This window comes from Anaeromyxobacter sp. SG66 (assembly GCF_022690805.1).
Lineage (GTDB): Bacteria > Myxococcota > Myxococcia > Myxococcales > Anaeromyxobacteraceae > Anaeromyxobacter > Anaeromyxobacter soli.
Map to the genome: position 1 here is coordinate 1 of NZ_JALCZC010000028.1, position 48,203 is coordinate 48,203.

General features: G+C 74.5%; 44 protein-coding genes, 1 tRNA gene and 1 pseudogene. 13 read left to right on the forward strand and 33 right to left on the reverse strand.

Annotated features, from left to right (window positions below):
- The coding region (locus tag MNZ39_RS10225) for an ATP-dependent helicase (RefSeq protein WP_242338023.1) at positions 1-2,121 on the reverse strand (2,121 nt) is incomplete at its 3' end.
- Positions 2,122-2,211: 90 nt separating this feature from the next.
- Between MNZ39_RS10225 and MNZ39_RS10230 the strand changes: the two genes are divergently transcribed.
- From MNZ39_RS10230 to MNZ39_RS10240, 3 genes are all read left to right on the forward strand, one after another.
- Complete coding sequence (locus MNZ39_RS10230; protein ID WP_242338025.1) at positions 2,212-2,814, forward strand: 2-hydroxychromene-2-carboxylate isomerase; 603 nt, start codon at positions 2,212-2,214, stop codon at positions 2,812-2,814.
- 255 nt (positions 2,815-3,069) lie between these two features.
- Positions 3,070-4,233, forward strand: a complete 1,164-nt coding sequence (locus tag MNZ39_RS24920; RefSeq protein ID WP_242338027.1) for a LamG domain-containing protein — start codon at positions 3,070-3,072, stop codon at positions 4,231-4,233.
- On the forward strand, positions 4,149-5,036 hold the full coding sequence (locus tag MNZ39_RS10240; RefSeq protein ID WP_242338029.1) for a LamG domain-containing protein: 888 nt from the start codon (positions 4,149-4,151) through the stop codon (positions 5,034-5,036). The genes MNZ39_RS24920 and MNZ39_RS10240 overlap by 85 nt, the downstream gene beginning before the upstream one ends.
- 148 nt (positions 5,037-5,184) lie before the next feature.
- Here the strand turns inward: MNZ39_RS10240 and tsaE are convergent, their stop codons facing one another.
- The 10 genes from tsaE to tilS form a co-directional block, all read right to left on the reverse strand.
- The gene (tsaE, locus tag MNZ39_RS10245; protein ID WP_242338120.1) at positions 5,185-5,733 is read right to left on the reverse strand and encodes a tRNA (adenosine(37)-N6)-threonylcarbamoyltransferase complex ATPase subunit type 1 TsaE; all 549 of its coding nucleotides are present in this window, start codon (positions 5,731-5,733) and stop codon (positions 5,185-5,187) included.
- Positions 5,730-7,262, reverse strand: a complete 1,533-nt coding sequence (locus MNZ39_RS10250; RefSeq protein ID WP_242338031.1) for an NAD(P)H-hydrate dehydratase — start codon at positions 7,260-7,262, stop codon at positions 5,730-5,732. The genes tsaE and MNZ39_RS10250 overlap by 4 nt, the downstream gene beginning before the upstream one ends.
- On the reverse strand, positions 7,259-7,645 hold the full coding sequence (gene acpS, locus MNZ39_RS10255; RefSeq protein WP_242338032.1) for a holo-ACP synthase: 387 nt from the start codon (positions 7,643-7,645) through the stop codon (positions 7,259-7,261). Before acpS ends, MNZ39_RS10250 begins: the two co-directional genes overlap by 4 nt.
- A gap of 52 nt (positions 7,646-7,697) precedes the next feature.
- Positions 7,698-8,426, reverse strand: a complete 729-nt coding sequence (locus tag MNZ39_RS10260) for a pyridoxine 5'-phosphate synthase (RefSeq protein ID WP_242338035.1) — start codon at positions 8,424-8,426, stop codon at positions 7,698-7,700.
- A 125-nt stretch (positions 8,427-8,551) separates the two neighbouring features.
- Positions 8,552-9,961 (reverse strand): phosphoglucosamine mutase, encoded by a 1,410-nt coding sequence (gene glmM / locus MNZ39_RS10265; protein ID WP_242338122.1) that lies wholly within the window; start codon positions 9,959-9,961, stop codon positions 8,552-8,554.
- A 122-nt stretch (positions 9,962-10,083) separates the two neighbouring features.
- Entirely contained in the window at positions 10,084-10,455 is a 372-nt protein-coding gene (locus MNZ39_RS10270) for a hypothetical protein (RefSeq protein WP_242338037.1), read from the reverse strand.
- A complete protein-coding gene (gene cdaA / locus MNZ39_RS10275; RefSeq protein WP_242338039.1) occupies positions 10,442-11,356 on the reverse strand; it encodes a diadenylate cyclase CdaA in 915 nt (304 codons plus the stop codon). Before cdaA ends, MNZ39_RS10270 begins: the two co-directional genes overlap by 14 nt.
- A 56-nt stretch (positions 11,357-11,412) precedes the next feature.
- Positions 11,413-12,255 carry a dihydropteroate synthase gene (gene folP, locus MNZ39_RS10280; RefSeq protein WP_242338041.1) on the reverse strand — a complete coding sequence of 281 codons (843 nt, stop codon included), beginning with the start codon at positions 12,253-12,255 and terminating at the stop codon, positions 11,413-11,415.
- Positions 12,256-12,259: 4 nt separating this feature from the next.
- The gene (gene ftsH / locus MNZ39_RS10285; RefSeq protein WP_242338043.1) at positions 12,260-14,158 is read right to left on the reverse strand and encodes an ATP-dependent zinc metalloprotease FtsH; all 1,899 of its coding nucleotides are present in this window, start codon (positions 14,156-14,158) and stop codon (positions 12,260-12,262) included.
- A gap of 147 nt (positions 14,159-14,305) precedes the next feature.
- Positions 14,306-15,622, reverse strand: coding sequence for a tRNA lysidine(34) synthetase TilS (gene tilS, locus MNZ39_RS10290; protein ID WP_242338045.1), 1,317 nt, complete (start codon positions 15,620-15,622; stop codon positions 14,306-14,308).
- 516 nt (positions 15,623-16,138) lie between these two features.
- Between tilS and MNZ39_RS10295 the strand changes: the two genes are divergently transcribed.
- The 4 genes from MNZ39_RS10295 (at position 16,139) to MNZ39_RS10310 (ending at position 20,339) form a co-directional block, all read left to right on the forward strand.
- Positions 16,139-16,354 (forward strand): TIGR04563 family protein, encoded by a 216-nt coding sequence (locus MNZ39_RS10295; protein ID WP_012097128.1) that lies wholly within the window; start codon positions 16,139-16,141, stop codon positions 16,352-16,354.
- A gap of 135 nt (positions 16,355-16,489) precedes the next feature.
- Positions 16,490-17,848, forward strand: a complete 1,359-nt coding sequence (locus tag MNZ39_RS10300) for a hypothetical protein (protein WP_242338047.1) — start codon at positions 16,490-16,492, stop codon at positions 17,846-17,848.
- Positions 17,849-18,172: 324 nt separating this feature from the next.
- On the forward strand, positions 18,173-19,540 hold the full coding sequence (locus MNZ39_RS10305; protein ID WP_255821266.1) for an ammonium transporter: 1,368 nt from the start codon (positions 18,173-18,175) through the stop codon (positions 19,538-19,540).
- 40 nt (positions 19,541-19,580) lie between these two features.
- On the forward strand, positions 19,581-20,339 hold the full coding sequence (locus tag MNZ39_RS10310) for a hypothetical protein (protein WP_242338049.1): 759 nt from the start codon (positions 19,581-19,583) through the stop codon (positions 20,337-20,339).
- A gap of 150 nt (positions 20,340-20,489) precedes the next feature.
- On the opposite strand, the gene MNZ39_RS10315 is transcribed toward MNZ39_RS10310, so the two are convergent.
- From MNZ39_RS10315 to chrA, 16 genes are all read right to left on the reverse strand, one after another.
- Positions 20,490-20,978 carry a PilZ domain-containing protein gene (locus MNZ39_RS10315; protein WP_242338051.1) on the reverse strand — a complete coding sequence of 163 codons (489 nt, stop codon included), beginning with the start codon at positions 20,976-20,978 and terminating at the stop codon, positions 20,490-20,492.
- 10 nt (positions 20,979-20,988) lie between these two features.
- Entirely contained in the window at positions 20,989-21,261 is a 273-nt protein-coding gene (locus tag MNZ39_RS10320) for an HU family DNA-binding protein (RefSeq protein WP_242338053.1), read from the reverse strand.
- Between the two features lie 139 nt (positions 21,262-21,400).
- The gene (locus MNZ39_RS10325) at positions 21,401-22,219 is read right to left on the reverse strand and encodes a 3-keto-5-aminohexanoate cleavage protein (protein ID WP_242338055.1); all 819 of its coding nucleotides are present in this window, start codon (positions 22,217-22,219) and stop codon (positions 21,401-21,403) included.
- Positions 22,220-22,290: 71 nt separating this feature from the next.
- On the reverse strand, positions 22,291-22,689 hold the full coding sequence (locus MNZ39_RS10330; protein WP_242338057.1) for a hotdog domain-containing protein: 399 nt from the start codon (positions 22,687-22,689) through the stop codon (positions 22,291-22,293).
- On the reverse strand, positions 22,689-23,456 hold the full coding sequence (locus MNZ39_RS10335; RefSeq protein ID WP_242338058.1) for an OAM dimerization domain-containing protein: 768 nt from the start codon (positions 23,454-23,456) through the stop codon (positions 22,689-22,691). The genes MNZ39_RS10330 and MNZ39_RS10335 overlap by 1 nt, the downstream gene beginning before the upstream one ends.
- Positions 23,453-24,001 (reverse strand): hypothetical protein, encoded by a 549-nt coding sequence (locus MNZ39_RS10340; protein WP_242338060.1) that lies wholly within the window; start codon positions 23,999-24,001, stop codon positions 23,453-23,455. The genes MNZ39_RS10335 and MNZ39_RS10340 overlap by 4 nt, the downstream gene beginning before the upstream one ends.
- Positions 23,998-25,569, reverse strand: a complete 1,572-nt coding sequence (locus tag MNZ39_RS10345) for a lysine 5,6-aminomutase subunit alpha (RefSeq protein ID WP_242338062.1) — start codon at positions 25,567-25,569, stop codon at positions 23,998-24,000. The genes MNZ39_RS10340 and MNZ39_RS10345 overlap by 4 nt, the downstream gene beginning before the upstream one ends.
- A gap of 62 nt (positions 25,570-25,631) precedes the next feature.
- The gene (locus tag MNZ39_RS10350; protein ID WP_242338064.1) at positions 25,632-26,999 is read right to left on the reverse strand and encodes a MiaB/RimO family radical SAM methylthiotransferase; all 1,368 of its coding nucleotides are present in this window, start codon (positions 26,997-26,999) and stop codon (positions 25,632-25,634) included.
- The gene (gene mnmA, locus MNZ39_RS10355; RefSeq protein WP_242338066.1) at positions 26,983-28,032 is read right to left on the reverse strand and encodes a tRNA 2-thiouridine(34) synthase MnmA; all 1,050 of its coding nucleotides are present in this window, start codon (positions 28,030-28,032) and stop codon (positions 26,983-26,985) included. Before mnmA ends, MNZ39_RS10350 begins: the two co-directional genes overlap by 17 nt.
- A 47-nt stretch (positions 28,033-28,079) precedes the next feature.
- The gene (locus tag MNZ39_RS10360) at positions 28,080-29,336 is read right to left on the reverse strand and encodes a hybrid sensor histidine kinase/response regulator (RefSeq protein WP_242338068.1); all 1,257 of its coding nucleotides are present in this window, start codon (positions 29,334-29,336) and stop codon (positions 28,080-28,082) included.
- Between the two features lie 19 nt (positions 29,337-29,355).
- On the reverse strand, positions 29,356-30,666 hold the full coding sequence (locus tag MNZ39_RS10365) for a CCA tRNA nucleotidyltransferase (protein ID WP_242338070.1): 1,311 nt from the start codon (positions 30,664-30,666) through the stop codon (positions 29,356-29,358).
- A gap of 2 nt (positions 30,667-30,668) precedes the next feature.
- Positions 30,669-30,965 carry a hypothetical protein gene (locus MNZ39_RS10370; RefSeq protein ID WP_242338072.1) on the reverse strand — a complete coding sequence of 99 codons (297 nt, stop codon included), beginning with the start codon at positions 30,963-30,965 and terminating at the stop codon, positions 30,669-30,671.
- 267 nt (positions 30,966-31,232) lie between these two features.
- The gene (locus MNZ39_RS10375; RefSeq protein ID WP_242338074.1) at positions 31,233-31,670 is read right to left on the reverse strand and encodes a CBS domain-containing protein; all 438 of its coding nucleotides are present in this window, start codon (positions 31,668-31,670) and stop codon (positions 31,233-31,235) included.
- 365 nt (positions 31,671-32,035) lie between these two features.
- Entirely contained in the window at positions 32,036-34,006 is a 1,971-nt protein-coding gene (locus MNZ39_RS10380; protein WP_242338077.1) for a PxKF domain-containing protein, read from the reverse strand.
- Positions 34,007-34,477: 471 nt separating this feature from the next.
- Positions 34,478-34,551, reverse strand: a tRNA-Arg gene (locus MNZ39_RS10385).
- 62 nt (positions 34,552-34,613) lie between these two features.
- Entirely contained in the window at positions 34,614-35,897 is a 1,284-nt protein-coding gene (chrA, locus tag MNZ39_RS10390; protein WP_242338079.1) for a chromate efflux transporter, read from the reverse strand.
- 145 nt (positions 35,898-36,042) lie between these two features.
- On the opposite strand from chrA, the gene MNZ39_RS10395 reads away from it, so the two are divergent.
- From MNZ39_RS10395 to gloA, 6 genes are all read left to right on the forward strand, one after another.
- On the forward strand, positions 36,043-36,690 hold the full coding sequence (locus MNZ39_RS10395) for a methyltransferase domain-containing protein (protein ID WP_242338081.1): 648 nt from the start codon (positions 36,043-36,045) through the stop codon (positions 36,688-36,690).
- A gap of 17 nt (positions 36,691-36,707) precedes the next feature.
- Positions 36,708-38,060 (forward strand): radical SAM/SPASM domain-containing protein, encoded by a 1,353-nt coding sequence (locus MNZ39_RS10400; protein ID WP_242338083.1) that lies wholly within the window; start codon positions 36,708-36,710, stop codon positions 38,058-38,060.
- A 141-nt stretch (positions 38,061-38,201) separates the two neighbouring features.
- The gene (locus tag MNZ39_RS10405; protein WP_242338085.1) at positions 38,202-38,387 is read left to right on the forward strand and encodes a hypothetical protein; all 186 of its coding nucleotides are present in this window, start codon (positions 38,202-38,204) and stop codon (positions 38,385-38,387) included.
- 207 nt (positions 38,388-38,594) lie between these two features.
- A complete protein-coding gene (locus tag MNZ39_RS10410) occupies positions 38,595-38,930 on the forward strand; it encodes a co-chaperone YbbN (protein WP_242338087.1) in 336 nt (111 codons plus the stop codon).
- 16 nt (positions 38,931-38,946) lie between these two features.
- Positions 38,947-39,867 (forward strand): thioredoxin-disulfide reductase, encoded by a 921-nt coding sequence (gene trxB / locus MNZ39_RS10415; protein WP_242338089.1) that lies wholly within the window; start codon positions 38,947-38,949, stop codon positions 39,865-39,867.
- A gap of 121 nt (positions 39,868-39,988) precedes the next feature.
- The gene (gene gloA, locus MNZ39_RS10420; protein WP_242338091.1) at positions 39,989-40,375 is read left to right on the forward strand and encodes a lactoylglutathione lyase; all 387 of its coding nucleotides are present in this window, start codon (positions 39,989-39,991) and stop codon (positions 40,373-40,375) included.
- 51 nt (positions 40,376-40,426) lie between these two features.
- Here gloA and MNZ39_RS10425 read toward each other — a convergent pair whose 3' ends face one another.
- The 6 genes and pseudogenes from MNZ39_RS10425 to MNZ39_RS10450 all read right to left on the reverse strand — a co-directional run.
- Positions 40,427-42,619: a response regulator gene (locus MNZ39_RS10425; RefSeq protein ID WP_242338093.1), complete on the reverse strand. Its 2,193-nt coding sequence runs from the start codon at positions 42,617-42,619 to the stop codon at positions 40,427-40,429.
- Entirely contained in the window at positions 42,616-43,683 is a 1,068-nt protein-coding gene (gene cheB, locus MNZ39_RS10430; RefSeq protein ID WP_242338095.1) for a chemotaxis-specific protein-glutamate methyltransferase CheB, read from the reverse strand. The genes MNZ39_RS10425 and cheB overlap by 4 nt, the downstream gene beginning before the upstream one ends.
- A complete protein-coding gene (locus tag MNZ39_RS10435) occupies positions 43,680-45,737 on the reverse strand; it encodes a response regulator (RefSeq protein WP_242338126.1) in 2,058 nt (685 codons plus the stop codon). Before MNZ39_RS10435 ends, cheB begins: the two co-directional genes overlap by 4 nt.
- Positions 45,738-45,742: 5 nt before the next feature.
- Positions 45,743-47,212 (reverse strand): methyl-accepting chemotaxis protein, encoded by a 1,470-nt coding sequence (locus tag MNZ39_RS10440; RefSeq protein ID WP_242338098.1) that lies wholly within the window; start codon positions 47,210-47,212, stop codon positions 45,743-45,745.
- Position 47,213: 1 nt separating this feature from the next.
- Entirely contained in the window at positions 47,214-47,732 is a 519-nt protein-coding gene (locus tag MNZ39_RS10445; protein ID WP_242338100.1) for a chemotaxis protein CheW, read from the reverse strand.
- Positions 47,729-48,203, reverse strand: a pseudogene (locus MNZ39_RS10450) (chemotaxis protein CheR); the annotation flags it as partial. The gene MNZ39_RS10445 and the pseudogene MNZ39_RS10450, both read right to left, overlap by 4 nt.

The window sequence follows — 48,203 nt, forward strand, 5'->3', positions numbered from 1 at the left end:
GAGGCGCGGCGCGTCGGCGGGATCGGGCGCGCCGAAGAGCGCCGGCACGACGCGCGGGTCGCGCGGCGGGAGCTGCCCGTGCGGCGGCGGCGCGGCGCCGAGCGCGGGCGCGCCGCCCCCCGGCTCGTCGAGCTGCCAGCGCTCGAACAGCTCCGGCTCGCCGGGGAGCTCCTCGACGAAGCGCGAGGCCTTCATGACGACGCGCTCGCGGTCGCGCGGCGCGGCGAGGATGGGGTACGTGAGGTACAGCTCGTCCTTGGCGCGGGTGCACGCGACGTAGAACAGGCGCCGCTCCTCCTCCTCCCCGTCGCGATCCTTGAGCGCCTGCGCCGACGGGAACCTCCCGTCGGAGAGCCACACCACGAACACCGCCCGCCACTCGAGCCCCTTCGCCTGGTGCACCGACGAGAGGATCATCTTCTCGTCCGGCTCGCCGCCCTCCGAGACCGTCTCGGCGGTGAGCTCGGTGAGGAGCGAGATCTCGGCGAGGAAGGTCTCGGTGTCCTCGTAGCCGCGCGCGTACTCGGCGAGCTGGCGGAGGTCCTCCACGCGCGAGTCGGCGTTCAGGAACTCGGCGCGGAGGTACTCCTCGTAGCCGCCCTCGATGACCTTCTCGATCGCCTCGCCCGGCAGGTCGGCGGTGGGCTTGCGCGAGAGCGCCCGCAGGAGCTCCGCGAGCTTGCGGTACCCCGTGCGCCCCTTGGGCGGCACGTGGGAGGCGACGTCCGGCGCGAGGAGCTCGTCCACCGTGCCCGCCCCGCGCCGCCGCCGCCCGAGGAACGCGTTCCAGACGGCCTCCGCGGTGGCGGTCCCGACGCCGGGGGTGATCTTGAGGCAGCGCTTGAGGGCGAGCTCGTCGCCGGGGTTGCGGACGAAGCGCAGGTGGGCGAGCACGTCCTTCACGTGCGCCGCCTCGAAGAACCGCACCCCGCTCCGCACGACGAAGGGGATGCCGCGCCGCGCGAGCTCGAACTGGATCTCCATCGCGTGGTGGTGCGCGCGGTAGAGGACCGCGATCTCCGGCAGCGGGATGCCCTCGTCGCGGAGCTCGAGCACCCGCTGCGCGACGAACGCGGCCTGCTGCTGGACCTCGCGGCAGGGCACGACCGCCGGGAGCGTGCCGTCGGCGCGGACGCTCGTGAGCTCCTTCTCGAACTGCCGCACGTTCGCGGCGATGGAGGCGTTCGCGAGGCCCAGGATCTGCGGGGTGGAGCGGTAGTTGACGGTGAGGTCGTAGCGGCGCGCGTCGGGGTAGCGCTTCTCGAACTCGAGGATGTTCGCGAAGTGGGCGCCGCGGAACGCGTAGATGCTCTGCGCGTCGTCGCCGACGACGCAGAGGTTCCGGTGCCCGGCGGCGATGAGGTCGACGACGTCGCCCTGGAGCCGGTTCGTGTCCTGGTACTCGTCCACGAGCACGTGGGCGTAGCGGCCTGCGACGGCGCGCCGGACGGTCTCGCGCTCGGCGAGCAGGATCTTCCAGTTGAGGAGCAGATCGTCGAAGTCCATCGCGTTGAGCTCGTGCTTCCGCTCTGCGTAGCGGCGCGCGACGCGGAGGACGTCGTCGGTCAGCGGGACGAACTGCGGGCGTCGGTCGGCGAGGACGTCGGCGAGCGGCGTCTGGGTGTTCACCGCCATCGAGACGAGGTCGATGAGGACGTCCGCCTTGGGGAAGCGGCGGGCCCCCACCGCGAGCCCGCAGTCGGCGATCGCCGCGGTCATGACGTCGCGCGAGTCCTCGCGGTCGAGGATCGAGTAGCCCTTCTGGTAGCCGAGCTCGCCGCCGTGCTCGCGCAGGATCTGGTGCGCGACGTGGTGGAACGTGCCGCCGGTGATCTGGCGCGTGTCGAGCCGGCAGACCTCGCCGACCCGCCGGAGCATCTCCTGCGCCGCCTTGTTGGTGAAGGTGAGGAGGAGGATCGACTCGGGCGAGACGCCGTCCGCGAGGAGCCGCGCCACGCGCCAGGTGAGCGTGCGCGTCTTGCCGGAGCCGGCTCCCGCCACGACGAGGATCGGCCCCTCGCCCGCCTCGACGACCGCGATCTGCTGGTCGTTGAGCAGGCCCTGGTAGTTGAGCGCGCGGGCCGGGGCGGCCTGGGACTTGAGCTGGTAACGCCGGGACATACGTTCAGGGACGTGCAACGTAGCAGGCGGGTCCGACACGGGTCCAGCCGGCCCCGGCCCCGGAGGCCAGGGGCGCGCTAAGATCGTCGCATGCCGAGCGCGCCCCTCCAGTTCTGGTTCGACTTCGCGAGCACCTACTCGTACGTCGCCGCGCTGCGGATCGAACCGCTCGCCGCCCGCGCGGGCGTTCCGGTCGAGTGGAGGCCGTTCCTGCTCGGTCCGATCTTCACCGAGCAGCTCGGGATCAAGGACTCCCCGTTCAACGCCTACCCGGTGCGCGGCCGCTACATGTGGCGCGACGTGGAGCGGCTCTGCGCGAAGTACGGTCTCCCGTGGCGGAGGCCCTCGCTCTTCCCCCGGAACGGCCTGCTCGCCGCGCGGATCGGCTGCATCGTCGCGGCCGAGCCGTGGGCGCCCGACTTCTTCCGCTCGGTCTTCCGCGCGAACTTCGCCGAGGACCGGGACATCGCGGACCCCGCGGTCGTCGCGGCGCTCCTCGCGGACGCCGGGCAGGACCCGCAGGCCCTCGTCGCGCGGGCGTCGTCCTCCGAGGTGAAGCAGGCCCTCCGCGACCGGACGGCCGAGGCGTCCCGGCTCGGCCTCTTCGGCGCGCCCGACTTCGTCACGCGCGGCGAGCTCTTCTTCGGCCAGGACCGGCTCGACGACGCGCTCGAGTGGGCCACCGGAACCTGACTCGACGCGCGATCCTTTCCAGGCTTCGGCTTCGCCGGACCCAGAGTGTTCGAGGACGCGGCGGCGTGCCTCGAAGCCGAGTGCCAACCCGAAGAGTTTCGACGCGTTGCGCACGGAGCCCGCCACCCGGCCGCGCGAGGAGCCCGCTGCGGCTGAATACGCGGAGCGCCGCCGGAGTCCCCGGTGTCGTACGAACCACCGCTTGCGGGCGGCCCCGAGCCCCTGCGACCCTGCGCGCCCAACCCGGAGGCCCCGATGCTGCTTCGACCCCGCACCCTCGCCCTTCTCGCCCTCGCCCTCGTGCTGCCCGCCGTCGCTACGGCGCAGGCGCGGTCGATCGATCCCTACGGCCGGCCCAGCGCGAGCCCGGTCTCGGTCGAGCTCGATCGCGGCCTGGTGGCGTCGTACCCGCTCGACGGCGACGCCGTGGACCGCGTCACGCGGAGGCCGGCGCGCGTGGTCGGCGCGCGCCCGCTCGAGGGCCACGATGGGCGGCCCCGGGGCGCGCTCTGGTTCGACGGTGCGCGCGCATGGGTCGTCCTCGGCGACGCGCTGCAGCTCCCGCGCTTCACCATCGCCGCCTGGATCCGGCCCGACGCGACCGACCGTGTGATGGCGATCGTCTCCAAGATCCGGAACCTCCCGGGCCACTACGAGAAGAACCTCGAGCTGCGCCTCGACCCCGGCGGCCGGCTCTTCCTGCACGTCCCGGGCGGTGGCGACTGGGACGCGGCGCAGGGGCAGCGCGCGCTCGAGCCCGGCCGCTGGGTGCACGTGGCCGCGACCTACGACGGCAGACGAGCGCAGCTCTGGGTGGATGGTGTCCGCGACGGCGCTCCGCTCGAGGTGGCGTACGCCCAGACCCGCACCGAGACCTTCATCGGCGCGCGCCCCGAGGGTGGTGGCCGCGACGGTCGCACGCCGGCGGGCCCAACCTTCGCGTTCCAGGGCGGCATCGAGGACGTGAACTTCTGGGATCGCGCGCTCGGCGACGCGGAGCTGCTGGCCGTGGCGGGCCGCGCGCCGCCGCGCTGGTGGCGTGGTACCCGCTCGACGGCGACGCGGCCGACCGGCAGGGCCGCGCCGACGGCAAGATGCGGGCCGGGGCGGGCCGCGCGCCGCCGCCGTCCGTGCCGCCCATGCCGTATCCGCCGCCCGGCGGGCCTGGCCCGGACGGCGGCGGCGCCGCCGCGCTGGTGGCGTGGTACCCGCTCGACGGCGACGCGGCCGACCGGCAGGGCCGCGCCGACGGCAAGATCGTCGGCAAGGCACGCCCGGCGGAGGACCGCGGCGGCGACCCAGAGGGTTCGCTCGCCTTCTCCGGCAGGGACTACGTGGACCTCGGCCAGCGGGCGGAGCCCGATCGGTTCACCATCGCGGCCTGGGTCCGGCCCGGCCGCACCGACCGCGAGCAGGTGATCTTCTCGAAGGTCTCGTCCGCTGAGGGCCCACGGGATCGCTGGCTCGAGCTGCGGATCGACGCGGGCGGCAAGGTGGCCCTCGCCATCCCCGGCGGTGGGTACGGCTCGCGGGCGCAGGGCGTGCGGACCGCGCGCGCGGTGGCCAAGGGCCAGTGGGTCCACGTCGCCGCCACCTTCGATGGCGAGCGCGCAGCGATCTTCCTCGACGGGTCCGTCGAGGCCGAGGCGTCGCTCCAGCGGCTCGAGGGCTCGAAGGGCCCGGCCTTCCTCGGCGCCCGCCCCGACGCGACCGGGGCCCGCGCGCGGCTCGGGACCGGGCTCGAGGGGCGGCTCGACGACGTCCGTGTCTACCGCGGGGCCATCGCCGACGACGAGGTCGCAGCGCTGGCGCATGAGCGCACCGGCGGCTCGGGCGGAGGCCGGCCCGGGCGCGGGGGCGACGACGAGGAGGTGAGCGCGTTCCTGGTGAAGGTGGACCGGCTGCTCGCCCAGTTCGACACTGCCTGCGTCCGCCGGAGCGCCGACCTCGTCGCGCGGGTGGAAGCGAGGATCCTCGACGAGCTGGAGCGGGCCGAGCAGGCCGCCCGCACCGAGCGGAGCGGGCGCATCGCCGGGTACCTCCGCCGCGCCGCGCAGGAGTTCCAGGCCGGCCGCGGTCGCACGGACCCGATGAGCCTCGATCGCAAGCGCAGCGCGCTGTCCGGGCTCGCGGAGTCGCTCTGGAACGACCTCGCGCAGGATCTCGACGACCAGGGGCTGCGGCCGGGAGCAGGCGTGCGCCGCGACGATCTCTGGTACTGACGGCTGGCCCGCCGCGGGTCCCCCGGGTCGGCGCCGGGGGACCCGCCGTGGCCGCGCAGCGCGGGTGAGCAGGTGGTGCCGTCGGGCCGGCCGCTGAAGCCGCCGCCGCGCGTTGCGTCGCTGCCGGTGAGCGAGGCGCGCCCTGGGATCACTTCCCGGGCTTGACGCGCGCGAGCGGCTCGGCTGCATTCGCGACGCGGCGGGTGCGCCGCCCTGGCCCCGCGAGCGCCCGCGCGAGCGCCGCGTGTCGCGCTCCGACGCCCTCGATCTCCACGTGCCGCACCGACGGCGCCTTCGCGTCGTGCGACAGCGTGAGAATGAGCCGCTCGGCGGAGAGCGCCGAAGGGATCCGGTCCGCCCACTCCACGAGCAGCGCGCCCTCCCCGCCCACGAGGTCGCCGAAGCCGGTCCCGTAGAGCTCGTCCTCGTCGCCGATCCGGTAGAGGTCGGCGTGGTGCACCGGGATCCTGCCGCGGTAGGTCGCGACGATGGCGAAGCTCGGCGACGAGACCTCCTCCGCCGGGACCTCCGCGCCTTCGCAGGCGCCGCGCACGAGCTGGGTCTTGCCCGCGCCGAGCTCGCCCACGAGCGCCACCACGTCGCCGGGCTGGAGGAGCCCGCCGAGCTTCCTCCCGAGCGCGTAGGTCGCGCGCGCCGAGCGCGTCGTCCGCCGCGCGGTGAACCGCTCCGCCGTCATCGTCCCCACTCCGCCCAGACCTCCCCGATCGCCTCGCCCAGGTCGCCGGCCAGGAGCCCGCGCTGCCCGAGGCGCGCCGCCACCCGATCTCCCGCGCGCCCGTGCACCCAGGCGCCCACGCGCGCCGCCGCGCCGGGCGCGAGGCCGCCCGCGAGCAGCGCGCCGACGAGCCCCGCGAGCACGTCGCCCGTCCCGCCCGTGGCCATGCCGGCGTTGCCGGTCGGGATCACCGCCGCCGGACCCTCCGGGTCCGCGACCACCGTGCGCGCGCCCTTCAGCACGATCGTCGCGCGCCACTCGCGCGCCTTCTCGGCGGCGACGCCGAGGCGGTCCGCCTGCACCGCCTCGATCGTCGTCCCGCACAGGCGCGCCATCTCGCCGGGATGCGGCGTGAGCACGAGCGGCACGCCCAGGCCCGCGAGCCGTACGGGATCGTCCGCGAGCGCGTTCAGCGCGTCGGCGTCGAGCACGGCCGGGAGCCGCGCGCGCTCGAGGAGCGCGCGCAGGAGCTCGCCCGTCTCGTCGCCGCGCGGGATGCCTGGGCCAATGGCGAGCGCGTCCACGCCCTTCGCCGCGGCGAGCAGCGCCTGGAGGTCCGCGCGCCCGAGCGGTCCCGTCCCGGGCACCGCCGTGCTCATGGCCTCGGGGCGGCCGAACAGGGCGAGCGCCAGCGCCTCCGCCCGCGCCGCGAGCGTGACGAGGCCGGCGCCGCCGCGGAGCGCGCCCGTGAGCGCGAGGTGCGCCGCGCCGGTCTTGCCGGGCGAGCCGGCGACGACGAGGAGCCGCCCGGCGTCGCCCTTGTGCGCGTCGGGCCTGCGCGGCGGCAGGAGCGCGCGGGCCCCGTCCGCCTCGAGGAGCTCGCACAGGACCGCGACGCGCCCGGCCGCCTCCGGCGGGATGCCGATGTCGGCGACGGTCACCTCGCCCGCGAAGGACGGGCCGGGGTGCAGGACGAGCCCGCGCTTCTGGAACGCGAAGGTGACGGTCCGGTCGGCGCGGACGCAGGCCCCGAGCGGCCGGCCGGTGTCGGCGGAGAGGCCGGAGGGGACGTCGACGGCGAGGACGCGCGCGCCGGCGGCCCGCGCGGCGTCGACGCGCTCGATGGCCCGCGCGAAGGCGCCCTCGGGCGCGCGCGAGAGCCCGGTGCCGAAGATCGCGTCGACCACCACGTCGCCCGGCCCGGCGTCGAGCCCGCCGAGCGCGCCCGCCTCGTCGATGGGCACGCCCGCGCGCTCCGCCTCGTCGCGCGTCGCGCGCGCGTCCCCCGCGAGGCGGGCCGCCGCGACGAGGGAGAGGACCCTGGCGTCGCGCCCCGCCGCGCGGAGGATCCGCGCCGCGACGTAGCCGTCGCCGCCGTTGTTCCCGCCGCCGCAGACCACGACGAACCGGCCGTCCGGCGCCGCGAGCGCGCGCGCCGCCTCCGCCACTGCGCGCCCGGCGCGGTCCATGAGCGCGAGCGAAGGCACCCCGAACGCGTCGATGGCGGCGCGGTCGATGGCCCGCATCTCCGCGGAGCCGACGAGCCTCATCGCGCCTCCCCGTCGAGCACGACGGTCGCCGCGGCGACCCCGCCGTCGTGGGTGAGGGTGACGAGCACGCGCCGCACGCCGAGCCGTTCCGCCGCCTCCCAGGCCACGCCGCGGAGCGCGAGCGCGGGCGCGCCCTGCCCCCGGACCACCTCGACGTCGGTGAAGCGGATCCCGGCGGGCGCGCCGAGCGCCTTCGACGCCGCCTCCTTCGCGGCGAAGCGGGCGGCGTAGCGCGTCGCGCGGTCGCGGGCGGCGTCGCAGTAGGCGCGCTCGCCCTGGGTGAAGCAGCGCGCGAGGAAGCGGTCCGCGCGGCCGGGAGGGCCCGCGAGGACGCGCTCGATCCGCGCCACCTCCACGACGTCCATGCCGAGCCCGAGGACCACGTCGCCTCCCCTCGCCCGCGCCGCCCGACAGCTCAGGGCGAGCGGATCGAACCTACGGCCGCGCCTTCGCGATGAGCTCCCGCATCTCGCGGACGGCGCGCTCCATGCCGACCAGCACCGCCCGCCCCACGATCGAGTGGCCGATGTTGAGCTCCTCGATCTCGGGGATGGCCGCGACCGGCAGCACGTTCTGGTAGTTGAGCCCGTGCCCCGCCGCCACCTCGAGCCCCAGCTTCGACGCCGCCTTGCAGGCGTCCACGAGCCGCGAGAGCTCCTTGCGGCGATCCGGGGCGAGCCGCGCGTCGCAGTAGCGCCCGGTGTGGAACTCGACCGTGGACGCCTCGGCGCGGTGCGCCGCCTTCACCTGATCGAGATCCGGATCGATGAACAGCGAGACCTTGATGTCGGCGTCGCGCAGCGTCTTCACGACCTTGCGCACGTTGTCGCGGCCGCCGACGGCGTCGAGGCCGCCCTCGGTGGTGAGCTCCTCGCGCCGCTCCGGCACGAGCGTCACGACGTCGGGCTTCACCTCGTAGGCGATCTTCACCATCTCCTGGGTGGCGGCCATCTCGAGGTTGAGCCGGGTCGAGACGGTGCGCCGCAGGATCTGGAGGTCCCGCTCCTGGATGTGCCGGCGGTCCTCGCGGAGGTGGATGGTGATCTGGTCCGCCCCGCCCAGCTCGGCGAGCACCACCGCGGCGACGGGGTCCGGGTACGTCGTGCGGCGGGACTGACGGAGCGTCGCGACGTGGTCGACGTTGACACCGAGACGAGCTGGCATGGCCGGAATCTAACTCATTTCGTGCCGGAGGGACGCACACGGCGCGTCCCCCCCCGAACCCGCGCTCGGCTCCGGCGCAGCCTCACCCGGCTGCGCCTGTGCCCGCGACGGACCTTCGGTGGCCGCTACCCCAGCGCCTTGCGCAGCTCCTCGGCGATCTGCTCGGCCTGGGCCCGGATCCGCTTGCCGTCCGTGCCCTCGACGAGGACGCGGACCTTGTTCTCCGTGCCGGAGAAGCGCACGAGGACGCGCCCGTCCTTCCCGAGCGCCTTCTCCACCGCGGCGATGGCGCCCGCGACCCCCGGCAGGTCCGAGAGCGGCCGCTTCTCCTTCACCGCGACGTTCACGAGCGCCTGCGGCACCGGCTCGAAGCAGCGGGCGAGCTCCGAGAGCGGGCGCCCCTCGCGCTGCATCACCGCGAGCACGTTCAGGCCGGCGGCGACGCCGTCGCCGGTCGTGACGTGGTCGAGGAAGATGAGGTGCCCCGACTGCTCGCCGCCGAAGTTGTAGCCGCTGCGGCGCATCTCCTCGACGACGTAGCGATCGCCCACCGCCGTCCGGACCACCCGGCCACCCGCGCCGGCGAGGGCGCGCTCGAGGCCGAGGTTCGACATGACCGTCGCGACCACCGTCTTCTTGGCGAGCGCCTTCTGGTGGATGAGGTCGCGCCCGACGAGGGCCATGACCGCGTCGCCGTCCACGATGCGCCCGTTCTCGTCCGCCAGGATCACGCGGTCGGCGTCCCCGTCGAGCGCCAGGCCGAGGTGCGCCCGGTGCTTCTGGATGGCCTTCGCCATGCTCTCCGGGTGAACGGCGCCGCACCCGTCGTTGATGTTCTTCCCGTCCGGCTTCACGTTGAGCGCGATGACCTTGGCGCCGAGCTCCTCGAACACCGCCGGCGCCACGTGGTAGGCCGCGCCGTGGGCGCAGTCGACCACGATGGTGAGCCCGTCGAGGGTGAGGCTCTTCGGGAAGATCGACTTGAGGAACACCACGTAGCGGCCGATGGCGTCGTCGATCCGCTTCGCCTTCCCGATGCGCGTGGCCGTCGGGCGGAGCGCGTGGAACTCCTCGAGGCCCGACTCGCCGAGCACGAGCTGCTCGATCTGGAGCTCGACGGCGTCGGGGAGCTTGAACCCGTCGCGCGAGAAGAACTTGATCCCGTTGTCCTGGTACGGGTTGTGGCTCGCGCTGATGACCACGCCCGCGTCCGCCCGCATCGACTCGGTGAGGAACGCGATGCCGGGCGTCGGCAGGGGGCCCGAGAGCATCACGTCCACGCCCATCGAGCTGATCCCGGAGGCGATCGCCTGCTCGAGCATGTACCCCGACAGGCGGGTGTCCTTGCCGATGACGATGCGGTGCCGGTGCGAGCCGTTCCGCACCACGTAGGCGAGCGCCCGCCCGAGCTGGAGCGCCATCTCGGCGGTCATCGGGTGGACGTTCGCGACGCCGCGCACGCCGTCGGTGCCGAACAGCCGGCGAGCGACCGGCGCGTGGCTCCGGGCGCCGTTGCCGGAAGGGCCGTCGCGCAGGGTGTTCCGCGCCTCGTTGCGGGGGAGGCGCGCGCGCGCCGCGCCGTTCACGGCTGCGCGGGACGTCGGGGAGGGTTCACGGGTGGGCATCGCAGGCAACCTAGGGTTTGAGGGAGGAGCGTTCAACGGGCGTCCCGCCGGAGATCGATCGTGCCCTGGGCGGGGGTGATGGACTCGAGGCGCAGGCCGTGAGGGAGGCGCAGCGCCTCCGCCCGCGCGCGCCACGCGACCTGGCCGCCGCCGGCGCGCGTGACGTCGACGCGGACGGGGCCGAGGCTCGCCGGGTCGAGGACCCGGAGGCGCGCCCACGGCCCGTTCACCGCGACGGTGACCTCGACCGGGAGCGCGTCGAGGGGCGGAACGCGCGGTGGAAGCACCGCCTCGACCGGCACCGCGTAGACCGCGGTGACGCGCCGCTCGCCGCGCACCACGACGAAGAGCGCGAGCGCGATCGCGACGGCGAGGAGCGCGAGCGCGACGTCAGAGCGCCGCATGCGATCCTCCCTGCCGGCGCCGCGCGGGCGACGCCTCCCCCGCCCGGGCGACGGCGGCGAGACCGCCCGTCCCGCCGTGATCCGCGCCGAGGACGGCGGCGTAGAGCAGCGCGCGCAGGCGCTTCTCGTCGAGCCCGCGGTGCAGCGTCCCCTCGAGCGCGACGGAGATCTCGCCCCGCTCCTCGGAGACGACGACCACCGCGGCGTCCACCTCCTCGGCGAGGCCGAGGGCGGCCCGATGGCGCGTGCCGAGCTCGAGCGCGGCGGGCGCCGCCGAGAGCGGGAGCAGGCACGTCGCGGCGGCCGCCCGGCTCCCCCGCACCACGACCGCGCCGTCGTGGATCGGGCTCGCGGGCTGGAACAGCGCGACGAGGAGCTCGGGCGTGATCGCGGCGTCGAGGCGGAACCCGGAGCCGGCGAGGTCGGCGAGATCGGCGGTCCGCTCGACCACGACGAGGGCGCCCACCCGCCGCCGGGCGAGCTCGAGGGCCGCCTTCACCACCGCGTCGATCGTGCCGATCCGCGCGACCCGCTCGGCGTGCGCGCCGCGCTCGTCGTGGACGATCCTCGCCACCACCCGCGCCAGGCGCGGAGAGCGGCCCAGCTCGGCGAGCGCACGCCGGAGGTCCGCCTGGAACAGCACGATGACGCCGAAGATGAACGAGTAGCTGAGGAAGTGGCCGAGGAGCCAGGAGAGCGTGGCGAGCCCGGCCCCCTCGGCGCCCGCGTACGCGAGGCCGACGAGGGCGAGCCCGACGAGGATCGCGGTCGCGCGGGTGCCCCGGATGAAGCGGAGCACGTGGTAGCAGAGGAACGCCACGACGGCCACGTCGACGAGCGCGAGCAGCGCGTCGCGGACGGTGGCGTCCGGCCCGATGAGGAACGTGAGGACGGATTGCAACGGAGGTCTCCGGGCGCGGCAGTCTACCGTGAGGCCGACTTCAAGCCGAGCACTCGTCAGCGGGGCCGCGCGGCGTCCCGGATGGCCGCCGCCACCCGGGCGGCCTGGCGAGCGGGCGCCACGTCGTGGACCCTCAGCCACTCCACCCCGGCGAGCACCGCCGCCGTCACCGCCGCGAGCGTTCCGGGCAGCCGATCCTCCACGGGGGCGCCCGCGGCCTTGCCGATGAAGCTCTTGCGGGAGGGCCCGACGAGGAGCGGGCGTCCGAGCGCGCGCAGCTCCCCGACCCGGGCGAGGAGCTCGAGGTTGTGCTCCGGCGTCTTCGCGAAGCCGATGCCGGGGTCGAGGATGGTGTGCTCCGGATCCACACCCGCCGCCTCGGCCCGCCGCAGCACCAGGGCGAGCTCGGCGCGGACCTCGGCGGCGACGTCGCCGTAGCGCGCCCGCGACTGCATGTCCGCCGGCGTCCCGCGCGTGTGCATGAGCACGACCGGGACGCCCGCCTCCGCGACGACCCGCGCGAGCGCGGGATCGGCGAGGCCCGACACGTCGTTCACCAGATCCGCGCCGGCCTCGAGCGCGGCGCGCGCGACCGTCGCCTTCGTCGTGTCCACGGAGATCGGGAGCGCGAACCCGCGGGCGCGGAGGGCCGCGACGACCGGGACCACGCGCCTGAGCTCCTCGTTCGCGGGCACCGGCGGCGCGCCGGGCCGGGTCGACTCACCGCCCAGGTCGACGAGGTCCGCCCCCTCCTCGGCGAGCCGGAACGCGTGCGCGACCGCCAGGTCCGGGTCGAGGAACCGGCCGCCGTCCGAAAACGAGTCGGGGGTCGCGTTCACGATCCCCATGAGATAGGGGCCAGGCCCGTCGAAGAGCCTGGCCCCGATCCGCATGCGCATCGCGCTAGGCCTTGGCCGGCACGGGCGCCGTGGCCGCGTCGAGGAGGCCGCCCTTCTTCTTCTCGGCGGCGGCCGCGGCGAGCGGCTTCGGCGGCGGCGGACGGCTGATCGAGCCGCCCGAGACGAGCAGGTCGATGTCCGACGCGTCGAGCGTCTCGTACTCGATGAGGGCGTCGGCGATCTTGTTGAGGATCGTCTGGTGCTCGAGGAGCACGCGCTTCGCCCGGTCGTACTGCTCGAAGACGATGCGGTGCACCTCGGCGTCGATGTCGCGGGCGGTCTGCTCGGAGAAGGTCTGGACCGTGTTCATCTCGCGGCCGAGGAAGACCTCGCCCTCCTTCTTGCCGAAGGCGAGCGGACCCATCTTCTCGCTCATGCCCCACTCGCAGACCATGGAGCGGGCGAGGTTGGTCGCGACCTCGATGTCGTTGCCGGCGCCGGTCGTCTTCTGGCTGAAGGTGATCTCCTCGGCGAGCCGGCCGCCCATGAGGATCGCGACCTGGTTGAGCGCGTACTCCTGGGAGATGTTGAGCCGGTCCTCCTGCGGGAGCTGCTGCGTGAGGCCCAGCGCGCGGCCGCGGGGGATGATCGTGACCTTGTGGACGGGGTCCGTGCCCGGGAGGATCTTCGCGACGAGCGCGTGGCCCGCCTCGTGGATCGCCGTGGTGCGCTTCTCCTTCTCGGAGATGATCATGGAGCGCCGCTCGGTGCCCATGATGACCTTGTCCTTCGCGAACTCGAAGTCCTCGATCGCGAGCTTCTCCTTGTTGCGCCGCGCGGCGTAGAGCGCCGCCTCGTTCACCAGGTTCTCGATGTCCGCGCCGGAGAAGCCGGGCGTGCCGCGCGCGATCTGCGTGAGGTCCACCGCCGTGTCGAGCGGCGTCTTCTTGGTGTGGACCTTGAGGATGCCGAGCCGGCCGTTGAGATCCGGGCGGGGCACCACGATGCGCCGGTCGAAGCGGCCGGGCCGGAGCAGCGCGGGATCGAGCACGTCGGGCCGGTTCGTGGCCGCGATGAGGATCACGCCCTCGTTCGACTCGAAGCCGTCCATCTCGACGAGCAGCTGGTTGAGCGTCTGCTCGCGCTCGTCGTGCCCGCCGCCGAGGCCCGCGCCGCGGTGGCGGCCGACCGCGTCGATCTCGTCGATGAAGATGATGCAGGGCGCGTTCTTCTTGCCCTGCTCGAACAGATCGCGGACGCGCGAGGCGCCGACGCCGACGAACATCTCGACGAAGTCCGAGCCGGAGATGGAGAAGAACGGCACGCCCGCCTCGCCCGCGACCGCGCGGGCGAGCAGCGTCTTGCCGGTGCCCGGCGGCCCCATGAGCAGCACGCCCTTCGGGATCCGGCCGCCGAGGCGCGTGAACTTCTTGGGGTCCTTGAGGAAGGAGATGATCTCCTCGAGCTCGTCCTTCGACTCGTCGATCCCTGCGACGTCGGCGAAGGTGATCTTGTTGTGGTGCTCGGTCATGAGCTTCGCCTTCGACTTCCCGAAGCTCATCGCCTTCCCGCCGCCGGACTGCAGCTGGCGCATGAAGAAGAAGAACAGGAGGAACAGGAAGACGAGGGGGAGGTACTGGAGCAGCACCGTCACCCACAGCGAGCTCTGCTCGGGCTTCTCGAACGAGAGGTTCACGCCCTGCTGGCGCAGCTTCTCGGCGATCGTCGCGGACGCGTCGATGGGACCCGTCGTGACGAACTCGGAGCCGTCGCGGAGGTGGCCGATGTAGTCGAGGTCCTTGATGCGGACCTCCTTCACCTCGCCCGCCTCGACCTTCTGCATGAACTGCGACCAGTTGTAGGGCTTCGCCTGAGCGCCGCGCTGCTGGAACAGCTGCCACAGCGCGAGGAACATCACGATCAAGAAGACCCAGAGCAGGGCGGTCTTGTAGGACTGTCGCAAGGCTCTCTTTCCCCTTCGGTGGAGCGTCAGATCGTCGAAACCGACGGGATTCGCCGCGTCTTCCGCGGACCTGCACGTCGAGCCGCGCTCCGGACCAGGCGGACCTTATAGCAGCCCCTCACCCCTTTTGCAGTGCGGCCGGCGGTCCTACGGGTCGCTCACCAGGTGGACGGCGAGCCCTGCGCCCGTGGGGCCGAAGCCCGAGCCCACGGCCGCCAGCTCCGGGATCGCCACCACCTCCGCCCCGCGCGCCAATAGGACCAGCCCGTCGCGCCGCTCGCGGGGGACCTTTCGATCGATGAGCCAGCGCTTCAGGGTCTTGGAGCCGCGGCCTCCGTCGGGGCGCCAGCGGTCGCCCGGTCGCCGCGTCCGGAGCGCGAGCGGCCAGGGCACGGCGCCCTCCCGGAGGCACTCGATCTCGACGGCGCACCTGTGCTCCGGCAGCGCATACCTTCCGGGGCCCCGGACCTCGATGGGCGCGAGGGTCCCTGCCTCGGGAGCGCGCTCGGACGGGAGGAGCTCGAGCCGGCCGTACCGACAGCGGGCGAGGCGTCCACCCGGCAGCGTGACCTTCCCCGGGCGTTCGCGCCGCACGAGCGACAGGATCGCCTCGACGTGTCTCGCCTCCAGCGAGCCGCGCTGCCCGGTCGCCCGCGCCCAGAGCCGGCGGACGACGCGCCGCCGCACCGCGGGCGTCGCGCCGCGGAGCGTCTCGAGCGCGACGCTCGCGCCGTCGCCGGCGAGCGCGCGCGCGAGGCGCGAGAGCGCCCGCTCGTCTTCACGCGCGAGATCGGCGGCGCGCGCGATGGCGCGCTCGGCCGCCGGCGCGAGCGCGGTGAGCGCCGGCCACAGCTCGAGCCGGAGCCTGTTCCGCGCGAAGCGAGGCGTCGCGTTCGTCGGATCGGCGCGCCAGGGGATCCCCCGCGCCGCGAGGTACTCGAGGCCCTCCTCGCGTGAGCGGTCGATGAGCGGCCTCACGATCGGGCCTCGGCGAGGCGGGATGCCCGACAGTCCCCGCGCGCCCGCGCCGCGCATGAGCCGCAGGAGGACCGTCTCCGCCTGATCGGTCCGGGTGTGGCCGGTGGCGATGCGTGTTGCGCCCGCGCGGGTCGCGGCGGCCCGGAGGGCGGCGTAGCGGGCGCGGCGGGCCTCGGACTGCACGTTGCCTGGGGCGACGGTCACCCGGACCGCCTCGAAGGGAATGCCCAGCCGCTCGCAGATGGCGGAGGCGGCGGCTGCGTCCTCCGCCCCGCCCGGCCGGAGGCCGTGGTCGACGTTCAGCGCGGCGAGTCCCGTGGATGGGAGACAGCCCGTGTCGCGGAGCTCGGCGAGCGCGGCGAGCAGGGCGGTCGAGTCCGGGCCGCCCGACAGGGCGACGAGGACGCGGTCGCCGGGAGAGAGGAGCCGTCGCCGGCGAATCGTGGCCAGCACGGCGGCCGGGTAAGGATGGATTCTCGTGCGCACGGTGCGGCGCCCTCAGGCGCGGGCTTCTATAGTACCCGCGCGAACTCCGGGACGAGGCGCGACGACCGGGAATGAAGGCGGCGGGCGCGCGGTTATGGAGGCAAAGCACGCGAGGGAGGCACACCGCGCAGGCCCGCGACAGGATTGCGATTTCTGAGCGGGAATGCGATGTTGGGTGCCAGGCGTTGACGTCGGCAGGGCGTGAGACAACTTACAGGCGCTGGGCCTAGGGGTCCCCCCCCTCCCCCTCTGGGCCCACGGAGAGCCGGCAGCAATGCCGGCTCTCCTCTTTTTCCCGGCAGACTTCGCTCGCACCCGCGCCGCGCACACCCTGCGCGAACCACGCACATGCGTTCCGCTCAGCGTCAAGGCCGTCCATCCGCGGTGACGTGGAGCGCCTCATCCAGCGGTTCCACGCTCCGTCCGCCCTACCTCCCCGGCCGAGGTGGACGAGCGCTTGACCCCAGGCGCGGGCCAGCGTACAAGGTCGCGGTTGTCCCACAGCACGGAGTACCGATGCCCGGCACTGACAAGCGCAAGCAGTCCCTGTACTTCCCCGAGGACATGCTGAACGAGATCCAGGCTGAGGCGAACCGGCAGGACCGTTCGCTGTCGTGGATCGTCCAGCAGGCCTGGCGCATCGCCCGGGGCGAGATCATGCGGTTCCCCTCCGTCAACGACGTGCTGTCTGGCGTTGCGCGCGAGGACGAGCGCGAGGAGAAGGGCGGGTAACCACACCCGTTCCGCTCTCTCGCCGGACAGTTACGACGCGCCCGCGCCGGGATTCCGGCTCGGGCGCGATCCGTTTTTTGGCCCTGGCGGGTCGAGGGCGCTACCCTTCGCGGGTCGCCTGCCCTCCCTGCTCCGATGCCCAGATCTCCGCTCATCGACCCTTCCGAAGCGTCCGACGAACCGCTCTCGAGCGAGAGCTTTCACGAGCTCCCTCCGGAGCTCGATGACGAGGAGTTCGACGCCGTCGACGTGCCGACCGGGGACGAGCCCCTGCGCTCCGCCCGCGTGCCGCGGCGGAAGCTGCTCCTCGCCGGCGCCGTCGTCGCAGTCCTGACGCTCCTCGCGGGCGGGCTCCTCGGCTACCGCACCCACCACCGACGGGCCGTGCTGCAGGACGGGCTCGCGCGCGCCGACACCCTGCTGCGACTCGACACCGCAGCCGGTTACCGGGGCGCCGCGACGCTGCTCGAGCCCCTCGCCCAGCTCGATCCCCTCGACGCCGGCGGGGCGCGGGCGTTCGCGCTCGCGATGCTCGCGACCGATTACCGCGACGCCTCGGCGGGGCGCACGGCGGAGCTCCTGCTCGTGGAGCCCATGCGGGCCGACGAGGTCCCGCCGCGGGCGAGCCTCGCGGCCGCGGCCCTCGCGCTCGGACGGCGGGAGGCGGGGGACGCGATGACGGCGGCGGTCCGCGCCGGCGCGCTGCCCGAGGCGCGCGTGATCTCCGGGCGGATCGCCCTGCTCGCCGGCAACATCGCCGCCGCCGTGGAGCCGGTTCAGTCGGCCGCCGAGGCCGGCGCGCCCGCCGCCCTCGCGCTCCGCGGCGACATCCTGCGCCGCACGCGCCGCGATCTCGGCGCCGCCCGCGCGTCCTATGGGGCGGCGCTCTCGGCGTCCCCGATGCACCCCCGCGCCGCCTTCGGGCTCGCGAAGCTCGCGCTCGCCGGACACGCCACGGACGGCGAGGCGGCGACCGCGCTGCGACGCGTCCTCGAGGATCGTGAGCGGACTCCCGGACCCGAGCGTGGCCGCGCCGCGCTCCACCTCGCGGCGCTGCGCCTGCGGGCCGGGGATCGCGCCGGCGCAGACGCGGCGCTCGAGGCCGCCGCGCTCGACGCGAGCTCGCGGAGCTGGGCGGAGCGTGCCGCCGCCGTCGAGGCGGCGCAGCGCGGGCCCTACCGCGCGGTGGAGGGCGCGCCCGCGGGGATCCGCAGCGCCAGCGACGACGACCCGCCCGTGCTCCCCGCCGTGGCGCCCGCCCCGCCTCCCCCGCCCCCCGCCGTGGGTCCCGCTCGCCCCGCGCCGAAGCCTTCCGCCAAGGCCCCCGCGGCGAAGGCGAAGACGGCGACCGCGAAGCGCCCAGCCGTGAAGCCCGCCGCGAAGGCGAAGGCGGCGGCCGCCAAGAAGAAGTCCGGCGCCGCCCCGGCGAAGCGCGCGAAGAGCGCCGCTCCCGTGAAGCGGCCCACGAGCCGCACGGCCTCGACGCGGCGCTGAGGCGAGACCGTCGGGGGAGCTCGCTCCCGCGGCGAGGCGCGCCCCGGGGGCTTCTCCGGCGGCGCCAGCGTCCGACCTCACCCTGAGTGAGTACCGCCCGCGCGTCGCGCCGGCGCGCCGCGGCCGCGCGCCCGCCTGCCTGGGCGGTGTCAGCGTCGCCCGCCCGTGCACGACCGCGCGGCAGGGCGTGCCTCGGGCCCGGGCAGCGCCTGCCCCAGACCCGCGGGAATGCGCGCTTCGCAGGCGTTTCTCCGCCGGCATGTCGGCTGCAGAGCGACCCGTCCGGACTCACTCACCCCTGCCCCCCGCCCACCGGAGGACACCTTGAGAAAGCTGCTGCTGTTCGCCATCGCCGCCACGCTGCCCGCCGCCGCCTTCGCGGCCGACCGGGTCGACACCGGCGACACCGCGCTTGTGCTCGTCAGCGCCGGCCTCGTGATGCTCATGACCCCCGGGCTCGCCTTCTTCTACGGCGGGCTCGTCCGCTCCAAGAACGTCGTCCACACCATGAACCTGTCGATCGTGGTGATGGGCATCGCGGGCGTCATCTGGGCGCTCGTGGGCTACAGCCTCGCCTTCTCCCCGGGAGGCGCGCTCGACAAGGTGGTCGGCGGTCTCGGCTGGCTCGGGCTGCGCGGCGTCGGCGACGCGCCCGAGGCGTCGCTCGCGGCGACCGTCCCGCACTCGGCCTTCATGCTGTTCCAGGCGATGTTCGCGGTGATCACCCCCGCGCTCATCTCCGGCGCGATCGTCGAGCGCGTCCGGATGAAGGCGTACATCCTGTTCGTCGCGCTCTGGAGCCTCGTCGTCTACGCGCCGGTCGCGCACTGGGTCTGGGCGCCGGGCGGCTGGCTGCGCGGCCTCGGCGTGCTCGACTTCGCCGGCGGGACCGTGGTGCACATCAACGCCGCGTCCGCGGCGCTCGTGGGCGCGATCCTCATCGGCAAGCGCCGCGGCCTGCGGATGCCGTCCGTGATGCCGCACAACGTGCCGTTCGCGATCCTCGGCATGGGGCTGCTCTGGTTCGGCTGGCTCGGGTTCAACGGCGGCAGCGCGCTCGCCGCGAACGGCCTCGCCGCCACCGGCTTCGTGAACACGTTCTTCGCCCCGGCGGCCGCGGCGCTGACCTGGGGGCTCCTCGAGCTGTTCCTCTACGGCAAGATGTCCGGCGTCGGGCTCGCCTCCGGCGCGGTCGCGGGCATGGTCGCCATCACGCCCGCCGCGGGGTTCATCCAGCCCGTCTCCAGCCTCCTCATGGGCGGCCTCGCCGCGCTGGCCTCGTTCGGCGCGGTGCGCCTGCGCCCGCGCCTCGGGCTCGACGACTCGCTCGACGTCTTCGCCGTCCACGGGGTCGCCGCGACGCTCGGCGCGCTCCTCACCGGGGCGCTCGCCTCGACCGCCGTGAACTCCGCCGGCGCCGACGGCAGCCTCGCCCTCGTCGGGAAGCAGGCGCTCGGCGTGGCGGTGACGATGATCTACTCGGGAGTCCTCTCGTTCGGGCTCTTCAAGCTCGTCGCGCTCGTCACGCCGCTGCGCGCCGACGAGCAGGACGAGTGGACCGGCCTCGATCAGGCCGAGGCCGGCGAGCGCGGGTACATCTCGACCGATCTCGAGTCGTCGTCGGGCGCCGCCAGCCCTCACCACGCGCCGCCGATCGCGGCTCCCCAGCCCGCGGGCACCACCGCGGCGTAGTCCCGTCGCAGCTCCCACACACCCCGGAGACAGATCCTCGATGAAGACCGTCCTGAAGGCGCTCGTCCTCACCGCGCTCGTCGTCGCCGCCCCCGCTGCCCTGGCCACGCCCTCCACCGTGTTCTGGAGCCCGGCGACGACCTACGTGCAGCCGTACCTCGTGCCGCACCTCACGTACGACACGTACTTCGCCGAGCGCGGCGCCTACCAGATCGACACCGGCCTCACGCTCGGCGTGCTGCCGTTCGAGAAGCTGCAGGGCGAGATCGGGTTCGATCTGTTCTACCCGGGGTTCACGAAGAACGGGTTCCTCCTCAACGCGAAGCTCGCCGTGCCGGAGGGCGCGCTCGGCGCCGTCGCGCCGGGGCTGTCCTTCGGGATCCAGAGCCTCGGGTTCGAGAAGGACGTGAACGACTACGACATCCTGCACGCGACGGCGTCGAAGACGTTCCCCGTCGTCGGGACGCTCGCGGTCGGCGGGTACTACGGCCTCAACGACAAGCTGCTCGTGGACGAGAACGGCGGCAAGGAGAACGCCGGCTTCATGGCGAGCTGGACGGGGCCGGAGCTCAAGATCGGCGCGCCCGGCCTGCAGAAGATCGTCCCCTCGGCCGACGTGATGACCGGGAAGAGCGCGCTCGGCGCGGTGGGCGCGGGCGCCGCGTTCTACTTCACGCCGTCCGTGGCGCTGCTCACCGGGCCGGTGTTCTTCCTCAACTCGAAGGTGCAGCCGGGCGGCAGCGACTGGATGTGGTCGTTCCAGCTCGACGCCGACATCGAGCTCCTGGCGAAGCGCTGAGCCGCAGCGGGTGGGCCGCAGCGGTCCCGCGGGGTGTCTCCGGCGACGGGGGCGCCCCGCGGTCTTTTCTGGGACCAGCGGGCCGTCGAGAGGAGCCGCCCGGCCGCGTCCCGACGTGCGGCCCGGACGGCGCCGCGAAGCGACGGCCAGCTACGGCGCGAGCTGCGCGAGCAGCGTGTCGAACACGAACAGCTCGACGCGCTCGCGCTCCTCGGGCGAGAGCCCGATCATCTGGAACGAGACGCGGACGTTGCCCGCGTTCGGCTTCGCGTCGGTGACGCGCGCGTGGCCGGAGAGCGCCTCGGCGCCGGGCAGCCGCAGCGAGAAGCGGGCCTCGTCGCCGAGCGGCGGCGCCTTCGCGAGGAGGCAGGAGAAGCCCCCGGTCGAGAGGTCGAGCGTGATGGCGCGCTCACGCGAGGTGAGGAGATCGAGATCGAGCTGGAGGGCGCGCGCGACGCGGATCGCCTGGCGCGGCGGCTGCCCCTGGGCGACCGTGAGCCGCTGCGCCGCGAGGAGGGCGCGCGCGAGCTCGTCGCGGCCGGCGTGGTAGTCGTCCCGCTCGATCCCCACGAGCGTGCCCTTGCGGGCCTTCTCGTGCAGGGTCCGGAACGCGGAGAGCCAGGCGGCGAGGGTCGTCACGAGAGGCTCCTCAGAGCGACTTCTTGAGCTCGGGCGCCGGCTTGAAGCCGACGGTCTTGGTGGGGGCGATGCGGATCTCGGCGCCCGTGCGCGGGTTGCGACCGACGCGGCCGGCGCGCTTCTTCACGGCGAAGGTGCCGAAGCCGGGCATCGTGAACCGCTTGTCCTTGCGGATGCCCTTCGCGAGGTGCTCGAAGAGCGTGTCCACGAGCAGGCCCACCTGGCGCCGCGAGAGATCGCCGTGAGCCGCCTGCACCTTCTCGATGAGCTCCGCCTTCGTCATGCGTTTCCCCGGGAGAGGGAGCGGAAGCTAGCCTCGGCCCCGCGGGTCGGTCAAGCGACGCGCCGGCTTGACACGCGACGCCCCGCCCGCGCCGCCGGAGCGAGCGCGGCCCGCGGCCGGGCCCTCCCCGGGCGGCACCTCAGGCGATGCCGAGGATGCGCCGCGCCTCCGCCGGCGTCGCGAGCTCGCGCCCGGCGCGCGCGGCCAGGTCCACCGCGAGCGACACGAGCGCGTCCGAGCCCTTCGCGAGGACGCCCTTCGCGGCGTACAGGTTGTCCTCCAGGCCGACGCGCACGTGGCCGCCCAGCGCGAGCGCGAGCTCGGCCATGGGCAGCTGGAACCGCCCCACGCCGGCGATGCTCCAGTGGGTGGGCTCCGGCAGCCCCTCGAGCAGGAACCGGACGTTGCGCTCGCTCGCGGACATGCCGCCCGGCACGCCGAGCACGAACTGCACGTGATAGGGCGCGGCGAGGTGGCCCTTCTCGAGGAGCCAGCGGAGCGTGTCGAGCATCCCCGCGTCGTAGACCTCGCACTCCGGGACGAGGCGACGCTCGCGCAGCCGCCCGGCGATCCGGACGATGTCGGGCCGCGCGTTCTGGAAGACCTCGTCCCCGAAGTTCATCGTGCCGAGGTTGAGGGTGCCCATCTCGGCGCCGTCCACGAGCGAGCCGAGCCGCTCGTCCACGGACATGCCGACCGCGCCGCCGGTGGAGCACTGGATCACGACGTCGCTGCCCGCCTGACGGATGCGGTTGATGATCTCGCGGAAGTGCTCGGGCCGCTGCGAGGCGCGGCCGTCCGGCCAGCGCGCGTGCAGGTGGACCGCCGCGGCGCCGGCGCGCCAAGCGTCCACGGCGGCCCGCGCGATCTCGGCGGGCGTGTAGGGCACGGCGGGGTTCTGCTCGCGCGTCACCTCTGCGCCGACCACGGCGGCGGTGACGATCACCTTCTCGGCCATCGTGGCTCCTCCTACCGCAACGGGCCGCGCCCTCGCCCGTTCATGACGGATGTCGCCGGATCAACGCACCTCTACCTCGGGAACCGCTGCTTGTCCTTGGGGACGACGCAGGTGCCGGTCGCCCGGCAGACCACCACCGGCGGCGCGAGCACCTCGGCGGCGCTGTCGGACAGGTCCGGGCGAGGCGAGACGACCTTCCGCGCCTCGAACCGCATCGCGCGCGAGGTGTTCCCCGCCTTCACGATCTCGCCCTCGGCCTCGACGTAGTCGCCGGCGTGGACGGGCGCGAGGAACTCGACCGCGTCGTACGCGCGGAACAGCCCCTCGTCGCCGTCGTGGCGGATGAGGAGCTCCGTCGCCACGTCGCCGAAGAGCGCGAGCATCCGCGCGCCGTCGACGAGCGCGCCGCCGTAGTGCGCGTCCGCCTGGGACATGCGCAGCCGGAGGGTCACCTTCTCGTGCAGCGGCATCAGTGCATCTCCTTGCCCATGCGCTTCAGCACCGCGCCGACGATGAAGTTCGCCACCTCCGACGGCCTCGTGCCCGGGCCGAAGCCGGCGTCGTAGCCGAGCTCGACGGCGAGGCGGTGATCGATGCGCGGCCCGCCCAGGATCGCCGTCACCCGGCCGCGGATCCCGAGCCGCTCGAGCTCGCGGAGGAGCTGCCGCGCGTTCTCCTTGTGGACGTCGCGCTGGGTCACCACCTGCGAGACAAGCACCGCGTCCGCCTCCCGCTCCTTGCAGACACGCGCGAGCTGGGCGTTCTCCACCTGCGCGCCGAGGTTCGCCGCCTCGAAGCAGGCGTAGCGCTCGAGCCCGTAGTCGCCGGCGAAGCCCTTCATGTTCATGATCGCGTCGATCCCGACCGCGTGCGCGTCGGAGCCGGTGCACGCGCCGATGACCACCATCCGCCGCCCGACCTCGCGCAGCGCGTACTCGTTCAGCTCGTCGAAGCCCTTCTTCCGGACGACCACCTCGGGGACGGAGAGCGCGGCGTAGTCCACCGAGACCGAGGTCCGGCCGTAGACGACGAAGAAGGTGTACTGCTCCGCCGCCGGCTCCATCGAGGCGACGTGCACCTGGTCCATCCCCATCTTGCGGGCGAGCTCGGCCGCGGCCTCCCGCGCGCGCTCCCCCGGCGGCACGGGCAGGACGAACGAGAGCTGCACGACGCCGTCGTCGCGGCGGTCGCCGTAGGGCCGGACGATCTGCCCGGGCTCCCAGTCGCGCGGCCTCACGCCTGCCCTCCGATCTTCGCGCTCTGCACGAGCGTGCGGTACGCCTCCACCGCCTCGGCGGCCGCGGGCGAGCGCGCGGTGAAGAAGAGCTGGTACTGGGTGCCGCCGTCGCAGGCCGCGTACGCCCAGACGTGCCAGCCGCCGGAGTCGCCCTCGAGCGTGACGGCGCTGACGCCGGCGAGGCGGGTCGGGTGCCGGCGCACGCGCTCGAGCGCCGCTCCGCGCTTCAGGAACTCCTCGGCGCCGGCGAGGCAGGCCTGCTCGTCGGCGTAGCTCGTGCCCGGCGTCGAGATCTCCATCCGCGCGCTGCCGTCCGGCGCCTCGAGGGTGAGGTGCTGCTCGCCGCCGGACGCCCCCCAGGCCGCGGGCGCCTCGAAGCGGAGGGCGTGGACCGAGTAGACGAGCCAGCCGTCCCTCCCGCTCGGCACGCCCCTCGGCGCGGGCGAGAGCGCCTGGCGGACGGTGGCGCACCCGGAGAGCGTCGCGACGGCGACGCAGAGGACGAGGGCGGCGCGGGTGGCGCGCGGAAACGCGGAGTGGCTCATCTCGCCTCCATGATCTCGAGGAACGGGTTGAAGTAGCGGGGGCCGCGCTCGAGGACGCCGGCGAGCCCCTTGCCGCCGTCCTCCTCGCGCGCGACGTCGCCGAAGCGCGCCTTCCCGATGGCCCGGAAGAGCCCGTCGCGGGCGACCTCCTCGAGGAGCGCCAGCGCCTCGCGGAGCGTCTCCTGGGCGCGGCGCTGCACCATGCCGTCGGGGCGGAACGTGATCTCCGCGCCCATCGAGCGCCAGGCCCGGTAGACGTAGTCGGCGCTCTTCAGCGCGACGTAGCGATCCATGAGGAAGGGGTTGTGCATCGCCTCGGTCATCATGCCGAGGAGCTGGATCCCCTGCCCCGTCACGTAGCCCACGACGTCCGCCATGACGTCGTACGCGTGGCTGAAGAAGATGTCGCCCTGCTTGTGCTTCGTGGGCGGCATGTACTTGATGGGCGCCTCCGGGAAGAGGGTGCGGACGAGGAGCGCCTGCGCGAACTCGCGGGCGACGGTGTCCTCGCGCGCCGGATCGATCTCGAAGGAGTGGCCGAGGCCGATGAGCCGGTCGGGGAGGCCGGCGCGGTGGGCGAAGCTCTCGTTCACGAACTGGGAGGCGATGACGGTGTGCGCCGCCTCGTCCGCGTCCGCGGTGGTGATGTAGTTGTCCTCGCCGGTGTTGATGACGACGTCCGCGAGCGCGCAGATGCGGCGCGAGAAGTACTGATCGCAGAGCGTCCGCTTCATGTTGATGTCGCGGAAGAGGATGCCGTACATCGCGTCGTTGAGCAGCATGTCGAGCCGCTCCCACGCCGCGGCGAACGCGATCTCCGGCATGCAGAGCCCGGAGGAGTAGTTCGTGAGGTGCACGTAGCGCCTGAGGCGGCGCGACTCGTCGTCGAGCGCCTCGCGCATGATGCGGAAGTTCTCCTGCGTCGCGTACGTGCCGCCGTACCCCTCGGTCGTGGCGCCGTGCGGCACGTAGTCGAGGAGCGACTGCGCCGTCGAGCGGATCACCGCGATGACGTCGGCGCCGGACTGGGCCGCCGCGAGGGCCTGCTCCACGTCGTCGTGGATGTTGCCGGTCGCGACGATGAGGTACTTGTGGGGCCGCGGGCCGACGCCCAGCTCGTCCCTGAGCGCGTCGCGCCGGCGGACGCGGGCGCGGAGCTCGTCCACGTTCGCGCGCGCCTCGCGGCGCATCTCCTCGAGCATCGCCCGCTCCTCCGCCTCGGGGAGCGGCTCGGGGCTCGAGGGCAGCGCCACGAGCCGCTCGACGACACCCATCGGATCGGTCGCGCCGCGCCGCAGCGCGTAGCCCATCCAGTAGGCCGCGCCGCGCCCGAGGAGCCGCTTCTCGTGGAGCGCGTCCACCGCGAGGTTCACGAGCGGCACGCCGCGCGGGCCGGCGTCGTGCAGGCCGTAGAGGCGCAGCACCGTGCGCTCGATCGAGACGGTCGAGTGGCGGCCCACGAACTCCAGCACCTGGGCGGTGACCTGGTCGGCGAGCGCGCGGCAGCGGTCGACGACGGCGCGATCGAGCGGGAGGTCCGGGACTTGGCGGCCGTCGGGGAGCAGCATGGCGCATGGATTAGGCCGGACGGCCCACGAGGGCAAGGTTCCGGCCGGGCCTCGGCGGGGCGTCACGAAGAGCGCGGAGGTGGGTCCGTCCGGACGCCCCCGCAGACCTCCCCGTCGTCGCCGCGGACCCGGACGCGGACGAGGGCGCCGCGCGCGTCGCCTGCCGCCGGATCGGCCGCCCACCGCACCGTCGCGTACTCGCGCGAGGTGCCCCGCGCGACGCCGTCCTCCACCCGCTCGACCACGACCTCCAGCTCCCGGCCGCGCAGGCCGCCGAGGAAGGCCCGCCACCGGCGGTCGGACAGGGCGATGAGCTCCCGCGCGCGGGCCCGAGCGACCGCCGCGGGCGCTGCGCCGGGGAGCGCCGCGGCGTCCGTGCCGGGCCGCGGCGAGAACGGGAAGACGTGGAGATACGCGAGCGGGAGCGCCTCGACGAGCGCGACGGTGGCGCGGTGGTCCGCGTCGGTCTCGCCGGGGAAGCCGGTGAGGACGTCGGCGCCGAGGCACGCGCCGGGGAGGCGCGCGGCCGCCTCGAGCACGGCGCGGCGGTAGCCGTCTGCGCGGTACGGCCGGCGCATGGCGGCGAGGACGCGATCCGAGCCGCTCTGGAGCGGCAGGTGAAGGTGCGCGCACAGTGAAGGAGTCACCTCGGGGTCGGCGAGGAGCTCCTGCGGGACCTCCAGCGGCTCGATCGAGGAGAGGCGGAGCCGCGCCGCGAGCCCACCGTGGACGGCCGCGCGGACGAGCTCCGCGAGCGAGGAGCGCGGGGAGAGATCGCGGCCGTACGCGCCGAGGTGGACGCCGGTGAGGACGAGCTCGGGGTTGCGCGCGCCGACGAGCGCCAGCCGGCGGAGCGCCTCGTCGAGCGGGAGGGAGCGCGAGCCGCCGCGCGCGAGCGGCACGACGCAGTAGCTGCAGCGCGCGTCGCAGCCGTCCTGGATCTTGACGAACGGGCGGGTGTGACGGGCGCGGACGAGCGGCGCGTTCCCCCACTCCGCCGCGAGGGCCGCGGCGGCCTCCCCCACCCGCTCGCCGGGCGCCCCCGGCGCGACGGCGCCCGGGCCGCGCGCGACCAGCCGGGCGACCGTGCCCGCGACCTCCGCCTGCGAGCGCGCCCCGATCACCGCCGCGACCCCGGGCAGCGCGGCGAGCACCTCGGGACGGACCTGCGCGTAGCACCCCGCGGCGACGATGGCCGCCCCCGGGTGATCGCGCGCGGCCCGGCGGATCGCCTGACGGGCGGCCGCGTCGGCGTCGGCCGTGATGGTGCAGGTGTTCACCACGACCACGTCGGCGCGCTCGCCGGCGCGCGCGACCGAGAGGCCGTCCCCGAGCGCGCTCGCGAGGGCGTCCGCGTCGGCCCGGCTCACGCGGCAGCCGAGCGCGATGATCGCCACCCGCGGGCGGAGCGGCTCAGACGATGCGTCCACCGCCGAGCACCTCGTCGCCGCCGTAGAAGACCGCCGCCTGGCCCGGCGCGACCCCGCGGACGGGCCGCGCGAGCCGGACCTCCGCCCCGCCGCCCGACGGCGTCACCGTCCCGAGCTCGCCCTCGTGGCGGTGGCGGATCTTCACGCGCGCGGAGAGCGCGCCCGGCGGCGGCGCGCCCGCGACCCAGCGCACCTCCGCGACCTCGAAGCGATCGCGAGACGCCTCCTCGGAGCTGCCCACCACGACCCGCGCGGCCTCCGGCTCGAGGCGCACGACGTAGCGCGGCGCGGGGCCGGCGATCCCGAGCCCGCGCCGCTGGCCGACCGTGAAGCGGTGCACGCCGTCGTGCCGCCCGAGCACCTCGCCCGCGGTGGAGACGATCTCCCCCGCCCGCACCTCCCCAGGCGCGCGGAGCGCGACGAAGTCGCCGGCGTCGCCCTGCGTCACGAAGCAGATCTCCTGCGACTCCGCCTTCCCGGCGTTGGGGAGCCCCGCCCGCGCCGCGGCGGCGCGGACGTCGCGCTTCGCGAGGTCGCCGACCGGGAAGAGCACGTCGCGCAGCGCGTCCTGGCCGAGGCCGTAGAGGAAGTAGGTCTGGTCCTTCGCCGGATCGCCCGCGGTGCAGAGCGCGAGGCGGCCGCCGCGCCGCTCGACGCGCGCGTAGTGGCCGGTGGCGAGCTTCGCGCCGAGGGCGCGCGCGCGGGCGAGCAGCCAGTCGAACTTCACGTCCGAGTTGCACGCCACGCACGGGTTCGGGGTGCGGCCCTCGACGTAGTCGCGCACGAAGGGATCGATGACCCGCTCGCGGAAGCGCGCCTCCACGTTGGCGACGTAGAACGGGATGCCGAGCCGGCGGGCCGCGGCCCGCGCGTCCTCCAGATCGTCGGGGGCGCAGCAGGACCGGCCGCGCCGGGCGTCCGAGTAGTCGGCGACGCGCATGGACACGCCGATGACCTCGTGCCCCTCGGCGACGAGGAGCGCGGCGGCGGTGGAGGAGTCGACTCCCCCGGAGAGGGCGACGAGGACGCGCATCGGTCGAGAGGCCTCGGCGGGCGGTGTACCCGCCTCCGGCCGCCGGATCAAGCGAGGGTGGCGGCGGGCGTGGTGCTGCCGGTCGCGGGCCGATCGGCCGGCCGCACCGGGATCTCGAGCACGAACTTCGAGCCGGTGAACTGCCGCGTGAGGGAGCCGGGCTGGGTGCGCGGCGGACTCTCCACCCAGACGCGCCCGCCGTGCGCCTCGGCGATGCGGCGGGCCACCGGCAGGCCGAGGCCCGAGCCCGGCGCGCGCGCGTCGTCCCGCCCGCGCGCGTGCGCGTGGTGGAGCGGCTCGAAGATCCGCTCCTGCTCGCCGCCGCGGATGCCCGGCCCCTGGTCGTACACGGTGTAGCGAACCTTGCCTGGGGGGCGCGTGACCTCTACCAGCACCTCGCCGCCGTGGGGCGAGAACTTCACCGCGTTCGACACGAGGTTCGCCACGGCCTGGCGGAGCTTGCGCGGATCGGCGATCACCACCCCGCCTCCGCCGTGCGCGACCACGACGTGCAGCCGCGCGTCGCGGATCATCGAGCGCTGCTCCGCGACGGCGTCGTCGGCGAGCTGGTCCGGATCCACCGGTCCCTCGAGGACGGGTGCCTGGCCGGCCTCCAGGCTCGCGAAGTCGGAGAGGTTGTCGACGATGCGGGTGAGGCGGGTCACCGACTGGATCATCGAGTCGACGATCCGGCGCTGCTGCGGCGACATGGGCCCGAGCTTCTCGGACGAGAGGATGCGCAGGTAGCCGGCGAGCGGCGTGAGGGGGGTCGAGAGCTCGTGGGCGAGGTTGTGCATGAACGCGCTCTTCAGCGCGTCCGCCTCGACGAGCCGGGCGTTCGCCCGCCGGGAGCCGCTGACGGCGGACTCGAGGTGCGAGGCCATGAGGCCGGACAGCGCGCGCAGCCGCTCTCGCTCGCCCTCCGCGGGGAGCCGCTCGCGCTTGCCCGCGAGGAACTCGCGGACCTCCTCGGAGAGCGTCCCGTCGAGGCGGTCGCGCTCGAGGAAGCCGTCCGCGCCCGCCGCGAGCGCGACGTCGTGATCGTCGCGCGACTCGCCCACCGCGACGATGGGGACCTCCTCGAGCGCCTTCTCGCGCTTGAGGCGCGCGGCGAGCTCGAACCCCTCGAGGTCCGGCAGGTGGACGTCGGCGAGGATGAGGTCGGGCCGGGACGTGAGGGCGCGCTCGATGCCCTCGAGCCCGGAGGCGCTCGTGTCGACGGCGTAACCGTCCTGCTCCAGGCGGGACTTCACCCGCGCCCGGACGTCGGCGTCTCCCTCGATGCACAGCACGCGGCGCGGCATGTCGTTCGCCCCGCCTGCATTATAAGCTTCGGCCTTCCGCGTCCCACCATCGACGGAGCGCGACGGTGAGCCGCTCCTCGTCGTTCTCCTCGGGGTGCTCGAGCACCCTTTCGAGCAGGTGACGGAGCGCCTCGCCGACGTGCGGTCCCGGAGCGGCGCCCAGGATCCGCATCACCGCGCGCCCGTCGAGCGCGAGCTCCTGCGGCGTGAGCGGATCCCCGGCGCGCCGGATGTGGGCGATCGTCTCGGTGAGCGCCTCGAGCTCCCGCTGCGCAGGCTCCGCCTCGTCGGGGGCGAGCGCTGCGGCCTCGGCGCGGGCGAGGTCGAGGAGGGGCGCGGCGCGCGCGGGCCCTGCCGCGGCGAGCCAGCGCCTGACCTCCGCGGCCGCCGCCGGGAGCGCGTGCCCCCGCCCTGCGAGCCGGCAAGCGTGCGCGCGCACGAGCGCCGCCGTGTCGTCTGAGATCCGCCGCGACAGGCGCAGGTGCAGGAGCGTGCGTCCGACGTCGCCGGCCGGCAGCGTGTGCAGGAGCGCGGCGAGCCGGAGCGCCGGCTCGGCGGGCGTCGCGGCGAGGACCGCGACCGCGTGGCTCACCTCCGGGGCCGGGCGGGCGGCGAGCGCCGGGAGGACCGTCTCGAGGAGGCCGGTGGTGCGCATGAGCTCGACCGCCCGGGCCGCGTCGGGCGCGACGACGAGCCGCGTGAGCTCGTCGGCGATGCGCTCCAGGGAGACCTTGCGGACGACGGGCAGCGCGCCGGGGATGGCGGCCTGGGTCGCGGGGTCGAGCTCGTAGCCGAGCTGGGCGGCGAAGCGGACCGCCCGCATCGGGCGCAGGCCGTCCTCGCCGAAGCGGGCGACCGGATCCCCGACCGCGCGGACGAGCCGCCGCCGGAGGTCGGCCTCGCCGCCGAACGGATCGCGCAGCTCGCCGGCGAGCGGGTCGAAGGCGAGGGCGTTCATGGTGAAGTCGCGGCGCGCGAGGTCGGCCTCGAGGTCCTCGTGGAAGGTCACCGACTCGGGCCGGCGGCCGTCCGTGTACGCGCCCTCGCCGCGGAAGGTCGTCACCTCGATCGGCTCGCCGCCCACGAGCACGGTCACCGTGCCGTGCTCGATGCCGGTCGGGATGACCTTGGGGAAGAGCGCCGCGACCTCGTCCGGCCGCGCGGGGGTCGCGACGTCGAAGTCGTTCGCGTCGCGGCCGTGATGGAGGAGGAGATCCCTGACCGCGCCGCCGACGAGCCACGACCGGTGTCCCGCCGCGCCGAGCCGGCGGAGGACGTGGAGGACGGGCTCCGGGAACGTCGCGCGCGCGAGGGCGTCCGGGAGCGGCATCGTCAGTGCGTCAGGCCGCGCTCCTGCTCCGCGCGGTCCAGGAGCCGGAAGTAGAGCCGGATGAGGGCGAGCCGCGCGTCGGGCGCGAGCCCCTCGACCGCGAGGCGGGCGACCTCCAGCGGATCGCGGCAGATCGAGAGGAGAACCTCGCCGACCTCGTCGGCGTCCTCGCGGGCGACCGCGCGATCCGCGACGGCGAACGCCTCCCGGATCTGGTCCGCGTCGAACAGCAGGTGGTGGCCGCGGAGGCCTTCCTGGATGCGGAGGGACAGGTGTCCCGGCGCGAGCTTGTCGTCCATCGGCGTCCCCCTCCCCGCTGCGCCGCCACCATGCCGCCCCGCGTGGGCGCGTGCAAGCGGAGAAGCGCGGGCGCGCCCGGTGGTATCGGGCGGTTCCGCGCGGGTACGCAGGGGCTCGGCTCGCTCGCCGGGAGATTCCGCCGACGCCGGAGCGGCACACTCGCCGAACCGAGCGCCGCGTCGGGGAGCTGAGACGGCCGACCTCCCCCTCGGAGCGCGAGCCGGGCCGGCGCAGGGCGCCCCCGCCCCCGCGCCGCCGTCCGCGCGCTACGACGCGTGCGGCTGGGAGATCTCGCGCGACGCGACCTCGCGCAGCGTGCGCCCCGCGACCTCCTCGTCCTCCTCCTCGGCGATGTCCGACAGGCTGATGACGCCCTGCAACCTGCCCTCCTCGTCGCAGACCATGATGCGGGACTTGCGGTGCTCGCGCATGAGGCGCTCGGCGTCACGCAGGTCGTCGCCGATCTTGCAGCTCACGACCTCGGGGGTCATGACGTCCTCGAGCTTCGCATCCAGCAGGCGCCCCTCGGCGAGGATCCGGAGCGCGAGATCGCGATCCGTGATGGTGCCGACGGGCTCGTCCGCCTCGTTGCAGACCGGCACGAAGCCGATGTTCTCCTCCTTCATGAGGCGCGCGCAGTCACGCGCCGTGTCGTCAGGCCGGCAGCACATCGCCGACTTCATCACCGTCTCCACCCTGGCCATCGGATCCTCCTCGCCCTCGCTCCTCGGGCGCTTCACGACTGTCTCCCGCACGGGACGTTGCGGCGTGCGCGCCGGCCCTGCAACGTGCCGGCGCGAGTGAGCGCGCGGTGGGGCGCGCGTCCTCCGCACGTCCGGCAGCGCGCCGGCCGGCGGCCGTCTGCCGGGCTCATCCGCCGCCGTCCGGGACACCGCGCCGGGCGAGCTGGCGGCGGCACGGAGCCAGGGCGCTCCCGGGAGCGCGGGAGGGTCCTGCGGCTCGCCCTCGAGCAACCTGCCCAGCGCGTCGAGATCGGGCGGCTTCGCCAGGTGCGCACGTCCAGAAGCGCCCGCGCCGGCAGCGCGGGCGCCGGACGGAGGGCCGCGGCTCACCTCAGCTTGAAGTTCGCGCTCCGCGTCGAGCCGTCCGCGAGGACGAGGTCGAGACGCCAGCAGGTGCCGGGCAGCTTCGGCGTCTGCCAGTTCAGCACGTACTGCGCCGCGGTGAAGTCGTAGCGGAGCGCCGTGCCGCCGGTGGTCGTGAGCTCGATCTGCGACTCGAGCGAGGTGAGCGCGGCGCAGGCGATGCTCTGGACCTTCGTGCTCTTCAGGTCGACGGCCGAGAGGTCGGTGATCTCGACCCCGCCCTGCCCCTGCAGCTTCCACTTCACCGGCACCGTGGCGCCGTTCTTCACGGCGTTCACGAGCGGGAGGTCGTCCACCGGCTGGAAGAAGCCGAGGAACGCGAACTGGACGGTCACGGTGAACGTCTTCGGCGTCGCCGCGTTCCCGCGGGAATCGCTCGCGGTGCAGGACACGGTCGTCGTGCCGGGGGCGAAGGTGCTCCCGGACTGCGGCGTGCAGCTCGCCGTCACGGCGCCGTCGACGAGGTCGGTCGCGGAGGCGGCGAACGACACCGGCGCACCCTGCGCGCTCGTCGCGAGCGTCGTGAGATCGCCGGGGACTGTGACGGCGGGCGGGGTCGTGTCCCGGACCGTCACCGTGAACGTCTTCGGGCCGCTCCCGTTGCCGTGCGCGTCGGTCGCCGTGCAGGAGACCGTGGTCGTCCCGAGCGCGAACGTGCTGCCGGAGGCGGGCGTGCACACGGGCGTCACGGCGCCGTCGACGAGATCCGACGCGGAGGCGCCGAACGTCACCGCGGCGCCCGCGGCGCTCGTCGCCTCCTCCGTGAGGCTCGCCGGGACGGTCACGTCCGGCGGCGTCGTGTCGACGATCGACGCGGTGAAGCTCGCTCCCGTCCTGTTCCCTGCCTTGTCCGACGCCGCGCACTGCACGACGCTATCCCCGAGCGGGAACGTCGTGCCGGATTGCGGGACGCACACGGCCGGCACCTCACCGTCGAAGGCGTCGTCGCCTTTGATCGAGAAGACGACGGTCGCCCCGGAGGCCGAGGTGGCCTCACGCGTGATGTTCGGCGGGTTCAGCACCGGCGCGGTCACGTCCTTCACGACGACCTCGCAGCTGTCGGTGCTGAACAGGCTGCCGTTGTCGGTGACCTTCAGCTCGAACGTCATCGTGTCGCCATGGCCCACCGTGAGCCGGGGCGCATCGAAGGCGAGCGCGGGGTACGACAGCGCCTCCGCCGCGAGGTTCGCGTCCGGGCCGCCCGAGGTCTGGCGCCAGGCGTACGAGGCGATGCCGTCGTCGGGATCCGTGGAGGGCTTCGAGGGAGATGCGCCGTCCAGCAGGATCGAGGCGCCCTCGTTCACGGGGGACGTGCACACGGCGTTCGCGACCGGCGGGTCGTTCACCCACTTGACCGTGACGACCACCTCCGCCGAGCTCGAGAGCGAGCCGTCGGAGACCGTGAGCCGGTACGTGAAGCTGGCGCCGCCGGGGTAAGGCACCGGGGGCGCCGCGAGCTCGACCGCCGCCGTCGTCCCGACCTGCTCGACGCTCCCCGCGACGACCCGCTCCCAGCGGTAGGTCAGCGGATCACCGTCGGGATCGCTCGAGCCGCGGCCGTCGAGGAGGAACAGGTCACCTTCGTTCACGGACGACGGGGCGCTCGCCGCGGCGAGCGGCGGGCTGTTGACGTCCGTGATGGTGACCGTCGTCGTCGCGGTCTGGGTCTGGAGCGGGTCGCAGCCCCTCACGGTCACGGTGAAGTGGAGGGTGGTGCCCGCCGCCCGGACGTTGGGAGCGGTGAAGGTCGGCTTCGCGGCGCCGGGATCGCTCAGGACGACGGCGTATGCGTCATTCGCGTCCTGAGCCCACGAGTACGCGACCGCCTTCGGCTGTGACGGCTCCGCGTTGAGCGTGACCGTCGTCGGAACGAACGTTCCACCCGAGATCGCCCCCTCCGTCACGGACTGATCGCCGGACGTCCTGGCAGTCACCTCGCATCGGGGCGCGCCGGCTCCTAGCGCAGGAGCCGCCGCGAGCGCGCCGATCAGTGCCGAAGCGAGCCAGAGAACCCTTCGAGAACAGAGCTGCATTGGGACCCCCACCGAGACGAGCCAATCGATTCGTGCGTGCGGGCAGGCGCCCACCTCTTCGAGTCCAGGGCGACCGTATGGACGCACGCCAGTGGGGGAGAGGCTTGCACCGAGAGCACATGGAACCAAGTCACCTACACGCGGGGTGCCTGGCGGGGGCGTAAACGCCGCGCCGGCTACCTGGCGCGCCGGCTACCGGGCGACCTCCGGAAGGGGCGCTCTTAACGGACAGTGCGGGCGGGGGTCATGCCCCCGCGACCATCGCCCAGGGGTGAACCGTGAGAGCAACTACTGCGCTGTCACTTTGGCTCGTCGTCGCTGGATCGTCCGCAGTCGCGAGCTCGCGTTGCGAGAAAACCCGTACGAGAGAAGTGGCCCCGGCGGGACTCGAACCCACGGCCTACGGTTTAGGAAACCGCCGCTCTATCCAGCTGAGCTACGGGGCCATCGACTACGGGTCGGCGGATATAGCACAGGGGAGGCCGGAACGCCCACGCGCACGTGCCCCTCACACCCCCGCCAGCGTCAGGGCCCAGCGGACGGCCCCGGCGGTGACGAGCACGAGGACGGGGCTCATCCGGAAGCGCGACAGCGTGAGCGTGGTGGCGACGGCGATCCCGACGTCGGCGGGGCCGCGCATCGACGCGCCGAGGGTGACCGCGGCGGCGGCCATGAGCCCCACGACCGCCGGGGTGAGGCCGCGCAGCGCGGCGCGGATCGCCCGCCGCGAGCGCATGCGCAGGAGCCAGCCCCCGAGCACGACCACGAGCGCGAAGGGCGCGGCGAAGATCCCGACCGTCGCCACGATCGCGCCGGGGAACCCGCGCGCGACGTAGCCGATGAAGGTCGCCATGAGGAGCACCGGCCCCGGGGTGAGCTTCCCGACGGCGATGGCGCTCCTGAACTGCTGCTCGGTGATCCAGCCCGCGTCCACCACCGTGGCGTGCAGGTGGGGCACGATCGCGAACCCGCCGCCGTACGCGCCGAGCCCGATGCGGAAGAAGAGCGCGCCGATCGCGACGAGGCCGCCGACGCCGGCCTGGGTGAGGAGGCCGAGGGGAGCCACCACCGCGAGCGGAGCGCCCCCGTCCGCGCCGCGCGTCTCATGCAGCGGCTCGAGCGGCTGACCCTCGTCCGGCAGCGCCACCGGCGGAGACGGCTTGCGGGGCGCCCGGCGGATGCGGGCGAGCCGCGCGCGCTTCAGCATGAGGTCGATGACGAGCCCGGAGGCGATCCCGAGCGCCGCGATCTCGCCGGAGGCCGCCCCGCCGGCGATGCTGAGCAGGAGCGCCACCGCCGCGACGCCCATCTGCCAGGGCCGTCCGATCGACGTCCGGACCATGCGCAGCGCGAGCGCCGCCACGATGCCCACCACGGCCGCGTTGAGGCCCGAGAGGACCACCTCCGCGCGCGGCTGCACGCCGAACCGGACGTAGGCCCACGCGAGGGCGAGCGTGAGGAGCGCCCCCGGCAGCACGAAGCCGACGTACGCCGCGAGCGCCCCGCTCATCCCGCGCAGCCGGAGGCCGACGTGCGCGAGCGCGTTCGCGGCGGCGCCGCCCGGGAGCATCTGCGACACGGTGGTGGTGTTGGCGAACTCCCGCTCCGTCAGCCAGCGGCGGCGATCGACCGCGAGGTGCCCGATCATCCCGAGCACGCTCACCCCGCCGCCGAACCCGATCGTGCCGAGCCACAGCGAGGCGCGGGCGAGCTCCCAGTGGGTGGGGATCGCGCGGGTGGCGGTCGCGGTCCGCTCGCCGCCTCGATGGCCCTCGGTCCTCGCCCTCAGCATCGTCAGGTGTCCGAACGCTGAAACCGGGCGGCGCCGTCCCCTCGTGGTGGCCGCCCTCGACCCGCGTGTGCATACCAGGGTCCTCGTCCCGTCGCCACGAACCTCCGCGCTTCCCGCTGGCTCTCCCGGGAGCGAGACTCCCGACATGCCCCTCCCCGGCGACGCCCCCTCGCACCTCGACCGCGCGCTCGAGGCCCGGTACTCCCCCCTCGCCAGCACGGCGGGCTCGCTCTCCTGCGGGAGCGTGCTCGAGCACGCCGCGCCCGGCGCGGGCGAGACGCTCGTGGATCTCGGCTGCGGCCGCGGGCGCGAGCTCCTGCGCGCGGCCGCGGCCGTGGGCCCCGGCGGGCGCGCGATCGGCGTCGACGCGAACGCGGCGATGATCGCGGCGGCGCGCGAGCTCGCGGGAGGCCTCGCGCAGGTGCGGCTCGTGCGCGCGGACCTCGCCGCCGTGACGCTGCCGGACGGCGAGGCCGACGTCGTCGTCTCGAACTGCGCCATCAACCACGCGCCGGACAAGGCCGCCGTGTACCGGGAGGTGCACCGCCTGCTCCGCTCCGGCGGGCGCTTCGTCGTCTCCGACGTCGTCTCGGAGACCGCCCTCCCCGACTCCGTGCGCAACGACCCGGCCGCCTGGGCCGCATGCTACGGGGGCGCCATCCCGGAGGCGGACTACCTCGCCGCCATCGCCGCGGCCGGCCTCGCCGAGGTGAGCGTGCTGCGCCGCACGGCGCCCTACGAGAAGGGCGGCGTGCGCGTCCTCTCGATCACCGTGAAGGGCCGGCGCCCTTAGCGCCGGAGAAGGCCTCGATGCGCCTCTCGCGCTCCACCCTCGTCGCGCCCATCCCCGGCTCCGTCCAGGTGCTCCTGGTGCAGCCGCTCACCGGCCAGGCCGCGCTCGTCGCCGCCGAGGACGCCGCCGCCCTCCGCGCGCTGGATCGGGGCGGGCCGCTCCCCGCGTCGCTGCCCGAGGAGACGCTCCGCGCCGCGGCCTTCGTGGTCGAGTCCGACGACGACGACCGCGCGCTCCTCGCGCGCGCGCGCGCCGACTTCGAGAAGGAGGCCGCGCGGGCGCCGACGCAGCTCATCGTGGTCCCGAGCTTCGGCTGCAACCTCGCGTGCACCTACTGCTACCAGGAGGTCTTCGACCCCTCCGCGGCGACGCTCATGCGGCCGGAGGCGGTCGAGGCGTTCTTCGCCTACGTGGACGCGAACCACGCCGCCGAGACGCCGCGGCCCTACGTGACGCTCTTCGGCGGCGAGCCGCTGCGTGACACGCCCGCGCACCACGAGCGGATCGGACACTTCCTCCGCAGCGCGGGGGAGCGGGGCCTCTCGCTCGCGTTCGTCACGAACGGCCACGATCTCGAGGCCTTCCTCCCCGCGCTCGCCGCGGGCCCGGTCAAGGAGGTGCAGGTCACGCTCGACGGCCCGCGAAAGGTCCATGACGCGCGGCGGCCACACGCGAGCGGGCGAGGCACCTTCGACCGGATCGTGGCGGGCATCGACGCGCTCGTCCGCGCCCGGATCCCCGTGAACCTGCGCGTGGTCGCAGATCGCCAGAACCTGCCCGCGCTCCCGGAGCTCGCCGAGCTCGCGGACGCGAAGGGCTGGCTCGAGCTGCCGGCCTCGCGCTTCAAGACGCAGGTGGGCCGGAACTACGAGCTGTTCGGCTGCGCCTCGCGCCAGCGCCGCGAGGACCTCTTCGATCGCGTCGAGCTCTGGGCCCACTACCTCGAGCTCGCCGAGGCGCACCCGGTGCTCCGCCGCTTCCACCGACCGCGGTTCCACGGCATCGGCCACCTCTCCGACACGGGCGAGCTGCCGGCGCCGAACTTCGACGCCTGCCCGGCGGCGAAGAAGGAGTGGGCCTTCGGCCCCGACGGGAGCCTGTACGGCTGCACGGCGACCGTCGGCCACCCGGCCCACATGCTCGGCCGCTACTACCCGGTCGTCTCGCGGGACGAGGCCGCGATCGCGCGCTGGCGGTCGCGCAGCACGCTCACGATCCCGGGCTGCGCGGGGTGCGCCTCCGCGCCGGTCTGCGGCGGTGGCTGCGGCGCCATCGCGTGGGATCGGGAGGGGACGCCGCTCGCGCCCGACTGCCGCCCCGTCGTCGAGCTCTACGGGCTGGGCGCGCGGTACTACGGCCTCGATACCTGACCGGGCGGGATGCGGACCGTCCCGGGTCACATCCCGGGGGGCGCCACCCCGCCTGCGACCGCATGTCGCGAACCCCGCGTGCCCTCAGCGGCTCGTACTCAACGGCGTGAGGATCCGACGCACCCGTTCCTGGAGGCGCACATGGTCCCCGCGGCAACGCAGACGGTCCTGCAGCTCTCCCCTAAGGAGCTGCGGATCATGGTCCAGTCGCTCGTGAACTGCCTCGCGACTTGCCAGACACACAAGGTGAAGCCGGACGCACCGTGTGAGGACTGCGACGCCGCTCGCGCCCTGAAGGAGAAGATCGAGTCCCACCTCGCACCCTGAAGGAGAGCGCGATGAAGCTGCTCACCACGCTCAAGAAGCCCACCTGCTGCGCGCCGGAGAAGGTCGCGCAGTGCTGCGCCAAGGCATCCCCGCTCGTCTCGGGCTGCCACGACTGAAGCACCGCGGGGTCCGCCCCGCTCCTTTTCCCACCCTCACCTCCCCCGGCCTCCGGATCCTCCGGACGGGAGAGGTCTGCCTGGAGGTCCGATGGCCGCATCCGTCGAGGAGATCAACGCCGCGCAGTACGAGGAGCGCGTGCTCGGGGCAGAGACCCCGGTCGTGCTCGACTTCTTCTCCACCGAGTGCCCGCCCTGCGAGGCGCTCGCGCCCAAGTTCGAGGCGGTCGCCGAGCAGTTCGCGGGCAGGGCGCGGTTCCTCAAGGTCTTCCGGCAGGGCAACCGCGAGCTCGCGACGCAGCTCGGGGTCACCGGCAGCCCGACCCTCGTCTTCTTCAAGGGCGGGCGCGAGGTGGGGGCGCGCATGACCGGCGAGGACATCAAGCGGTCCGCGCTGAAGTCCGCCGTCGAGGCGCTGCTCACCTGAGCGGGAGCTCCTGGCCATGAACGAGCGCTACGACGTCGTCGTCATCGGGGCTGGACCCGCCGGACTCACCGCCGCCATCTACGCGGCGCGCGCGAGGCTCAGGACGCTCGTGATCGACGAGAGCATCCCGGGCGGGCAGGTGAAGACGACCCACAAGGTGTCGAACTACCCCGGCTTCCCGGAGGACATCCACGGCTCCGAGCTCTCGCTGGCGTTCGCGAGGCAAGCCGAGCGCTTCGGCGCGAAGATCCGCCGCTCGGTCGAGATCACGGCGCACGACCTCGCGCCCTTCGTGAAGACGCTCGAGCTGGACGAGTCGGAGACGGTCGAGGCGCGCGCGGTGATCGTGACGACCGGCGCGAAGCCGCGCCCGCTCGGGGTCCCGGGAGAGGACACGTTCAAGGGCCGCGGCATCTCCTACTGCGCGACCTGCGACGGCGCCTACTTCGAGGGCAAGGACATCCACGTCATCGGCGGCGGGAACTCCGCCGTGGAGGAGGCGCTCTTCCTCACGCAGTTCGCGCGGAGCGTCACCATCGTCCACCAGTTCGAGCAGTTCCAGGCGGAGCCGGCCTCGGTGAGCGAGGCGCTCACGAACCCGAAGATCCAGGTCCTGTTCGGACACGAGCCGCGGGCGTTCCACGGCGAGACGGCGCTCGAGGCGCTCGAGGTCGAGGCGCTGCGGACCCAGGAGCGAAAGCGGCTCCCGACCGACGGCGTGTTCGTGTTCATCGGGATGGTACCGCGCACCGACCTCCTCGCGCGCTACGTCAAGCTCGCCCCGAGCGGCTACGTGAAGACGACCGACGACATGGAGACCGAGATCCCCGGCGTGTACGCCGCGGGCGACATCCGCGTGAAGCGGTTCCGGCAGATCACCACCGCGGTGGCCGACGGCACCATCGCCGCCCTGGCGGCGCAGAAGTATCTCCGCTGAGCGCCGCGGCGGGCGAGCGTGCGGCCCCTGCGAGGGCCGTACGCCGCCGTGGTCGCGTCTCCCCGGGTCCCGTGCTAATCCACGACCGCCGCGACCTCGAACCGGCGGCGAGGAGACGATCGTGCGCATCCTCCACACCATGCTCCGCGTCGGCGATCTCGAGCGCTCCATCGCGTTCTACACCGAGATCCTGGGGATGAAGCTCCTGCGCCGGCAGGACTACCCGGACGGCCGCTTCACGCTCGCGTTCGTGGGCTACGGTCCCGAGTCCGAGCACGCGGCGCTCGAGCTCACGCACAACTGGGACACGAGCTCCTACGATCTCGGCAGCGGCTACGGCCACGTCGCCCTCGAGGTGCCGGACGCCTACGCCGCGTGCGCGGAGATCAAGCGGCGCGGGGGCGTGGTCACCCGCGAGGCCGGGCCGATGAAGCACGGCACGACCGTCATCGCCTTCGTGCAGGACCCCGACGGCTACAAGGTCGAGCTCATCCAGCGCGGGACCTGAACGCCCCAGGAGACGGGTGACGAGCGTCGAGGTGGGGACGGCGCCGGTGCCTCAGCCCGCGCGCGCCGGCAGGTTCACGTAGAACGTCGTGCCCCGCCCCGCCTCGGAGGTGACCGCCACGCTCCCCCCGTGGGCGCGCACGATCTCCCTCACGATGAAGAGGCCGAGTCCCGCCCCGCCGCTCGCGGCCGTGCGGCCGCGCTCGAACGGCTCGAACATGTTGGCGAGGAGCGCGGGGTCGATGGGGGACCCCTCGTTGTGCACCGCGATGACCCTGCGGTCTCCCTCCGCGCTCCACGCGAGCGACACCGCCGCGCCCTCCTGGCTGTAGCGCACCGCGTTCGTGAGCAGGTTCGTGAGCACCTGTCCGATGCGATCCGGATCCCACTCGCCCGACCCGTCGGCGCCGGGGTGGTACGCGATCTTCCGGCCGCCGTTCGCGCTGCTCACCTCCTCGACGATGTCCCGGCAGATGGCGTCGAGATCGGTCGGCTGCGGCGCGATCGGGATCCCCCGTCCGAGCCGGGCCCTCGAGTAGTCCAGCAGGTCATTCACGAGTCGTGACATCCGCGCCGCCGCCCCGGCGGCGCGCCCGAGCACGCGCCGGTGCCGCTCGGAGAGCTGCGGGTCGCGGAGCGCGACGTCGAGGGAGACGCGCACCACCGAGATAGGCGTCCTGAGATCGTGGCCCGTGATGCCGAGGAGGTGCGCCTGCACCTCCTGCGTGCGCCGCCGCTCGGTGACGTCGCGCAGGTAGGCGGTGAGGCCGTCGCGGTGCGGGAACGCGCGGACCTCGATCCACCGCTCTCCCGGCTCGCGCGCCTCGAACGTCACCGGCACCTGGCCCTCGACCGCCCGGTCCAGCTCCGCGCGCGGCTGGCCCCGGGCGAGGAACGGGCAGCGCTCCCAGAGGACCTCGCCGGCGAGCGCGTCGCGCGGGGCCCCCACCATCTCCTCGAGCGCGTGGTTCACGTACACGAAGCGCCAGTCCCGCCCGACCGCGAAGAACGCGTCCGAGATCGTCTCCAGGATCGCCGCGCTGCGCGCGTACCCCTCGCGCGTCCGGTTCTCGTCCTCGAACTGGCTGCGGCGCAGCTGGGCGTGGACGCGCGCGCGCGCCACGAGCGGCCCGCTCGACAGCGGCACGTAGTCGTCGGCGCCGCCCGCGAGCGCGTCCACCGTGGCCTCCGGCTCCGAGCGCTCGCCGACCACGAGGAGCGGCACGTGGCGCCACCTGGCGTCGCCCCGGATGCGCAGGCACGCGGCGGCCGAGGCGTCTCCCTGCCGCGTCGCCTCCACCAGGATCGCGTCGACCCGATCCACCGCGAGGAGCGCGAGGGCCTCCTCGGACGTGGCGGCCGTCACCACGTCGTGCCCCTCGAGGCGCAGCGTCTCGGCGACGTCGCCGAGCGGGGCGGTGCTCGCCCCGAGGACGAGGATGCGCCTCGCCGTGGGCGCGCCGGCCGCGGTCTCCTCGGGGGCCGAGGTCGCGCTCCGGAGCAGCGCCTGGAGCCGCGCGAGCACGAGCTCGTTCCCGTCCTCGTCCTTGCGGACGTAGGCGTCGGCCCCGGCGTCGAGCGCGCTGAGCTCGCCCACGGAACCCGACGCGGTGAGCAGGATGCAGGGGGTCGTGCGGAGCGCCGCGTCGGCGCGGATCTCCCGGATGAACGTGGCGCCGTCCATCCCGGGCATCACGCCGTCGACGACGATGGCGCGCGGCCGCCGCTCGGCGGCGACGCGGAGCCCCTCCTCGCCGCTGCCGACGGTCACCACCTGCAGCCCCGCGCGCTCGAGCGCGTCGCGCAGCTCCTCCCGGGCCGTCACGCTGTCGTCCACGAGCAGCACCGGCCGCGCGGCGGCGCCCAGGTCGGCGCCGGCGCGGCGGCGCACGAGCTCGCGGGCGCGGGCCACGACCTGCGCCGCGTCGTACGGCTTGCCCACGTACTCGTCCGCGCCCGTCTGGAGGCCGCGCACGCGGTGCTGGACCTCCGCCTCCGTGGAGAGGAGCACGACCGGCGTCCCCGCGTGCTGCGGGGAGCCCTTGATCTCGGCGAGCAGCTCCAGGCCGTCGCCGTCGGGGAGGAGCACGTCGAGCACGGCGAGCGCGAACGGCCGGGACGCGAGGGCGCGGCGCGCGCTCGCGACGTCGGCGGCGAGGACGGGCTCGAACCCCGCGGCGGAGAAGGCCTCCTCGAGGTGCATCCTCACGGTCAGGCTGTCGTCGACGACCAGGACGGCGCTCATGGCGACCTCCTGGGCGTGCCGGCGCGCGCCGCGATCGCCGCGCCGATCTCATGGATCGGCAGGACGCGCTGCGCCGCACCGAGGAGGATGGCCTCGCGGGGCATGCCGAACACCACCGAGGTCGCCTCGTCCTGGGCGATCGTGGCCCCGCCCGCCCGCCGGATCGCGAGGAGGCCCTGCGCGCCGTCGCGCCCCATGCCGGTGAGCAGGCAGGCGAGCGCGCCCGCGCCGCCGTCGCGCGCGATCGACTCGAACAGCACGTCCACCGAGGGCTTGCAGCTGTGACGCTCGGGACCGTCGTCGAGCCTGAGGACCCCCCGCTCGACGGCGAGGTGCCGGCCCGGGGGCGCCATGAGGACCGTCGAGGGTCCGCGCTCGGCGAGGCGCTCGCCGTCGCGCGCATACCGGACGCGCAGCGGGGAGAGCCCGTCCAGCCATTCGGCGAACGCGATGCCGAAGGGCTCGTTGATGTGCACGACGAGCAGGATCGGGTGCGGGAACTCCGGCGGGAGCCGGCGGAGGATCTCCACCACCGCCGCCGGCGAGCCGGTCGAGCCGCCGATCGCGACGAGCCGCGTCGGGCCCGCCGGCTCACCCGCGAGCGGCGCCGCCGCGGCCGGCTGCGACATGGCCCCGAGCCGCGCGCGCGGGTGCGTGATCACCTTGATGCGCGAGATGAGCTTCACCGTGCCGCGGAGCCGCTCCTCCCAGACCCCGTCGGGCTCCGTCCCGAGCGGCTTGTCCAGCACGTCGATGGCGCCCGCCGCGAGGGCGTCGTAGGTGCGGAAGAGCTCTCCGCGGTTCGTCGACGCGGAGACGACGAGGATGGGCGTCGGGCAGTACGCCATGATGTACTCGGCCGCGGCGACGCCGGTCATCACGGGCATCATCATGTCGAGGGTGACGACGTCCGGCCGGAGCCGCTGGCACAGCTCGATCCCGCGCCGCCCGTCCTCGGCCTCGCCCACGACCTGGAGCTCCGGGTCCGACGACAGCACCTCGACGAGGCGCTTGCGGACGGTGAGCGAGTCCTCCACGACGAGCACGCGTATCGGCACGGTCACCCCAGGAGCTCCTCGATGGTCGCGAGCAGGCGCGCCTGATCGAACTCGCTCTTCACCACGTACGCGCTCGCCCCCGCGGCGAGGCCGCGCGCCCGGTCCTCCGGCGCCCCCCGGGACGTCACGAGGATCGCCGGGGTGGACGAGAGCCGGGGGTCCGCGCGCGTCACGCGCACGAACTCGAACCCGTCCATGCCGGGCATCTCGACGTCGACGAGGAAGAGCCCGAACCTCCGGGTGCGCGCCTTCTCGAGCGCCTCCTCGGCGGAGACGGCGAGGTCCACCTCGTGCCCCGCGGACTCGAGGATGCTCTGCTCGAGCATGCGCGTCGTGAGCGAGTCGTCGACGACCAGGATCGGCGCCCGCGGCGCGCGCGCCTCCTCCACCTGGGTGGAGCGGCCCCGCGCCGCCGCGACGAGCCCTGCCGGATCGAGGACGAGGCGCGGGTTCCCCTCGCCGTCGAGCGCCGCGCCCGCCACGGCCGGATCGAGCCGCAGGTACGCCGGCAGCGGGCGCACCACGACCTCCGCGGTGCCCACCAGGCGATCGGTCCCCAGGACGATGCGTCCCCCCGCCGCCTCGACGACCACCGCGGACCAGGCGCGGCGGGAGCCGGACGGCCGAGGGCGGCCGAGCACGCTCGCGAGCGGAACGAACGGCAGGAGCGCGCCGCCGAGGGCGACGGCCGCCCCCTCGGCCGTGTGCGCCACGCGGTCGCTCTCGAGGAACGTCGCGCTCCGGACGGCGTCGAGCGGCACCGCCGCCACCGCCCCCGAGGCCTCCACCTGCAGCGCGGTGAGGGCCGTGAGCGACTCGGGCACGACCACCTCCACCTGCGTCCCGCGCCCGCGCTCGGTGCGGATCGCGACCTCCGCGTGAAGGCGCGCGGCGACGTCGCGCACGACGTCCAGCCCCACCCCGCGCCCGGCGACGTCCGTGACGGTGGCGCTCGTCGAGAGGCCGCCTCGCAGGAGGAGCGCGGTGAGCGCCGCGTCGTCGAGCGCGGCAGAGTCGGCGGCGGAGACGAGCCCCTTGCGCGCGGCGGCGGCCCGGACCGCCTCGAGATCGACCCCGCGCCCGTCGTCCACGCAGCGGAACGCGACCCGCGTCCCGCGCCGCTCTACCTCGATCCGGACCCGGCCCGGCGCGGCCTTCCCGCGCGCGGCGCGCTCGGCCGCCGGCTCGATCCCGTGCGCCACGGCGTTGCGCACCGCGTGCAGGAGCGCCTCGCGCATCGCCGTGAGGACGTTCGCCTCCACGCGCACGCCGCCGCCCGCGAGCTCGAAGGTCACCGTGCGCTCGAGCGCGCGCGCGGCGTCCCGGGTCGCGCGCTCGAGCGGCCCCGCGATGGCCCTGGCCGGCAGGAGCCGGAGCCTGTCGGCGGCGTGCCGGACCTCTCCGAGCTCGCGCTCGGCCTGATCCGCCCGGACGTCGAGCGCGCGGTGCGCCCCATCGAGCGTCCGCGCGAGCTCGTCGACGAGCGGCCGCAGGCGCGCGGGCGGCGGGCCGCCTTCGCCGCGCCGCACCGAGAGCTGATCGGCCAGGGCCCGCGCGATCTCCTTCGCGTGATCGAGCGTCCCGAGCTGCCGCCGGAGGGTCGCGAGGTGGACGCCCGCCTCGAGCGTGGTCTCGACGACGGCGTCCACCTCGTGGAGATCGACGCGCACGGTGCGGATCGGCCCGTCCGGGCGCGCGGAGGGCGCCGCGTCCCCCGGCGCGGGCGCGGTGGGCGGCGGCGACGGCTGATCGAGCGCGGTGACCGCGGCGGACATCTCGTCCACGAGGCGCAGGAGCTCGTCCGTCCGCTCGCGAGGCACGGGCGGGTCGCCCGCGTCGCGGTGCGCGGCGAGCGCGTCCTCGGCCGCGTGCGCGCGGTCGCCGATCCCCTGGATCTGCACCACCCGCGCCGCGCCCTTGAGCGTGTGCGCGAGCCTGAGCAGCCGCGCGACCACCGCGCGGTCCTCCGGCGACCGCTCGAGCTCGAGGAGCCCGCGCGAGAGCCCGTCGAGCAGCTCGCGCGCCTCGATCCGGAAGTACTTGTAGCGATCGCGGGCCATCGCGCTCACGCGGCGTCGCGCTTCTGCACGAGCCGGGCGAGGTCGCGGGACATCGCCGCGAGCTCGGAGGCGGTCTGCAGGGACTGCCCGGAGCTCGCCTCCGCCTCGCGCGTCGCCTGCGCGACGTTCGCGATCGCCTCGTTCACCTGCTCGACCGCGGTCGCCTGCTGCTTCGTGGAGAGCTCGATCTCGCGGGCGGAGTCGGTGGTCGAGCCGACGAGGCGCGCGATCTGGGAGAACGCGGCGGCCAGCTCCGCGAACTGGCGCGCGCCCGCCTCGGCTGCCTTGGAGCCGCTCTCCGTGGCCATCACCGTCGTGTTCACCGCGGCCCGGACCTCGTCCACGAGCACGCGGATGTCCTTCGTCGAGCCGGCGACGCGGTCGGCGAGCTTGCGGATCTCCTCGGCGACCACCTGGAACCGCTTCCCCGCCTCGCCCGCGCCCGCCGCCTCGATGGTGGCGTTGATGGCGAGGATGTTGGTCTGCTCGGCGAGCTCGTTGATGATCTCGACGACGCCGCCGATGTGCTGCGACTTGCGGCCGAGGTCGAGCATGTGATCGACGATGAGCTCCACCTGGCGGCGGATGCCCCCCACCGCCTCCTGGCTGCGCTGGACCGCGTGATCCCCGGTCCGGGCGGCGGAGGCGGTGTCGGACGCGATGGACGCGACGCGCTGGGAGCTCTCCGAGATCTGCCGCGAGGTCGCGAGCAGCTCGTTGATGGTGGTCGTGATCTCGGCCATCGCGCTCGCCTGCTGCTTCGCGCCGGTCGCCTGCTGGCCCGCGGCCGCCTTGAGCTCGGCGGAGGACGTCTCCACGTGGCGGACCGCCCCGGCGATCTGGCGCGAGAGCGTGCGCCCGAGCAGGATCGCGAGCGCGGCCGCGAGGGCGACGCCGGCGACCGAGAGGACCACCACCACCCGGCTCGCGTCGGCCGCCGCCTCGGTGGACTGGCGCCGCCGCGCCTCGAGCAGCTCGCGCTGCCGGGCGATGTAGGTCTCGACCGCGGCGTTGAGCCGCTCGCGCAGGGGCCTCACGTCCCGCTCGAGCCGCGCCGCCGAGACCTCGAGCTTCTCCCGGGGAGCGTCCGCGAGGATCGCGTCCACCGCGGCCCCGTGCTCCCCCTCGACGCGGGCGACCTCGTCGAGCAGCCGGCGGAGCGCGTCGTCGTGCTCCTGCGCGAGCAGCTCGTCGAGGACGCGGCGCATCTCCCCCCGCGCCGTCCGCATCGCCTCGAGGTAGCGCGCGTCGTTCGTCATGACGTACGCCCGCGCCTCCGCCGCCTTCCTGAAGCTCATCGCGTTCAGGCGCTCGGCGCTCACGAGCCGCCGCGCCGCGAGCTCGATGACCGCGTCCTTGCTCGCCACCGTCTCGCGGAGGGAGAGGACGGCGACGCCCGCGATCGCGAGCGCGACCACGACGACGAGGGCGAACCCCAGCGCGAGCTTCTGCGAGAACGTGAGCCTTCGCTCCATGTCACTCTCCAGGTCGGTGTTCCGTGATGGCGCGCAGGACCGATGGGAGGCTCACCACCGGACGCCCCGCGCCGCCCAGCTCCGCGATCTCCGGGAGGTGGCCCAGCCCCTCCCCCGCCGCCCGCTGCAGCGCCGACGGCGGCACGAGCACGTGCCCCTCGATCGCCTCGAACGCCAGCGCGACCCGCTCCTCGCGGCCAGCGAGCAGCATCCACCGCGGCGCCTCGCCGGCGTCGGGGAGCCCGAGCAACCGGGCGAGGCTGAACACGGGCAGGACCGCCCCGCGGTGGCCGCAGACGCCGAGCACCTCGGGCCGCCGGCTCGGGACCGGCACGACGACCCTCGCCGGGAGGAGCCCGGCGCTCTCGAGCACGCGGACCGCGAGCTCGGCGCCGCCCGCGCGGAGCGCGAGCAGCGGGACCAGATCGCGCCGTGCCCCCTGGGAGGGCGCCGCGAACGCGGCGTCGAAGGCCGCCCGCAGCGCGGCGACCGTTCCCTCGAGGGTCGTCTCGTCGCTCACGCCGTCCCCCCGGATGCGCCGAGCTCGGCGCGGCACACCTCCAGCAGCCCTTCGCGCGTGAACCCGCCGCCGAGCAGGAGGATGCGCGACCCGTCCTCGCCGGCGAGCAGCACGCGGGCGCGCGCGAGCTCCCGACGCGCGAGCTCGAGATCGCCGGCGCGCTTCGCGAGGAGGCCGAGGTGGAGGCGCGGCATCGCGAACGTCGGGTCCAGGTAGAGCGCGTAGCGATCGTGGTCCGCGGCGGCGAGCGGGTCGCCCGCGTGCTCGCGGCAGAGCGCGCGGAGGTAGTGGGCCTCGGCGTTGAGCTCGTCGCGCTCGAGGATGCGCGCGCAGACGTGCTCCGCGCCCGCCAGGTCGCCGCTGCTCGTCAGGAGGACCGCGCGGAGGAGCAGCGCGTCGACGTCCTCCTCGCCGGCGGCCGGCCGCGGGCCCAGCGCGGCGAGGGCGTCGGCGAACCGCTCTCGCCGCAGG

Bases quoted from the DNA above. Each gene is read 5' to 3' on its own strand.
- MNZ39_RS10400 (WP_242338083.1), top strand. From the start codon at position 36,708: ATGCGCCTCTCGCGCTCCACCCTCGTCGCGCCCATCCCCGGCTCCGTC.
- MNZ39_RS10375 (WP_242338074.1), bottom strand. From the start codon at position 31,670: ATGGCCAGGGTGGAGACGGTGATGAAGTCGGCGATGTGCTGCCGGCCT.
- MNZ39_RS10270 (WP_242338037.1), bottom strand. From the start codon at position 10,455: ATGCGGCGCTCTGACGTCGCGCTCGCGCTCCTCGCCGTCGCGATCGCG.
- MNZ39_RS10250 (WP_242338031.1), bottom strand. From the start codon at position 7,262: ATGAGGCTCGTCGGCTCCGCGGAGATGCGGGCCATCGACCGCGCCGCC.
- MNZ39_RS10330 (WP_242338057.1), bottom strand. From the start codon at position 22,689: ATGCCGCTGCACGAGAAGGTGACCCTCCGGCTGCGCATGTCCCAGGCG.
- MNZ39_RS10300 (WP_242338047.1), top strand. From the start codon at position 16,490: ATGCCCAGATCTCCGCTCATCGACCCTTCCGAAGCGTCCGACGAACCG.
- folP (WP_242338041.1), bottom strand. From the start codon at position 12,255: ATGCGCATGCGGATCGGGGCCAGGCTCTTCGACGGGCCTGGCCCCTAT.
- MNZ39_RS10310 (WP_242338049.1), top strand. From the start codon at position 19,581: ATGAAGACCGTCCTGAAGGCGCTCGTCCTCACCGCGCTCGTCGTCGCC.
- MNZ39_RS10360 (WP_242338068.1), bottom strand. From the start codon at position 29,336: ATGCCGCGCCGCGTGCTGTGCATCGAGGGAGACGCCGACGTCCGGGCG.
- MNZ39_RS10230 (WP_242338025.1), top strand. From the start codon at position 2,212: ATGCCGAGCGCGCCCCTCCAGTTCTGGTTCGACTTCGCGAGCACCTAC.
- MNZ39_RS10260 (WP_242338035.1), bottom strand. From the start codon at position 8,426: ATGCCAGCTCGTCTCGGTGTCAACGTCGACCACGTCGCGACGCTCCGT.
- MNZ39_RS10435 (WP_242338126.1), bottom strand. From the start codon at position 45,737: ATGGCCCGCGATCGCTACAAGTACTTCCGGATCGAGGCGCGCGAGCTG.
- mnmA (WP_242338066.1), bottom strand. From the start codon at position 28,032: ATGCGCGTCCTCGTCGCCCTCTCCGGGGGAGTCGACTCCTCCACCGCC.
- MNZ39_RS10320 (WP_242338053.1), bottom strand. From the start codon at position 21,261: ATGACGAAGGCGGAGCTCATCGAGAAGGTGCAGGCGGCTCACGGCGAT.
- trxB (WP_242338089.1), top strand. From the start codon at position 38,947: ATGAACGAGCGCTACGACGTCGTCGTCATCGGGGCTGGACCCGCCGGA.
- MNZ39_RS24920 (WP_242338027.1), top strand. From the start codon at position 3,070: ATGCTGCTTCGACCCCGCACCCTCGCCCTTCTCGCCCTCGCCCTCGTG.
- MNZ39_RS10405 (WP_242338085.1), top strand. From the start codon at position 38,202: ATGGTCCCCGCGGCAACGCAGACGGTCCTGCAGCTCTCCCCTAAGGAG.
- MNZ39_RS10410 (WP_242338087.1), top strand. From the start codon at position 38,595: ATGGCCGCATCCGTCGAGGAGATCAACGCCGCGCAGTACGAGGAGCGC.
- MNZ39_RS10295 (WP_012097128.1), top strand. From the start codon at position 16,139: ATGCCCGGCACTGACAAGCGCAAGCAGTCCCTGTACTTCCCCGAGGAC.
- MNZ39_RS10440 (WP_242338098.1), bottom strand. From the start codon at position 47,212: ATGGAGCGAAGGCTCACGTTCTCGCAGAAGCTCGCGCTGGGGTTCGCC.
- MNZ39_RS10325 (WP_242338055.1), bottom strand. From the start codon at position 22,219: ATGGCCGAGAAGGTGATCGTCACCGCCGCCGTGGTCGGCGCAGAGGTG.
- MNZ39_RS10340 (WP_242338060.1), bottom strand. From the start codon at position 24,001: ATGAGCCACTCCGCGTTTCCGCGCGCCACCCGCGCCGCCCTCGTCCTC.
- chrA (WP_242338079.1), bottom strand. From the start codon at position 35,897: ATGCTGAGGGCGAGGACCGAGGGCCATCGAGGCGGCGAGCGGACCGCG.
- MNZ39_RS10365 (WP_242338070.1), bottom strand. From the start codon at position 30,666: ATGCCGCTCCCGGACGCCCTCGCGCGCGCGACGTTCCCGGAGCCCGTC.
- tsaE (WP_242338120.1), bottom strand. From the start codon at position 5,733: ATGACGGCGGAGCGGTTCACCGCGCGGCGGACGACGCGCTCGGCGCGC.
- MNZ39_RS10395 (WP_242338081.1), top strand. From the start codon at position 36,043: ATGCCCCTCCCCGGCGACGCCCCCTCGCACCTCGACCGCGCGCTCGAG.
- MNZ39_RS10345 (WP_242338062.1), bottom strand. From the start codon at position 25,569: ATGCTGCTCCCCGACGGCCGCCAAGTCCCGGACCTCCCGCTCGATCGC.
- MNZ39_RS10425 (WP_242338093.1), bottom strand. From the start codon at position 42,619: ATGAGCGCCGTCCTGGTCGTCGACGACAGCCTGACCGTGAGGATGCAC.
- MNZ39_RS10370 (WP_242338072.1), bottom strand. From the start codon at position 30,965: ATGGACGACAAGCTCGCGCCGGGACACCTGTCCCTCCGCATCCAGGAA.